At 74.0% G+C, this 57,671-nt stretch carries 44 protein-coding genes (1 of these 44 running past the window's edge); 33 read left to right on the forward strand and 11 right to left on the reverse strand.

Features of this window, described 5'->3' with window-relative positions:
- The first annotated feature begins 239 nt into the window (after positions 1-239).
- From ACWCXH_RS30400 to ACWCXH_RS30435, 8 genes are all read left to right on the forward strand, one after another.
- On the forward strand, positions 240-1,649 hold the full coding sequence (locus ACWCXH_RS30400) for a sensor histidine kinase (protein ID WP_449804693.1): 1,410 nt from the start codon (positions 240-242) through the stop codon (positions 1,647-1,649).
- Positions 1,601-2,266, forward strand: a complete 666-nt coding sequence (locus tag ACWCXH_RS30405; protein ID WP_449804694.1) for a response regulator transcription factor — start codon at positions 1,601-1,603, stop codon at positions 2,264-2,266. Before ACWCXH_RS30400 ends, ACWCXH_RS30405 begins: the two co-directional genes overlap by 49 nt.
- A 201-nt stretch (positions 2,267-2,467) precedes the next feature.
- Positions 2,468-4,012, forward strand: coding sequence for a DUF2637 domain-containing protein (locus ACWCXH_RS30410; protein WP_449804695.1), 1,545 nt, complete (start codon positions 2,468-2,470; stop codon positions 4,010-4,012).
- A gap of 124 nt (positions 4,013-4,136) precedes the next feature.
- Positions 4,137-5,426 carry a DUF6986 family protein gene (locus tag ACWCXH_RS30415; protein WP_449804696.1) on the forward strand — a complete coding sequence of 430 codons (1,290 nt, stop codon included), beginning with the start codon at positions 4,137-4,139 and terminating at the stop codon, positions 5,424-5,426.
- A 102-nt stretch (positions 5,427-5,528) separates the two neighbouring features.
- The gene (locus ACWCXH_RS30420; RefSeq protein ID WP_449804697.1) at positions 5,529-6,185 is read left to right on the forward strand and encodes a YigZ family protein; all 657 of its coding nucleotides are present in this window, start codon (positions 5,529-5,531) and stop codon (positions 6,183-6,185) included.
- A 341-nt stretch (positions 6,186-6,526) separates the two neighbouring features.
- Positions 6,527-8,176, forward strand: coding sequence for a hypothetical protein (locus tag ACWCXH_RS30425; protein WP_449804698.1), 1,650 nt, complete (start codon positions 6,527-6,529; stop codon positions 8,174-8,176).
- Between the two features lie 114 nt (positions 8,177-8,290).
- The gene (locus ACWCXH_RS30430) at positions 8,291-9,982 is read left to right on the forward strand and encodes a restriction endonuclease (protein ID WP_449804699.1); all 1,692 of its coding nucleotides are present in this window, start codon (positions 8,291-8,293) and stop codon (positions 9,980-9,982) included.
- Positions 9,983-10,270: 288 nt separating this feature from the next.
- Positions 10,271-10,999, forward strand: a complete 729-nt coding sequence (locus ACWCXH_RS30435; RefSeq protein WP_449804741.1) for a ZIP family metal transporter — start codon at positions 10,271-10,273, stop codon at positions 10,997-10,999.
- 58 nt (positions 11,000-11,057) lie between these two features.
- On the opposite strand, the gene ACWCXH_RS30440 is transcribed toward ACWCXH_RS30435, so the two are convergent.
- On the reverse strand, positions 11,058-11,564 hold the full coding sequence (locus ACWCXH_RS30440; RefSeq protein WP_449804700.1) for a MarR family winged helix-turn-helix transcriptional regulator: 507 nt from the start codon (positions 11,562-11,564) through the stop codon (positions 11,058-11,060).
- Positions 11,565-11,754: 190 nt separating this feature from the next.
- Between ACWCXH_RS30440 and ACWCXH_RS30445 the strand changes: the two genes are divergently transcribed.
- Positions 11,755-12,117 carry a DUF2218 domain-containing protein gene (locus ACWCXH_RS30445; RefSeq protein WP_449804701.1) on the forward strand — a complete coding sequence of 121 codons (363 nt, stop codon included), beginning with the start codon at positions 11,755-11,757 and terminating at the stop codon, positions 12,115-12,117.
- Here ACWCXH_RS30445 and ACWCXH_RS30450 read toward each other — a convergent pair.
- Complete coding sequence (locus tag ACWCXH_RS30450) at positions 12,114-13,004, reverse strand: phosphatase PAP2 family protein (protein ID WP_449804702.1); 891 nt, start codon at positions 13,002-13,004, stop codon at positions 12,114-12,116. The genes ACWCXH_RS30445 and ACWCXH_RS30450 overlap by 4 nt on opposite strands.
- A 305-nt stretch (positions 13,005-13,309) precedes the next feature.
- Entirely contained in the window at positions 13,310-14,650 is a 1,341-nt protein-coding gene (gene gabT / locus ACWCXH_RS30455; protein WP_363653534.1) for a 4-aminobutyrate--2-oxoglutarate transaminase, read from the reverse strand.
- A gap of 242 nt (positions 14,651-14,892) precedes the next feature.
- Between gabT and ACWCXH_RS30460 the strand changes: the two genes are divergently transcribed.
- The 3 genes from ACWCXH_RS30460 (at position 14,893) to ACWCXH_RS30470 (ending at position 20,384) form a co-directional block, all read left to right on the forward strand.
- Positions 14,893-16,968, forward strand: a complete 2,076-nt coding sequence (locus tag ACWCXH_RS30460) for an ATP-binding protein (protein ID WP_449804703.1) — start codon at positions 14,893-14,895, stop codon at positions 16,966-16,968.
- A gap of 159 nt (positions 16,969-17,127) precedes the next feature.
- Positions 17,128-18,693: a PucR family transcriptional regulator gene (locus ACWCXH_RS30465; RefSeq protein ID WP_449804704.1), complete on the forward strand. Its 1,566-nt coding sequence runs from the start codon at positions 17,128-17,130 to the stop codon at positions 18,691-18,693.
- Between the two features lie 248 nt (positions 18,694-18,941).
- Complete coding sequence (locus ACWCXH_RS30470; RefSeq protein WP_449804705.1) at positions 18,942-20,384, forward strand: aldehyde dehydrogenase family protein; 1,443 nt, start codon at positions 18,942-18,944, stop codon at positions 20,382-20,384.
- A gap of 64 nt (positions 20,385-20,448) precedes the next feature.
- Here the strand turns inward: ACWCXH_RS30470 and ACWCXH_RS30475 are convergent, their stop codons facing one another.
- Positions 20,449-21,117 (reverse strand): NAD(P)-binding oxidoreductase, encoded by a 669-nt coding sequence (locus tag ACWCXH_RS30475; protein WP_449804706.1) that lies wholly within the window; start codon positions 21,115-21,117, stop codon positions 20,449-20,451.
- Positions 21,118-21,224: 107 nt separating this feature from the next.
- Between ACWCXH_RS30475 and dxr the strand changes: the two genes are divergently transcribed.
- The 5 genes from dxr to ACWCXH_RS30500 all read left to right on the forward strand — a co-directional run bounded on the left by dxr (position 21,225) and on the right by ACWCXH_RS30500 (position 26,966).
- The gene (gene dxr, locus ACWCXH_RS30480; protein WP_449804707.1) at positions 21,225-22,454 is read left to right on the forward strand and encodes a 1-deoxy-D-xylulose-5-phosphate reductoisomerase; all 1,230 of its coding nucleotides are present in this window, start codon (positions 21,225-21,227) and stop codon (positions 22,452-22,454) included.
- A gap of 99 nt (positions 22,455-22,553) precedes the next feature.
- Entirely contained in the window at positions 22,554-23,858 is a 1,305-nt protein-coding gene (locus ACWCXH_RS30485; protein WP_449804708.1) for a M50 family metallopeptidase, read from the forward strand.
- A 144-nt stretch (positions 23,859-24,002) separates the two neighbouring features.
- Complete coding sequence (ispG, locus tag ACWCXH_RS30490) at positions 24,003-25,163, forward strand: flavodoxin-dependent (E)-4-hydroxy-3-methylbut-2-enyl-diphosphate synthase (protein WP_449804709.1); 1,161 nt, start codon at positions 24,003-24,005, stop codon at positions 25,161-25,163.
- A gap of 186 nt (positions 25,164-25,349) precedes the next feature.
- Positions 25,350-26,243, forward strand: a complete 894-nt coding sequence (locus ACWCXH_RS30495; protein WP_449804710.1) for a GNAT family N-acetyltransferase — start codon at positions 25,350-25,352, stop codon at positions 26,241-26,243.
- A 141-nt stretch (positions 26,244-26,384) separates the two neighbouring features.
- A complete protein-coding gene (locus tag ACWCXH_RS30500; protein ID WP_449804711.1) occupies positions 26,385-26,966 on the forward strand; it encodes a GNAT family N-acetyltransferase in 582 nt (193 codons plus the stop codon).
- On the opposite strand, the gene ACWCXH_RS30505 is transcribed toward ACWCXH_RS30500, so the two are convergent.
- Positions 26,939-27,847 (reverse strand): aminoglycoside phosphotransferase family protein, encoded by a 909-nt coding sequence (locus ACWCXH_RS30505; RefSeq protein ID WP_449804712.1) that lies wholly within the window; start codon positions 27,845-27,847, stop codon positions 26,939-26,941. The two genes, ACWCXH_RS30500 and ACWCXH_RS30505, sit on opposite strands and share 28 nt — an antisense overlap.
- A 168-nt stretch (positions 27,848-28,015) precedes the next feature.
- Entirely contained in the window at positions 28,016-28,972 is a 957-nt protein-coding gene (locus tag ACWCXH_RS30510) for a ferritin-like domain-containing protein (protein ID WP_449804742.1), read from the reverse strand.
- Between the two features lie 285 nt (positions 28,973-29,257).
- Here ACWCXH_RS30510 and rimP point away from each other — a divergent pair, with 285 nt between their 5' ends.
- The 10 genes from rimP to ACWCXH_RS30560 all read left to right on the forward strand — a co-directional run bounded on the left by rimP (position 29,258) and on the right by ACWCXH_RS30560 (position 42,526).
- A complete protein-coding gene (gene rimP, locus ACWCXH_RS30515; RefSeq protein ID WP_449804713.1) occupies positions 29,258-29,776 on the forward strand; it encodes a ribosome maturation factor RimP in 519 nt (172 codons plus the stop codon).
- 54 nt (positions 29,777-29,830) lie between these two features.
- Complete coding sequence (gene nusA, locus ACWCXH_RS30520; protein WP_449804714.1) at positions 29,831-30,832, forward strand: transcription termination factor NusA; 1,002 nt, start codon at positions 29,831-29,833, stop codon at positions 30,830-30,832.
- Positions 30,833-30,960: 128 nt separating this feature from the next.
- Positions 30,961-31,209 carry a YlxR family protein gene (locus ACWCXH_RS30525; RefSeq protein ID WP_449804715.1) on the forward strand — a complete coding sequence of 83 codons (249 nt, stop codon included), beginning with the start codon at positions 30,961-30,963 and terminating at the stop codon, positions 31,207-31,209.
- A 211-nt stretch (positions 31,210-31,420) separates the two neighbouring features.
- A complete protein-coding gene (infB, locus tag ACWCXH_RS30530) occupies positions 31,421-34,531 on the forward strand; it encodes a translation initiation factor IF-2 (protein WP_449804716.1) in 3,111 nt (1,036 codons plus the stop codon).
- 151 nt (positions 34,532-34,682) lie between these two features.
- On the forward strand, positions 34,683-34,979 hold the full coding sequence (locus ACWCXH_RS30535) for a DUF503 domain-containing protein (protein ID WP_153460710.1): 297 nt from the start codon (positions 34,683-34,685) through the stop codon (positions 34,977-34,979).
- Between the two features lie 153 nt (positions 34,980-35,132).
- Positions 35,133-35,576, forward strand: coding sequence for a 30S ribosome-binding factor RbfA (gene rbfA, locus ACWCXH_RS30540; RefSeq protein WP_270146897.1), 444 nt, complete (start codon positions 35,133-35,135; stop codon positions 35,574-35,576).
- 2 nt (positions 35,577-35,578) lie between these two features.
- On the forward strand, positions 35,579-36,685 hold the full coding sequence (locus ACWCXH_RS30545; protein ID WP_449804717.1) for a DHH family phosphoesterase: 1,107 nt from the start codon (positions 35,579-35,581) through the stop codon (positions 36,683-36,685).
- Positions 36,686-36,734: 49 nt separating this feature from the next.
- Complete coding sequence (truB, locus tag ACWCXH_RS30550) at positions 36,735-37,664, forward strand: tRNA pseudouridine(55) synthase TruB (protein ID WP_449804718.1); 930 nt, start codon at positions 36,735-36,737, stop codon at positions 37,662-37,664.
- A 176-nt stretch (positions 37,665-37,840) separates the two neighbouring features.
- Complete coding sequence (locus ACWCXH_RS30555; RefSeq protein ID WP_449804719.1) at positions 37,841-41,482, forward strand: serine protease; 3,642 nt, start codon at positions 37,841-37,843, stop codon at positions 41,480-41,482.
- Positions 41,483-41,548: 66 nt separating this feature from the next.
- Positions 41,549-42,526, forward strand: a complete 978-nt coding sequence (locus ACWCXH_RS30560) for a bifunctional riboflavin kinase/FAD synthetase (RefSeq protein ID WP_449804720.1) — start codon at positions 41,549-41,551, stop codon at positions 42,524-42,526.
- A gap of 59 nt (positions 42,527-42,585) precedes the next feature.
- Here the strand turns inward: ACWCXH_RS30560 and ACWCXH_RS30565 are convergent, their stop codons facing one another.
- From ACWCXH_RS30565 to eccE, 3 genes are all read right to left on the reverse strand, one after another.
- Positions 42,586-44,778: a MinD/ParA family ATP-binding protein gene (locus ACWCXH_RS30565; protein ID WP_449804721.1), complete on the reverse strand. Its 2,193-nt coding sequence runs from the start codon at positions 44,776-44,778 to the stop codon at positions 42,586-42,588.
- A gap of 123 nt (positions 44,779-44,901) precedes the next feature.
- Positions 44,902-45,666, reverse strand: coding sequence for a hypothetical protein (locus ACWCXH_RS30570; protein WP_449804722.1), 765 nt, complete (start codon positions 45,664-45,666; stop codon positions 44,902-44,904).
- A complete protein-coding gene (gene eccE / locus ACWCXH_RS30575) occupies positions 45,666-46,988 on the reverse strand; it encodes a type VII secretion protein EccE (RefSeq protein WP_449804723.1) in 1,323 nt (440 codons plus the stop codon). Before eccE ends, ACWCXH_RS30570 begins: the two co-directional genes overlap by 1 nt.
- Before the next feature lie 165 nt (positions 46,989-47,153).
- On the opposite strand from eccE, the gene ACWCXH_RS30580 reads away from it, so the two are divergent.
- From ACWCXH_RS30580 to ACWCXH_RS30605, 6 genes are all read left to right on the forward strand, one after another.
- A complete protein-coding gene (locus ACWCXH_RS30580) occupies positions 47,154-48,869 on the forward strand; it encodes a type VII secretion protein EccB (protein WP_449804724.1) in 1,716 nt (571 codons plus the stop codon).
- Positions 48,870-49,059: 190 nt separating this feature from the next.
- The gene (locus ACWCXH_RS30585; protein WP_449804725.1) at positions 49,060-49,365 is read left to right on the forward strand and encodes a WXG100 family type VII secretion target; all 306 of its coding nucleotides are present in this window, start codon (positions 49,060-49,062) and stop codon (positions 49,363-49,365) included.
- 87 nt (positions 49,366-49,452) lie between these two features.
- A complete protein-coding gene (locus tag ACWCXH_RS30590) occupies positions 49,453-49,746 on the forward strand; it encodes a WXG100 family type VII secretion target (RefSeq protein WP_449804726.1) in 294 nt (97 codons plus the stop codon).
- 93 nt (positions 49,747-49,839) lie between these two features.
- Positions 49,840-51,069, forward strand: coding sequence for a type VII secretion-associated serine protease mycosin (gene mycP / locus ACWCXH_RS30595; RefSeq protein ID WP_449804727.1), 1,230 nt, complete (start codon positions 49,840-49,842; stop codon positions 51,067-51,069).
- Between the two features lie 107 nt (positions 51,070-51,176).
- Positions 51,177-51,719: a SigE family RNA polymerase sigma factor gene (locus ACWCXH_RS30600; RefSeq protein ID WP_449804728.1), complete on the forward strand. Its 543-nt coding sequence runs from the start codon at positions 51,177-51,179 to the stop codon at positions 51,717-51,719.
- A gap of 54 nt (positions 51,720-51,773) precedes the next feature.
- Positions 51,774-53,051, forward strand: a complete 1,278-nt coding sequence (locus ACWCXH_RS30605) for a hypothetical protein (protein WP_449804729.1) — start codon at positions 51,774-51,776, stop codon at positions 53,049-53,051.
- Between the two features lie 76 nt (positions 53,052-53,127).
- Here ACWCXH_RS30605 and ACWCXH_RS30610 read toward each other — a convergent pair whose 3' ends face one another.
- Both ACWCXH_RS30610 and eccCa read right to left on the reverse strand, forming a co-directional pair.
- Positions 53,128-54,534, reverse strand: a complete 1,407-nt coding sequence (locus tag ACWCXH_RS30610) for an APC family permease (RefSeq protein ID WP_449804730.1) — start codon at positions 54,532-54,534, stop codon at positions 53,128-53,130.
- Between the two features lie 485 nt (positions 54,535-55,019).
- Positions 55,020-57,671 carry the 3' portion of a type VII secretion protein EccCa gene (gene eccCa / locus ACWCXH_RS30615; RefSeq protein ID WP_449804731.1) on the reverse strand. It continues 1,290 nt past the right edge of the window, so only the last 2,652 of its 3,942 coding nucleotides appear in the window; the start codon falls outside the window, past its right edge — the gene reads right to left on this strand; the stop codon is at positions 55,020-55,022.

Raw genomic sequence — 57,671 nt, forward strand, 5'->3', positions numbered from 1 at the left:
GCAGGGGGGACCCTGTGGGAGAGTAGGACGCCGCCGAACAATTCTTCTGAAGAACCCCCATCCGGATTCCGGATGGGGGTTCTTCGCGTTTACGGACGATCCTAGGAATCCCCTCGTACTGCATCCACCTCCAGGTAGTGCTAGGTCCACCCCGGAATTGGGGTGGCATGGCCAGTGTCGGTGGCGTCCGGTTCGTGAAGACTGGTGGTGGACGATCGAGACCGGCATCAGGAGCTTCCGTGACAACAGCGAGTCGAACGAGCGGCACGGGTGTGCGCGTGCAGGCCCAGGCGGCCCTGCGGTCGGGTGGCCAGGGGCTGGGGCGGCTCGCCCTCATGGCGCTGGGCGCGCTGCCGGGGGTCGCGCTGCCCGTCATGGCGGCCGTCCTGGCCGGCGTCGTGACGAACGAGGTCATGCAGTTCTACTACTCGGCGGGCCTGTTCGTCCTGGTGGCCGCCGTCCTCGCGGGTGGCCTGGTGGCCGCCGTCCTCGTCCGTCGTACCGCGAACCGTACGCGCGGTCAGCTGGAGCACTGGTTCGGCATACGGCTGCCGGCCGTCTACGAGCCGGTGCCGGCGCTGGAGTTGGACGAGCGCGGGCACTGGTGGACGGGCTACTCGTACCACCGCTCCCGGACGGTTGCGAAGTACGCGCAGCTGCTGCACTGGGCGTTCCGGGATCGGACCACCCGCGGCGAGATGGCCTGGCTGGTGGTGAACCCGCTGGCCGTGCTGGCCCTGGCCGGTCCGGTGGCAGTCATGGTCCTCCTCGGTACGGCCTACGCGGTCTCGGGTCCGACGTCGTTCGAGGGGGTCGGGCCGGTGCCGCCGCGGCAGGTGTCGCTGCTGGTGAACTTCGGGTTCGGGCTGGGCGTGGTGGCGGTCGCGGTGCTGGTGGCGCCGTTCGCGGTGCGCGCGTACGCCGAGCTGGCCCGCCGGGTGCTGGACCAGGACGGCCGGGCCACGCACGCCCAGCTGACCAAGCGGGTGGCCGAGTTGACCGAGACCCGGGCGGACGCGGTCGGCAGCCAGGCGGCCGAGCTGCGACGGATCGAGCGGGACCTGCACGACGGGGCGCAGGCGAGGCTGGTTGCGATCGGGATGACGCTCGGCACCATCGAGCACCTGATGGACACCGACCCGGCAGCCGCCCGCGAACTGCTGTCGGAGGCGCGGCAGTCCTCGGCCCGGGCGCTGCAGGAACTCCGCGATCTCGTCCGCGGCATCCACCCGCCGGTGCTCGCCGAGCGCGGACTGGGGGACGCGGTCCGGGCGTTGGCGCTGGACAGCGCGCTGCCGACGGAGGTGTGCGTGAGCGTGCCGGACCGTCTGCCGGCCCCGGTGGAGGCGGCGGCCTACTTCAGCATCTGTGAGCTGCTGGCCAACGCGGCCAAGCACTCCCGGGCGGACCAGGTCTGGGTGGACATCCTGTACCGGGCCGGCTCCCTGCGGGTCACGGTGACGGACGACGGGGTCGGCGTGGCGGACCCGACGCGGGGGACGGGCCTGCGCGGCATCGAACGCCGATTGGGTACCTTCGACGGTGTCCTCGCCATCGACAGTACGTCCGGCGGTCCGACCACCATCACCTTGGAGCTGCCGTGCGAGTTGTCCTCGCCGAGGACCTCTACCTCCTTCGCGAAGGCCTGATCCGGCTGCTGGAAGCACACGGCTTCACCATCGCCGCTGCCGTCGAGACCGGGCCCGAGCTCCTGGAGGCGCTGCTGACCCACCGCCCGGACGTGGCCGTGGTCGACGTCCGGCTGCCTCCGACATTGACCGACGAGGGGCTGCAGGCGGCGCTCCAGGCGCGCCGGGAGATCACGGGATTGCCGGTCCTGGTGCTGTCGCAGCACGTCCAGCAGCTTTACGCGAGGGAGCTGTTGGCCGACGGCACGGGCGGGATCGGCTACCTCCTGAAGGACCGGGTGTTCAACGCCGAGCAGTTCATCGACGCGGTCCGCCGGGTGGCGGCCGGCGGCACGGCGATGGACCCGGACGTGATCGCGAAGCTGATGCAGACCACCTCCCGCCGCCCGGGACCGCTGCTGCGGCTGTCGCCGCGCGAACGCGAGGTGCTGGAGCTGATGGCGGAAGGCTGTTCGAACTCGGCGATCGCCGCCCGGCTGACGGTGAGCGACGGTGCGGTGGCCAAGCACATCGCCAACATCTTCACCAAGCTCGAACTCGCTCCGGACGAGGACGCCAACCGCCGCGTACTCGCGGTCCTCGCCTACCTCAACGGTACGGCCGGGCGGACGGTCTGACGCTCCGCCCGGTCCGGGGAGCAGCACGGGCGTGCCTCGTGGTGTGACGCTCCAACCTGTGGAAACGCTGAAACGCGCGTACGAGTAAACTCCGGGGGGCCGAGCCCGGAGGTAGGTCAGCCGTCCGGCGCCCCCGACCAGCGGGAACCGGCAGCGAGGCAGCGCACGGCAGCAGCCGAAATCCAGGGGTTGATAGACGTCATGGCACGCCCAACGCTCACCAAGGCCCACCGCGGCCTGCTCGGCATCGTCGCAGCCGGGGCCTGCATCATCTCGGGCATCGGCTTCGCGGGCTCGTACAACGCGGTGCGGGAACTGGCCACCGAGAAGGGTTTCGGAGCCTTCTCGTACGCCTTCCCGATCGGCGTCGACGCCGGCATCGTCGTCCTCCTGGCGCTCGACCTGGTCCTGACCTGGCTGCGGATACCCTTCCCGCTGCTGCGGCAGACCGCGTGGCTGCTGACCGTCGCGACCATCGCCTTCAACGCCGCCGCCTCGTGGGGAGACCCGCTCGGCATGGGGATGCACGCCGTCATCCCGGTGCTGTTCGTGGTGGTCGTCGAGGCCTCCCGGCACGCGGTGGGGCGGATCGCGGCGATCACCGCGGACCGGCACATGGAGTCGGTCCGGATGATGCGCTGGCTGCTCTCCCCGGTGCCGACCTTCCGGCTCTGGCGGCGGATGAAGCTCTGGGAGCTGCGCTCGTACGACGAGGTCGTCCGGCTGGAGCAGAACCGGCTGGTCTACCGGGCGCAGCTGCGCTTCCGGTACGGGCGCGGCTGGCGCAGGTCGGCGCCGATCCAGGCGCTCCTGCCGCTGAAGCTCGCCAAGTACGGCGTGCCGCTGGACCCCTCGCTGCTCGAGCGGCTGGACGACGAGGCGCGTGAGCGCGAGGCCCGGGAGGCCCGGGAGCTCCAGTCCCAGGAGCACCGCGCCGCCGCGGCCATCGCCCCGGCGGGGCCCGAGGCCCCCGTGCAGTCGCAGCAGCGCCCAGCCCAGCCGCAACCGCCCCAGGAGGTACAGCAGGGCCGGCAGCCCCGCCCCCAGGCCCAACCGCAACCGCAGGCGGCTCAGCCCCAGCCCCAAGCCGTGGCGCAGGAGGCCGAGCCCGCCGCGGACCTGGCGGTCGTCCCGCCGATGTCGGCCGAGGTGGCCGCGCCGATGCTGGCCAAGCTCGCCGCGGTCCGCCTGCGCGCCGCCCAGGAACCGGAGGGTGCGGAGGAGAAGGCCCCGCAGCCGCCCCGCGAGGAGCTGAACGTCTGGACGGCGCGGCCGGTCCGCACCACCGGCGGCCACCAGGCCGACGCCACCCCGGGCAGCCGCGTGCCCGGCCAGGCCTCCCCGTGGTTCAAGCCGCCGCGCCCACTGGACGAGCAGCCGGCTCCCGCGCCGACGGAGCAGGCCCAGCCCGCGCCCCAGCACTCGGAGCCGCAGGCCCAGGACGCCGTCCACGCGCAGAACCCCGCCCCCGCCCAGGAGCCCGGCCAGGCCGAGGAGTCGGCGCCCGTCGAGGCCCCCGGTCCGCGTCCCGCGCCCGCTCGGCTCGACCCGGAGCTGGCCTTCGAGGCGCTGGTCTCGTACATCGACACCTTCGAGCACCACCCCGACCCGCAGCGCCTCGCCGACTGGCTGACCAAGGAGTACGGCCTGACCGGCAACCGCCCGGACGGCTCGGTGCACCCCAAGGACGTCGCCGAGCTCTTCCCGCAGCTGCGTGACCGCTACGCCGCCGCCGGGAGGGACTGACCGGACGCCGGACGCTCAGAACCACTCCGTCCACCGCTCGGTCGGCCATTGACGCCCGACCCGGCCGGAGCTACCTTCGCCTCAACAAACCGTTGAAGCGATGGTTCGGCGCGGAGGAGTACGGATGTCGCGGGTCGAGGTCGACGGTAACGGGCCGACGGGCGGGGCCTCCTTCTCCGCCGCCGCCCGCGACGCCGTGGAGGCGCTGCTGGCCCCGATCGACGCCGACCTGGCGCGCCGCTACCCCGGCGACTCCGGGACCAGGCAGCCGGTGCACACCGTCTACGTCCCGGCCGACGCCTTCGCCGCCGACACCGTCCGCGCGTGGGGCCGGCAGGCCCTCGAAGCGTTCGACACCCAGGCCGGCACCCCGGCCGAGCTCGCCCGCGCCCTCGGGGTCGCCGACGACGCCCTGCTCGCCGACGTGCACGCCCGGGTCCGCGCCAAGCTGGAGCGCGAGCCGATCGAGGACCTGCGGATCGACTTCGAGGACGGCTACGGACCCCGCCCGGACGCCGAGGAGGACGCCGCCGCCGTCCGCGCCGCCGAACTCGTCGCGGCCGCCGTGGCGGACGGCAGCGCGCCGCCGTACATCGGCATCCGGATCAAGTGCATGGAGGCGCCGGTCCGCGCCCGCGGCATCCGCACCCTGGAGCTGTTCCTGGCCACCCTGCTGGCCACCGGCGGCCTGCCGGACGGCCTGGTCCTCACCCTGCCGAAGGTGACGTACGCCGCGCAGGTGACCGCGCTGGTGCGGCTGCTAGAGGACTTCGAGCGGCGTGCCGGGCTGCCGGCCGGCCGGATCGGCTTCGAGATCCAGATCGAGACCACCCAGGCGATCCTCGGCCCGGACGGCCGGGCCACCGTCGCCCTGATGATCGAGGCCGCCGAGGGCCGCGCCACCGGCCTGCACTACGGCACCTTCGACTACAGCGCCTCCTGCGGCGTCAGCGCGGCCTACCAGAGCATGGACCACCCGGTCGCCGACCACGCGAAGGCCGTCATGCAGGTGGCCGCGGCCGGCACCGGGGTCCGGCTCTCCGACGGCTCGACCAACGTCATCCCGACCGGCTCCACCGAGCAGGTGCACGCGGCCTGGAAGCTCCACCACGGTCTCGTCCGCCGCTCGCTGGCCCGCGCGTACTACCAGGGCTGGGACATGCACCCGGCGCACCTGCCGACCCGGTACGCCGCGGTCTACGCCTTCTACCGCGAGGGCTTGGAGGCCGCCGCCGCCCGGCTCGTCGCGTACGTCGCGAAGGCGGGCGGCGACGTGATGGACGAGCCGGCCACCGCCCGCGCGCTCAGCGGTTACGTGCTGCGCGGCCTGGACTGCGGGGCCGTCGACCCGGCCGAGGTCACCGCCCTGACCGGCCTGGACCGCGCGCAGCTGGACGCCCTGGCCGGCCGCTGACCGCTGCCCGTTCCGCCCGGCCAACTAGGCTGGCGGTGCCGCCCCGCACGCTGGGGGCGTGCGCCGCCAACCTTCGCCGTCTTTCGGGAGAACCACCGCGCCATGTCCGCCACGCCGGAGCCGACCTCCAGGACGTACCTCACCATCCGGCACGCCGGCAGCCACGAGATCGAGATCAAGAAGTCCCGGTTCATCTGCCACCTCGCCCGGGTCTCCGACGAGGACGAGGCGCAGGCCTTCATCGCGGGCGTCCGCAAGCAGTACTGGGACGCGCGGCACAACTGCACCGCCTTCGTGGTCGGTGACGAGCAGCGCCGAGAGCGCTCCAACGACGACGGCGAGCCGGGCGGTACGGCCGGGGTGCCGATGCTGGAGGTGCTGCGCCGTCGCGGGCTGACCGACACCGTGGCCGTGGTGACCAGGTACTTCGGCGGCATCAAGCTCGGCGCGGGCGGGCTGGTCCGGGCGTACGGGAGCGCCGTGTCGGAGGCGGTGGACGCGGTCGGGCTGCTGGAGCGGCGGCCGGTGGCGCTGCTGGCGGTGACGGCCGACCACGTGCGGGCCGGGCGGGTGGAGAACGACCTGCGGGCGGCCGGGTACGCGGTGAGCGACCTCGCGTACGAGGCGTCCGGGGTGCGGATCGAGGTCGGTGTGCCGGAGCCGGACGTGCCGGCCTTCCACACCTGGCTGGCGGAGGCGACCGGCGGCACTGCGGTGGCGGTCGCGGCCGGCCGCACCTACGTCGAGGTTCCGGTCTAGCCTTCGCCACCTCCCGCGGCTTCTCGCCGCCTCCCGCCGCGGCTTCTCGCCGCCGATCGGCGCGGACCCAGTCGGCCAACGTAGCTCACACGGGCACGCCACGCCGACCGTGCCTTGAACAGATTCACTCGAACGTATTCACGTGGCCCGGAGTTGGAACTTCCGCTCCGGGCCGTGGCGTTTCCTGGGCAAGGATCCGGCAGAACCGGACGAAACCCATCGATGGAGGACACCAGACCCCACCACCGCACCACGGAGGTATGCGCATGACCTCGGACCGCTCCCCGTCGCCCGCCCGAGCTGACCTATCCGGCCCCAGGGGCCCCGCGACGCCCTACCGGATGACCGTCACCACGACGCTCTCGCACACCGACGCCGTCTCGCTGGCCGACCAGCGGCTGGCCGACTGGCTGAAGCGGGAAGGCTGCGAGGACCCCCCGCCCGCAGCGAGCCCGTACGCCGCGAATGCTCCCGCCGCTCGCCCGCAGGCCGAGCGCCTCCGCCTGGGCGACCGCGTCCTGCTCGACCGCGACCATGGCCCGCTGCGCGGCGGCCCCGCGGCCGGCCGCTACGACCGTCGCCGTCTGCGCACCCCGGCCCCCCACGGGACGCGGCAGCTCACCCTGACCGTCGCGACCGCCGCCGGCGGCCTCACCTGGGTCCGGCTGGAGGCCGAGACGCACAACACCGACAGCGGCCTGCGGACGCCCTGCCGGGTACCGGTGCCCGAGCTCGCCCGCAGCCTGCTGCCGCTGCTCGATGCCACCGACGGCCCGGCCGCCGTCCAGCTCGCGCCGCGGGTGATCACCGCCGCCGAGGTCGACGACCTGATCGACGAGCTGTGCGACCCCGAGCGCCGACTGCCCACCGTCGTCGCCAGCGTCCCGGTCAACCTCCCGGTCGACGGGTGGACGGAGGCCGTGGTCCGCCCGCTCTGCCAGCAGCTGCCCGGCCTCGCCACGGCCTACGTCCTGGATCCCGGCGCTCGCACCGGGTTCAACGTCGCGCTGGAGTACCACACCGTCTACGGCGGCGCCGTTCGCACCTACCTGCCCGAGGTCGACCCGGCCTCCCGGCACGACGGCGCCCGGCACCCGGTGCTCGCCCGGGGCCGAATAGAGCAGGACATCCGCCGCGCCGCCGGCCTTCTCGCCCGGGAGCCGCGCCGGCTCGCCGCCGAGCTGCCGCTGCCGCCCGCGCTCGCGGCCGTCCCGGTGCTGCGGGTCCCCCCGCCGCAGCCCCGCCCCGACGCCGCGTCCTGCGCCGACCCGGCCGCCGTCCGCGCCGAACTGGCCGCCCTCGCCCACGAGGAGCGGCAGGATCGCGCCGAACAGCAGGCCCGGGCCGACGAACTGGAGCGCGTGCGGCGCACTTTGCGCCGCGAGCGCCGCACCCGCACGAGGGCCAACGTCCTGCCCGTCCGCCTCTGCGGCCCGTCCGCCGGCGCGGCCGCCGCCCGGCGCACCGCGGCCGCGCCGGGTTCGCGGCGCGGGCACGACGGCAGTCCGGACACCTTCACCGAACTCCTGTCCCGGCTGGGTGAGTTCCCGCTGCTCACCTTCACTGGGGACCAGAAGTCCGCGCTCGCCCTGGACGACCTCCAGTGCGCCGGGGCCGGCTGGGCCAGGCTCGCCTGGGACGGGCTGACCGCCCTTCAGGAGTACGCCGAGGCGGCCGTCCGCGGAGCGGCGGGCGGCGACTTCAAGCAGTGGTGCGAGCACACGCCGGACGGCTGCCACCGGTTCCCGCCCCGCAAGGCGGTCCGCGGCGAGTCCCGGACGGTGTACAGCCACACCAAGTGGAAGCGCGAGCGGATGCTGCCGGTGCCGGAGTGCGTCGACGCCTCCCGGCGCGCGTTCATGGGCGCGCACCTGCGGATCGGCGGCGGGCGCACCGCGCCCCGGCTGCACTACCTCGACGACTGCTCGGGCAGTGGCCGGATCTACGTCGGCTACATCGGCCTCCACCTGACCAACACCCGGACCAACTGAGAGGCTTGGCTGACCACCCGCGCCCGTTCGGTGGACAATGTCCGGCAGGGGCGGGCCGCGGGGTCGCCGGTCGCCCCGCGCAGGCGCCGGACGAGCATGGGGGAACGACGACCGATGCAGTACTCAGCAGACGGCCAGTCCGACGGCGCCGCCACCGCCCGGTTCCCCCAGCCGGGCTTCCTCGCCTCGGTCTTCCGCGACCTCGGGGTGGACCCGGGCCCCGACCCGGCCGCCACCGAGGAACCGGTGGTGACCGTCGACGCCGAAGGCACCGGCGGCGCGGGTACCACCCGCAGCACGGGCGTCACCGGGGACCACGGCGGCCCCGGTGACGGCTCGCCTGCCGGGGAGGAGTCGGTCGCCGCCCACGGCCGGGCCGCCGCCCTGACCCACCACCGCACACTCACCGTCCAGGCCGAGCACGACCGCCTGGCCGACCTGCTCCGGCGGGCCGCGCTGCCCGTCTCGGCCATGGACTTCGAGAGCCAACTGCGCCGCTACGAGCCCCGCCCCTACCCGGCCGCCGGCCCGGACGCCGCCGAACCCGAGCCCCGATGGGAGGACTTCGCCCCAGCCGAACCGCCCGCGGCCGACCCCGACGCCGCGCCGACCCGCCGCCTGCTCGACTCCGGCTACCAGCGCGAACTGGCCCAGGCCCGGCTGACCCATCAGCGGGCCCTGCGCGAGTGGCGCACCCGCCGGGCCGAGGCCGGCAGCCCGGCCGCCGACGAGTCCCGGCGGGCCCACGAGGAGGCCGAGGAGGCCCGGGCGCGCGCGGTGCGCGAGTACAACGAGAGCCTGGAGGAGTGCCGCCGGGCCTACCGGCTCGCCGAGCCGGCCGCGGTGGAGTCGCTGCTGGAACGGGCCCTCGCCGCCGCCGAGACGGCCACCCAGGACCTGCCCGCCCCCTGCCGGGCGGTGTTCCGCCCGCTCACCCGCACCGCGGTGCTGGACCTCGACCTGCCACCGCTCGACCTGGTCCCCTCACTGACCGGCTACCGGCTTTCCCCCGACGGCGACATCCACCCGGTGCCGCGCCCGCCGGCCGACCGGGCCACCGACTACCTGCGGCTGGTCGCCCGGCTCGCCCTGCGCGCCCTCCAGGCGGCCGACGCCGTCGACACCGACGAAATACTCGCGGGCGTCGTCCTCAACGGCTGGCTGCGCGAGCCCGGCGGGGCCGAGCCGCTCTGCCTGGTCAGCGTGGACGCCGACCGCGACGCACTGGCCCGCACCCGGCTGCTCCCGGCCGCCGCCCCGTACGAGGAGCACGACGGCGAGGGCGTCTACGCCGACGCCGAGCAGGACGAGGCGCTGGTGCGGCTGCGCCAGCTCGGCGCCGCCGTCACCCCCGATCCGTACACGAGGGCGGGCGTCGAGCCCGCCGCCCTGGCCGGCGCCGCCGTGCCGGCCGCGCTGGACCTGTCCGCCAACGAGTTCGCCCAGCTGGTGCGCGACCTGCTCACCCGGGGCGGCCTGGCCGAGTGGAGCGTCCGGCTGCGCGGCCCGGCCGGGCTGGTCGCGACCGGTGAGGGCGCCCCCGGCACCGCGTTGCCCGGCCGCTGGGTCGTCTGGGCCTCCCGCGGCTCCGCGGAGGTCGCAGCGGAGGAGATCCGCACGCTCGCCGAGGCAGTCAGCGAGGAGTCCGCCGAACGCGGTCTGCGGCTGACCACCGGCCGCTTCACCGACGAGGCCCTCGACCTGACCGCCGAGGAGAGCCACCGTCACATCCACCTGGTCGACGGCGACGGGGTCCGCGAACTCGCCATGACCCACCTCGGGCTGCCGCTCGCCGCCGGCCGCTGACGGGAACGCTCGACCGGCCCGTTCGCCCCCTGCCGGCTCACCCCGACGGCCCCTCCGGCGGGCGCGCCGCCACCCCCGGCCCGAGTCTGGGGACCGGGCCCCGGTCAGCCCGGGCACCCCGGGCGAAAGCCGCCGATCGCCCGTCCGGTACGGTCGGCGGTCGGCCCGGCGTCGGGCGCAACCCTGGGGGAGACGGATGGGCAGAGCGGCCCGCAGACCACTTGACGGACCGGAACGCGCGGCGGCCGCCCGGTGACCGCCGTCCTCGTCGCCGCCGGTGCGTTCCTGATGACGCTGATCGGCGGCTTCGTCGCCCAGCGCACCGGCGACCGGCGCCACCTCGTGCTCGGCTTCGCCGCCGGACTGATGCTCGGCGTCGTCGTCTTCGACCTGCTGCCCGAGGCCCTGCGCCAGGCGCCCAGCGAGGTGCACGGCGTGCCGCAGGCGCTGCTGATGTTCGCCGGGGGCTTCCTCACCATCCACGTGGTCGAGCGCGCGGTCGCCATCCACCGTGGCCACGAGGGCGAGTACGCCGAGCACACCCACGGCCACCACCACGGGCACGCCCACACCGCCAGGCGCCAGGGCATCGGCCTGAGCGCCGCCCTGGCCCTCGTCGGGCACAGCGTCATGGACGGCTTCGCGATCGGCGCCGCCTTCCAGGCCGGCACCACGGTCGGCACGGTCGTCGCCATCGCCGTCGTCGCGCACGACTTCGCCGACGGCTTCAACACGTACACGATCACCCGGCTCTACGGGAACAACCGGCGCCGGGCGCTGACCCTGCTCGCGGCGGACGCGCTCGCCCCGGTCTCGGGCGCCGCGATCACGCTCGCATTCACCATCCCGGAACACCTGCTCGGCCTCTACCTGGGCTTCTTCTCCGGCTTCCTGCTCTACCTGGCGACCTCCGACATCCTCCCGGAGGCTCACAGCCCGCACCCGTCCCGCAACACCCTGCTCTGCACGCTCGCCGGGGTGGGCTTCATGTGGCTGGTGATCGGCTTCGCCAACTAGCCGGCCCCGGCTGGTGGGCCCGGCCGACTCGGGCTGGTGGGCCGGGCCCACCAGGTGCTCAGCGGCCCGCGTACCGGGTCTCGGCGGCGCGCAGCACGCGCAGCACCACGTCCTGGTCGGCCGGGCTGACCTCGCCGAAGTACTCCTGCGCCACCTCGTGCCGGACCAGCCCGATCCGCTCGACCGCGGCGCGGCCCGCCTCGGTCAGCAGGATCCGTACGGCCCGCCGGTCGGCCGGGTCGGGGCTGCGCTCGACCAGGCCGGCTTCCTCCAGCGCGTCCACCACCGTGGTGGCCGAGCGCGGGGCGATGTGCAGCCGGTCGGCGAGGTCGCTCAGCCGCATCGCACGGTCCGGCAGTTCGCAGCCCGGCGCGTGGGCGAGCGTGCGCAGCGCCCGGGCCTGGCCGGGGGTGATGCCGTAGGGCTCCAGCCGCTCGCTGGTGCGGCGCCGGATCCGCTTGATCGCCCGGGTCATCGCGTCCGCCAGCTCGGCGGCGGTGTCCGCCGGGAGCGCCGAGGGGGTGGGGGAGGAGTGCGCCGGGTCGTCGGTCGGCGTGGTGGTCATGGGCGGTCTCCTCGGCAGGCGTCCGCCCAAGCGTATCGGCCGGTCCGCGGCCCGTGACCGGCGGCGGACGGGCGCTGCGGGCACGTGCGGACGACCGTGCCGGAAAAATGTTGAGCCAGGCTCAGTATTTGGGCTAGCGTAGCCGCAAGTGAGGGTGCCCTAAGCGCCCTCCCCGGAACATGGAGGGCCCGTGCCCCGCTCCGAAGCCCGCGTCGTCACCGACCGCCCCGCCCGCTACGCCAAGCAGCTCGCCGCCCACATGGGCCGCAAGATCGAAGCCGCCTTCTCCGAGGAGACCGGCCGCGGCACCCTGACCTTCGGTGCCGGCACCGCCACCCTGGAGGCGCAGCGGGACGCACTGCTGCTCGTCGTCGAGGGCGAGCGCGAGAACCTCCCCGGCCTGGAGGACGTCGTCGGCCGCCACCTCGTCCGCTTCGGTACGCGCGACGAGCTCGTCGTCGAGTGGCACCGCGACAACGGCGAGCCCGGCCTCGTCCACCGCAACGACGAGCCGAAGGACGCGTCGACGGGCGAGTCGAAGGACGAGTCCTAGTCCTGACGTCCGCCACCCCGTGGTCGGGGCAGTCGGCGGGCCAGCACCCACAGCACCAGGGCCGCCAGGCACCAGCTGGCCACCACGTCCAGCACCCAGTGGAAGTCGCTCCACACCAGCCCCGCGCCGACCCCGGTCGCCAGCAGCACCGCCGCCGCCCGCAGCCCGCGCGCGACGCGCACCCCGGTCGTCCGGGCGAGCAGCAGCACCGCAACCCCGTACGACAGCGTCGCGGTGGCGGTGTGCCCGGACGGGTACCAACCCCACTGCCCTGGCAGCAGCGGATCGTCGAGCGGACCCGGCCGGGCGAACGCGGCCTTGGCCGGCACCACCAGCAGCGGGATCAGCCCCGTGGTGAGCGCCGCCACCGGCAGCGGCAGCCACCAGCGGGCCGCGCCGGCCCGGCGTGACCGCCACGCGGCCAGCCCGCCCCCGGCCAGCAGCACCGGGATCGCGGGGGCGGCGCTGCCCAGATCCGCCAGGGTGTGGCCGACGTGGTCGAGCAGCGCACTGTGCAGGTCGCGGTGGGCCGTCGCCACGCCGTGTTTGACCCACCGGTCCAGCCCGAGCAGCGGCCCGTCCACCACCACCTGCCACGACACCAGCACCAGCAGGACCGCCGCGACGAGCGGCACCAGCGGCGAGGCCGCCGCCCGGCCCAGGACGCGGAACAGCCGCCCCGGAGCAGGGGGGAGAGCTCCGGGGCGGCTCGGATGATCGCCGTTCCGTGCGTCCCGGGGGGTGTGGGTCGGACGGTCGGTCGATCGGCCTTCGGTGTGCGCCGCCCCGCGCGGGACGGCCTGGTTGTCCTCGCGGCCCGCGCGCGGACCCGCGCCGATCGGCGGCTCCGCGGACGGCTCCGCCAATGGCTGAGGCTCGCTGTCCATCTGCGATGACACTACGTCAACGGTCCTTCCGCGCCGAGCGCCTTCAGTGATTCCGCACATCATCTTCACCGCCCCCCGGGCAACCCTCCGGCCCTGTGAACACTCGGCCCGCGCTTCTCCATGAGGAGACCTCATTCGCGGTTGCATGCGGACCCGCTCCAGAAACCCGCTCCAGAAACCGCTTCGGAAGCCTGCTCCGGAAACCGAACGGCCCGCGGAGACCTGTGCAGGTCTCCGCGGGCCGTTCAGCGCTGTCCGGACAACCCTCCGGCGGGGGTACGTCGCCCGGTGGGGCGCTCGCCGCGTCAGACGCCGGCGAACGCGCCCTCCAGGATGTCCAGGCCCTCGTTCAGGAGGTGCTCCGGGATGACCAGCGGCGGCAGGAAGCGCAGCACGTTGCCGTAGGTGCCGGCGGTCAGCACCACCAGGCCCTCGGCGTGGCAGGCCTTGGCGATCGCCGCGGTGGCCTCCGCGTTCGGCTCCTTGCCGCCCGCCTTCACCAGCTCGATGGCGATCATGGCGCCGCGGCCGCGGACCTCGCCGATGATGTCGAACTTCTCCTGCATCGCCCGCAGGCGGCCCAGCATGATCTCGCCGATCCGCTGCGCCTTGCCGTTGAGGTCCTGCTCCTTCATGGTCTCGATGGCGCCCAGCGCGGCGGCGCAGGCCACCGGGTTGCCGCCGTAGGTGCCGCCCAGGCCGCCCGCGTGCGCGGCGTCCATGATCTCGGCGCGGCCGGTCACCGCGGCCAGCGGCAGACCGCCGGCGATGCCCTTCGCGGTGGTGATCAGGTCCGGGACGACGCCCTCATCCTCACAGGCGAACCACTGGCCGGTGCGGCAGAAGCCGGTCTGGATCTCGTCCGCGACGAACACGATGCCGTTCGCCTTCGCGTACTCCACGATCGCCGGCAGGAAGCCCTTGGCCGGCTCGATGAAGCCGCCCTCGCCCTGGATCGGCTCGATGATGATCGCGGCGACGTTCTCCGCGCCGATCTGCTTGTTGATGATGTCGATCGCCTGCGCGGCGGCCTCGGCGGCGCAGTTCTCGGCACCGGTCAGCCAGCGGTACGGGTAGGCCACCGGCACGCGGTAGATCTCCGGGGCGAACGGGCCGAAGCCCTGCTTGTACGGCATGTTCTTCGCCGTCAGGCCCATGGTGAGGTTGGTGCGGCCGTGGTAGCCGTGGTCGAACACCACGACGGCGGTGCGCTTGGTGTAGGCGCGGGCGATCTTCACCGCGTTCTCGACGGCCTCGGCGCCCGAGTTGAACAGCGCGGTGCGCTTCTCGTGGTCGCCCGGGGTCAGCTCGTTCAGCTGCTCGGCGACCGCCACGTAGCCCTCGTACGGGGTCACCATGAAACAGGTGTGCGTGAACGCGGCCAGCTGCTCGCTCGCCTTCGCCACCACGGCCTCGGCGCTGTTGCCGACGTTGGTCACGGCGATGCCGGAACCGAAGTCGATCAGCGAGTTGCCGTCCACGTCCTCCAGCACGCCACCGTTGGCGCGGGACACGTACACCGGCAGGGTCGTGCCGACACCCGCGGCCACCGCGCCCAGCTTGCGGGCCTGCAGCTCCTGCGACTTCGGACCGGGGATCGCGGTGACCAGGCGGCGCTCCTGCGGGAGCGGCGTTGCGGCGCTCATGGGTTTCTCCAGACTTCTCGGCTCGGTGCTTCGCAGGCTACGGCCGCCCTCGGGGACCGGGCATGCGCCACTCGGTAGCACTGCGCCGTTCGACTTGTCCGGCACGGCCAGCGCGGGTAGCACGACTACCCGCAGGCCCCGCTCCACTACATTGAGCGCGGGCGTGTCGCCGGTACGGCGGCATGGGTATGGCGGCACCGACGGCGGTCGGGCCGGGCGGGCGAGGGAGCGGGGCCGTACACATGGCACAGGACGGGGCACACCACCACGGCGACCGGACCACCGCACCCCCACCCTCCATGCCACACCAGCGGCCCCCCGGCCGCCCCGTCGGCACCCCCGCCTTCGATCTCCCCGCCTGGGCCTCCGCCCCGCGCCCGTCCGCCGAACCGGGCATCTACCGGCTGGGCTACCGCCAGATCGACCCGGAACGGGCGGAGACGGCGAGCGTGGCGGCCTGGCCGCTGCTGCTGCGGGCCGGGCTGAACGCAGTGGTGGGGTGGCTGGCCTATGTCTACGGCGTCGAGTTCGCCACGGACGGGACCACGCTGATTGGTGTCCTTCCTTCCCGGTCGGCGTTCGTTGCGACATCGGTCGTACTGACCCTGAATGTCCTGGTCATCGGCGTGGTCGTCAAGGTCTTCGGCCGGATGGGCCGCTGGCCCGAGGTGTGGCGGCGGTATGTGGCGCCGTTGCTGTCGCGGACGGTGACGCAGGAGGAGCGGGCCGAGGAGAGCGAGGCCACGGTGGAGGCGGCGCGGCGGCTGGACCCTTGGGCGGGGCTGCGGCAGGGTGGGGCGGCCGCGGCGGCGGGGCGATTGGAGCAGGAGGTGGTCGGCGACGTCGACTACGTGCGGATCCAGCAGGCGTGGGAGTCCGCGCAGGCGGATCCGGTGTTCGTTCCGGCGTTCGTGGAGCAGGTGAATGCGCGCGGTGCCGCGGCGTTCGCCCATCCGTCCGAAGTGCGTGAGCTGCCAGGCCGGGCCGAGCGGCACGATCTGCTGCTCCGTCAGGTCTGTCTGGGTGCCACGCAGGACGTCCCGAAGAACCCGTTGTCCCACCGGGCGGCGGGGTTCGCGCTGGATCCGGCGGTGCTCGGCACCTCGCTGCTGGCGGTGGGTCCGGCCGGGACGGGGAAGACGGCGCGACTGGCCCGGCCGGTGGCGGAGGCGCTGTGCCTGCAGGCGCTCGCGGGGACGGCTTGTGCGGTCGTGATCGGGGCCGCGGACGCAGATCTGGGGCCGGACGGCTGGTACGACGTGGTGATCGCGCCTGGTGACCCGTCGTCGGTGTACGGCCTGGACCTGTACGGCGCGGCGCAGGATCCGGACGAGGCGGCGGCCCGGCTGGCCGAGGCGCTGCTGCCGGACGAGCTGACGGCCCGCGCGGAGAGCGCCCGGACGGCGCTCCAGCAGGTGGTGGGCCCGTTCCATGCCGCGCACCGCCGGTACCCGGGGGTCCGCGAGCTGCGGGCGCTGCTGGGCGGCGAGCCGGACGCGCTGGCGGCGCTGGTGAAGGCGCTCGGTGCGGCGGGCCGACTGGCCGCGTACGAGCGGGACCTGGAGTACCGGGAGCGCCAGCGCGGTCGGGCGGACGACCCCGGGGTGCTGCTGGCGGACCGGTTGGCGCTGCTGGACCGGCCGGCCTTCGAGGGCGCGTTCGCGACGGACGGCACCGGCCGCCCTCCGTTCGCGATGCGGGTGCTCGACCACCCGCTCCGCGTGCGGGTGAAGCTGCCCGAGCGGAGTCACCCGGAGGTGGCGCGGATGCTGTCCCGGCTGGTGGTGGGTCAGTTCGTGCAGGCGGCCGGGACCCGGGAGGACCGTTCGCTGTTCGCCGGTCTTGTCGTGGACGACGCCTCGGCGGCGCTGGACGCGGCGACCGTGCGCGGGGTGCAGCGGATGCGGGGGGCGAACGCGGGCGCGGTGCTGTTGCTGCGGACGCTGGTGGACCTGCCGGAGGCGCTGCGTGCGCCGCTGTTCGGCGCGGTCGGCTGTCGGATGGCGTTCCCGGGGATCGCGCCCTGGGACGGCCGGCTGTTCTCGGAGGCCTGGGGGACACACCTGGTGCAGGAGACGGCGGTGACGCACACCCCCGACACCTCCGGTGGGGTGATGAGGCGGGCCGGGCGGTTGGGGCGGAAGGCGTTGTCGGGGACGACGGCGCAGACGGAGTCGGTGACGACGCGGGATGTGGAGCGGTTGCGGTGGTCGCCGTCGGATCTGGCGCACGCGTTGCCCGCGGGGCACGCGGTGGTGTCGTTGACGGCGGTGTCGGGGGAGCAGGTGCCGCCGTTGCTGGTGGATCTGCGGGGCTGAGGCGGGCGCGGGCGGCGGGCGGAAGTCGCCTTCGAGGTGGATTCGGCAGTGCCGGTTGTCCGGGGCGTCCATAATGAAGGGGAGAGACCCTCACCAGATCCACTGCCCTCTCCTCGCCCGGCCGCAACGGCGCGGTCGGGTCGTTCCCCCGAAGGTGCCATGCCTCCCACACTCGCCTCCGTCGTCCGCAACAGTTCGCTCCACCTGACGGTCCTCGCCGGTGCGGATCACTTGGAGCGGCCGGTCCGCTGGGTGCACACCAGTGAGCTGGACGACCCGACGCCGTTCCTGGAGGGTGGCGAGCTGCTGCTCACCACCGGGATCAAGCTGGGCCGGACGGCCGCGCAGCTGCAGGCGTACGTGCACCGGCTGGCCGATGCCGGGGTGGTGGGGCTCGGGCTGGGGGTGGGGCTGTCGCACACGGAGGTGCCGCAGCCGCTGGTGGACGCGGCGGCGCAGCGCGGGCTGCCGCTGCTGCGGGTGCCGGAGCCGACGCCGTTCATCGCGATCAGCAAGGTGGTGTCGGCGGCGCTGGCCGCGGAGCAGTACGAGGCCGTGACGACGAGCTTCGAGGCGCAGGAGGAGCTGACCCGGGCTGCGCTCGGCAAGGACGGGACGACGGCGGTGGTGCGCCGGCTGGCGGCGCGGCTGGGGGGCTGGGCGGCGCTGTACGACGGGTCGGGCGCGCTGTCGGTGGTGGCGCCGGACTGGGCGGCGCGCCGGGCGGGGCGGCTGGCGGCGGAGGTGGACCGGCTGCGCCGGCGTCCGGCGCCGTCGAGCGCGGCGCTGCAGGGGCGGTCGCCGGGGATAGACACGGCGGACGAGGACTACGTGGTGGTCCAGTCGCTGGGGGCGGACCGGCGGGCCCGGGGTTTCCTGGCGGTCGGGACCGAGGACCGGATCACGCCGACCGAGCGGTACGTGCTGAACGCGGCGGTGGCGCTGCTGACCCTCACCCTGGAGCGCTCGCGCGAGCTGCGGCAGGCGGAGGAGCGGATGGGCGCGGCGCTGCTGCGGATGGTGCTGGCGGGTGAGGTGGCGACGGCCCGCCAGGTGGCGGTGGGGCTGTTCGGCGGTCTGCCGGAGGGGACGATACGGGTCCTGGTGGCCGGGGCCGCGCCGGGCGTGGATGCCGCGGACGCGCTGGTGGAGCTGGGCGACCGGGCGGAGCAGGCGGGTTCCCGGGTGGGCGAGAAGCTGCTGGTCGCGCGGGAGGAGGGGACGCACGGGCCGCGGCTGATGGTGCTGGTGCTGGACCACGGCGCGGTGCACCGGGCCTGCCTGGGCGTTATCGAGGAGCACGAGGGCCTGTCGCTGGGCGTCTCGGCGCCGGCCGTGCTGGAGGAGGCGGGGACGGCGCACGCGCAGGCCGAGCGGGCGCTGGCGGTGGCGCTGCGCGGCGGTCGGCGGTCGGTGGACCACGAGGAGGTCGGTGCGGGCTCGCTGCTGCCGCTGCTGGGCGAGGACGCGGTGACGGCGTTCGCGGAGGGCCTGCTGCGGCCGCTGCGCGAGCACGACCGGACGGCCCGCGGCGACCTGGTGGCCTCGCTGCGGGCGTGGTTGTCCCGGCACGGGCAGTGGGACGCGGCGGCGGCCGATCTGGGGGTGCACCGGCACACCTTGCGGTACCGGATGCGCCGGGTCGAGGAGCTGCTCGGGCGCTCGCTGGACGACACGGACGTCCGCATGGAGCTCTGGCTGGCGCTCCGCTCCGGCGAGGAGTGACCGTGACCGGCGAGGGGGGCACTGGCGAGGAGTGACCGGCCGGGCTCGGGTCGGCCAGGAGTGACCGGTCGGGGGGCCCGGCGAGGGGTGATCCGCGACGGGCCGGCCGAACGCCTGGACGGGATGGAGTGGCCCCCGGGCCGAACGCTCCTCGGCGGCCAATCCGGTCTGCGCGTCCCCGCACCTACCCTCGGGTTCGGGCTCATGTTCGTGGGCCTGACGACGACGAGGAGAGGGCCGGTACCACGGTGACCACCACGTACGATTTCTGGCTCGCTGGCCGCCGGGCGAGCGGTGACGCCGACTTCGAGGTGCACAACAGCTGGGACGGCCGTCTGGTCGGCAAGGTGAGCATCCCGACCGAGGCCCAGGTCGACGAGGCGCTGGACGCCGCCGTCGCCGCCCTGCCGGTGTTCGCCGCCACCCCGGCGCACGTGCGCGCCGCCGCGCTGGACCACGTGGCCAAGCGCCTGGGCGAGCGCACCGAGGAGATCGCCCGGCTGATCACCGCCGAGAACGGCAAGCCGATCAAGTGGGCCCGCGGTGAGGTCGGCCGCGCCGTCTCCGTCTTCCGCTGGGCCGCCGAGGAGGCCCGCCGCACCAATGGCGAGACGATGCGGCTGGACACCGACCCGGGCGGCGTGGGCCGCTTCGCGATGGTGCGCCGCTTCCCGCGCGGCGTGGTGCTCGGCATCGCCCCGTTCAACTTCCCGCTGAACCTGGTCGCCCACAAGGTCGCCCCGGCGATCGCGGTCGGTGCCCCGATCGTCCTGAAGCCAGCCCCGGCGACCCCGCTGTCGGCGATGGTCCTGGGCGAGATCCTGGCCGAGACCGACCTGCCGGCCGGCTCCTGGAGCATCCTGACCGTGCCGAACGACCGGATGCCGGCGCTGGTGCAGGACAAGCGCCTGCCGGTGATCTCCTTCACCGGTTCGGACAAGGTCGGCTACCAGATCATGGACTCGGTGCCGCGCAAGCACTGCACCCTGGAGCTGGGAGGCAACGCCGCGGCCGTGGTGCTCGCCGACTGGTCCTCGGAGGCCGACCTGGACTGGGCGGCCACCCGCATCGCGATGTTCGCCAACTACCAGGGCGGCCAGTCCTGCATCTCGGTGCAGCGGGTGATCGCCGACGCGTCGGTGTACGACGCGCTGGTGGAGAAGGTCGTCGCCAAGGTGAACGCCCAGGTCACCGGTGACCCGAACGACGACGCGACGGACGTCGGCCCGCTGGTGGACGAGAACGCCGCGAAGCGCGTGGAGTCCTGGGTGGACGACGCGGTCGCCAAGGGCGCCAAGGTGCTGGCCGGCGGGACGCGCGAGGGTGCCACCTACGCCCCGACCGTGCTGGCGGACCTGCCGGGCGACGCGATCCTGGCCAAGGCCGAGGTGTTCGGCCCGGTCCTGTCGCTGCACCGGGTGGACGGCACCGACGAGGCGTTCGCCGCCGTCAACGACTCGCCGTTCGGCCTCCAGGCGGGTGTGTTCACGCACGACCTGCAGACCGCCTTCCGCGCCCACCGGGAGCTGGAGGTCGGCGGTGTGATCATCGGCGACGCGCCGTCCTACCGCGCCGACCAGATGCCGTACGGCGGCGTCAAGGACTCCGGCGTCGGCCGCGAGGGCGTCAAGTACGCGATGGACGACTACACCGTCGAGAAGGTCATGGTCCTGACGGGTCTCGACCTGTAGGCACGACGGACGTGTCGGAGGGCCCGGTTCGGTGAACCGGGCCCTCCGTGCGTCCGTGGGCGGATCAGCCGTCGTGTCCGGCGGCGACGGCGACGGCCTCGTCGATCGTGGCGTTGCCGGCGACCAGTTCGAGGGTCTGCCCGGCGGTGCCGGGTTCGCGCAGCAGGGCAGCCAGGACGGCGGCCACGTCGGCCCGGTCCACCGTGCCGCGCCCGACCGCGGGGGCGAGCCGGACCAGGCCGGTGCCGGGGCCGTCGGTGAGCCGGCCGGGGCGCAGCACCGTCCAGTCGAGCGAGGTGCGGGACCGGACGGCGTCGTCGGCGGCGCCCTTGGCGCGCAGGTAGGTCTCGAAGACGTCGTCGGCGGGGTGGTGGGCGTCGGCGTCGGCGCCCATGGAGGAGACCATGAGGTAGCGGCGGACGCCGGCGAGTTCGGCGGCGTCGGCGAGCAGCACGGCCGCGTCGCGGTCGACGGTGTTCTTGCGGGCGGCGCCGCTGCCGGGTCCTGCGCCGGCGGCGAAGACCACGGCGTCGGCGCCGTCGAGCAGTGCGGCGAGTTGCGGGGCGGTGGCGGACTCCAAGTCGAGCAGGAGCGGCTCGGCGCCGGCGTCCACGAGGTCCTGGGCCTGTTCGGGCCGGCGGATGATCCCGGCCGGGCGGTCGCCGCGGTCGGCGAGCAGCCGTTCGAGTCGGAGCGCGATCTGTCCGTGGCCCCCGGCGATGACGGTACGCATGGCTCCGACGGTAGCCCGCGGCGCGCGCGCCCGTCGCGCGGAGCGCGCTTCGGGCGGACGCTCCGGGGCGGGCACGAGGAGGGCGCCGGGCAGGACACAATGGGCGCATGACTTCGCTCGCCCATCCGCAGCTGCGTTTCGCGCCCACCGTGCAGGACCCGTCCGGCCCCCGGGAGCTGGTGATCCTCGGTTCCACCGGGTCGATCGGCACCCAGGCCATCGACGTGGTGCTCCGCAACCCGGACCGGTTCCGGGTGGTCGCCCTGTCGGCGGCCGGCGGCCGGGTGGAACTGCTCGCCGAGCAGGCGCTGCGGCTGGGCGTGCACACCGTGGCGGTCGCCGATCCGGCGGCCGAGCCGGCGCTGCACGAGGCGCTGGCGGCGAAGGCGGCGGGCCGTCCGCTGCCGGCCGTGCTGGCGGGGCCGGACGCGGCGACCGAGCTGGCCGCGATGGAGTGCCACTCGGTGCTGAACGGCATCACCGGCTCGATCGGGCTGCGGCCGACGCTGGCCGCGCTGCGCGCGGGCCGGGTTCTGGTGCTGGCCAACAAGGAGTCGCTGATCGTCGGCGGCCCGCTGGTGAAGGCGGTGGCGCGGCCGGGGCAGATCGTGCCGGTGGACTCCGAGCACGCGGCGCTGTTCCAGGCGCTGGCCGGCGGCACCCGGGCCGAGGTCCGCAAGCTGGTGGTGACGGCGAGCGGCGGGCCGTTCCGCACCCGGACCCGGGAGCAGCTGGCCGGGGTGACCCCGCAGGACGCGCTGGCGCACCCGACCTGGGCGATGGGCCCGGTCGTCACGATCAACTCGGCCACCCTGGTCAACAAGGGCCTGGAGGTGATCGAGGCGCACCTGCTGTACGACGTGCCGTTCGACCGGATCGAGGTCGTGGTCCATCCGCAGTCGGTGGTGCACTCGATGGTGGAGTTCACCGACGGTTCGACGCTGGCGCAGGCCAGCCCGCCGGACATGCGGATGCCGATCGCGCTGGGCCTGGGCTGGCCGGACCGGGTGCCGGACGCCGCGCCGGGCTGCGACTGGACCAAGGCCGCCACCTGGGAGTTCTTCCCGCTGGACGACGAGGCCTTCCCGGCGGTCGAGCTGGCCCGCGAGGTGGGCTCGCTGGGCGGCACCGTGCCGGCGGTGTTCAACGCGGCGAACGAGGAGTGCGTGGAGGCCTTCCTGAAGGGCCGTCTCGCCTTCACGGGAATCGTGGACACTGTTGCCAAGGTCGTGGCCGAGCACGGCGCGCCGGCGGCGGGAACTTCCCTGACCGTCGAGGACGTCCTGCACGCGGAGGACTGGGCCCGCGCCCGGGCCCGCGAGCTGGCGGCGGGCTGACGGAGCCGGCGGTGGGCCGGCGGCTCCGGGTGGGCCCCGGCTGGGCACGACTGCGGTAGGACGAGACGATGAGCGGAGCGGCATGACGGAGGAGTTGCGGTGGCAACGGTTTTGACGGTGGTCGGCATCCTGGTCTTCGTGCTCGGGCTGCTCGTCTCGATCGCCTGGCACGAACTCGGCCACCTCTCCACGGCCAAGCTGTTCGGCATCCGGGTGCCGCAGTACATGGTCGGCTTCGGCCCGACCCTGTGGTCGCGCCGGAAGGGCGAGACCGAGTACGGCATCAAGGCGATCCCGTTCGGCGGGTACATCCGGATGATCGGGATGTTCCCACCGGGCGACGACGGCCGGATCACCAAGCGCAGCAGCTCGCCCTGGCGGACCATGATCGAGGACGCCCGGGAGGCCTCGTACGAGGAGCTCCAGGAGGGTGACGAGCACCGGCTGTTCTACACCCGCAAGCCGTGGAAGCGCGTCATCGTCATGTTCGCCGGGCCGTTCATGAACCTGATCCTGGCGTTCGGGCTCTTCCTGACGGTCATGATGGGCTTCGGCGTCTCCATGAACGTGCCGACCGTCAGCACCGTCGCCCAGTGCATCGTCAAGGCGGGCCAGCCCACCGACAGCTGCCCGGCGGGCGCCCCGCAGACTCCCGCCGCGACGGCCGGCCTGAAGGCCGGGGACCGGATCCTCTCCTTCGACGGCGACCGGATCCGCACCTACGACCAGCTCCAGGCGGACATCCGCAGGTCCGCCGGGAGGACCGTGCCGGTCGTGGTCGAACGGGGCGGCACGCAGCTCACCCTCACCCCGACCATCGCGGTCAACGACGTCCAGAAGTACGACGCGAACGACATCCCGATCAAGGGGCAGACCATCCAGGCCGGGTTCCTCGGATTCACCCCGGCGAGTGGCGTCGTCCAGCTGGGCTTCGGACAATCACTCGACCGGATGTACGACATGGCCGAGAACGGCGTGAAGTCCCTGGTCGCCCTGCCCGGCAAGATCCCCGGGCTGTGGAACGCCGTCGTCGGCGACGCCCCGCGCGACCCGGACTCGCCGATCGGGATGGTCGGCGCCGCCCGGGTGAGCGGCGAGGTCTTCTCGCTCGACATCCCGGGCACCCAGCGGATCGCGTTCTTCGTGAACCTGCTGGCCGGCATCAACCTGTCGCTGTTCCTGTTCAACATGCTGCCGCTGCTCCCGCTGGACGGCGGCCACGTCGCCGGCGCCGTCTGGGAATCGGTCCGACGTCGCCTCGCACAGCTGTTCAAGCGACCCGACCCGGGCCCGTTCGACGTCGCCAAGCTGATGCCCCTGGCGTACGTGGTGGCCAGCATCTTCGTCGGATTCACCTTGCTGGTGCTGGTAGCCGACCTGGTGAACCCGGTCAAGATCAGCTAGTGCGTTGGGGGTACGGCGGGTGTGCTGGGCTCCACCCCCGTGCCGTACCGTGGAGGCCGGGTGCGCGATCGTGGCGCGCCCGGCCTCGGCCGTTCCCTCGGCCGGGCGGTCGACCACACCTCAACCCTGGGGAACCCCGCACACATGACCGCGATCTCGCTCGGTATTCCGTCCCTGCCGCTCAAGCCGCTCGCCAAGCGTCGAGTATCCCGGCAGATCATGGTCGGCAACGTCCCGGTCGGCGGGGACGCCCCCGTCTCGGTGCAGTCGATGACCACCACCGTGACCTCGGACATCAACGCCACGCTGCAGCAGATCGCGCAGCTCACCGCCTCCGGCTGCCAGATCGTCCGGGTCGCCGTGCCGTCCCAGGACGACGCCGACGCGCTGCCGATCATCGCGAAGAAGTCGCAGATCCCGGTCATCGCCGACATCCACTTCCAGCCGAAGTACGTGTTCGCCGCGATCGACGCCGGCTGCGCCGCGGTGCGCGTCAACCCGGGCAACATCAAGGCCTTCGACGACAAGGTCGGCGAGATCGCCAAGGCCGCCAAGGACGCGGGCGTGCCGATCCGGATCGGCGTCAACGCCGGCTCGCTCGACAAGCGCCTGCTGGAGAAGTACGGCCGGGCCACCCCCGAGGCGCTGGTCGAGTCCGCGCTGTGGGAGTGCTCGCTGTTCGAGGAGCACGACTTCCGCGACATCAAGATCTCGGTCAAGCACAACGACCCGGTCGTGATGATCCAGGCCTACCGCCAGCTCGCCGCCGCGTGCGACTACCCGCTGCACCTCGGTGTCACCGAGGCCGGGCCGGCCTTCCAGGGCACCATCAAGTCGGCCGTCGCGTTCGGTGCGCTGCTCTCCGAGGGCATCGGCGACACCATCCGGGTCTCGCTGTCGGCTCCGCCGGCCGAGGAGATCAAGGTCGGCAACCAGATCCTGGAGTCGCTCGGCCTGCGCCAGCGCGGGCTGGAGATCGTCTCCTGCCCGTCCTGCGGTCGCGCCCAGGTGGACGTCTACAAGCTCGCCGAGGAGGTCACCGCCGGGCTGGAGGGCATGGAGGTGCCGCTGCGCGTCGCGGTCATGGGCTGCGTCGTGAACGGTCCGGGCGAGGCCCGCGAGGCCGACCTCGGGGTCGCCTCCGGCAACGGCAAGGGGCAGATCTTCGTCAAGGGCGAGGTCATCAAGACCGTTCCGGAGTCGAAGATCGTCGAGACCCTGATCGAGGAGGCGCTCAAGCTCGCCGAGCAGATGCAGGCGGAGGGCGTCGAGTCCGGGACGCCGACGGTCGTCGCCGGCGAGTGACCGGGGCGTAGTCCTTCGCGCGGGGCTTCGCCGGGCGGGGCTTCGCCGGGCGGGGCTTCGTTGTGTGGAGCTGTTTTTGTCTTTCCGGAAGCGGGGCCGTCCGTTCGCGGACGGCCCCGCGGCCGTAGCCGGGTGGGGCCACGGAGTAGGGTGCGGCCAGAGTCGTCTCAGTGAGGTGCTGTCTCGATGCTCGATCGAGGTGTGATGCTCCCCAGCTCGTTCCAGGCCGCCCGCGCCCTGGCCACCACCCGCGTGCTGGAGCCGCCGGACCTCGCCGACGCCCTGGAGATCCTCCACCGGGACCCGGTCGCGAACGCCTTCGTCGCCACCCGCGTCGAGTCGGTCGGCCTCGACCCCTGGCGGCTCGGCGGCGAGATGTGGGGCTGGTACGACGAGGACGGCGTCCTCGACGCGCTCTGCTACGCCGGGGCCAACCTCGTCCTGGTCAATGCCGGCCCTTCGGCGGTCCTGGCCTTCGCGGAGCGGGCACGGCGGCAGGGACGGCGGTGTTCCTCGCTCGTCGGGCCGGCCGAACCCACGGCGGCCTTCTGGGCGCTCCTGGAACGGAGTTGGGGGCCGGCGCGGGAGGTCCGCGCCCATCAGCCGCTGATGGCCACGACGGTGCCCTCGACGGAGATCGCTCCCGATCCGCTGGTCCGGCGGGTGCGGCGGAACGAGGTCGAGGCGCTGATGCCGGCGTGCGTGGCGATGTTCACCGAGGAGGTCGGGGTGTCGCCGCTGGCCGGGGACGGGGGGCTGCTGTACCAGGCGCGGGTCGCCGAACTCGTTTCCACGGGACGGTCGTTCGCGCGGTTCGGGGACGACGGTGAGGTCGTCTTCAAGGCGGAGATCGGTGCGGTGACCGAAGGGGCGTGCCAGATCCAGGGGGTGTGGGTCGCACCGGAGTTCCGGGGACAGGGGCTCTCGAAGACCGGGATGGCGGCGGTGCTCGGCATCGCGTTGCGGGAGGTCGCTCCGGTGGTGTCGCTGTACGTCAACGACTTCAACGTCCGGGCGCGGGCCGCTTATCGGCGCGTGGGGTTCCGGGAGGTCGGGGCGTTCATGAGTGTGCTCTTCTAGCGTTCGCGGACAGCGTTCGCACGTGGCGATCGCAGGCGTGCTCGCCCAGGGGGATGGGGAGAGGGGCAGGGGACGGGGGCCGGAGGGGTTGATCTGCGGCTCCGCCCGCGTTCGCGGGGCTCGGGTAGTAACGTCCGGGGCATGGATCAGCTGACCGGGGTGACGATCGAGGCCATCGATCTTGCGGCCTGGGCGCCGCAGGCGCTCGATGTCCAGGCGGTGGCGTTCGGGCTCACGCCCGAGGAGGTCGCCGTCCGGCTGCACATCGTCGGCCGGCACGCCCAGCAGCCCGGGGTGATCGCCCTCGGCGCGATGAGCGGCGGCCGGCTCGTCGGCTTCGGGTACGGGATGCCCAACCGGCGCGAGCACTGGTGGAGCACCGTCATCGAGCCCTACCTGGTCTCCCGGGGGTACGGGGACTGGCTGGACGGCGTGTTCGCCATCACCGAGCTGCACGTGTTGCCCGAGTGGCAGGGGCAGGGCATCGGCTCCCGGCTGATCCGGACGCTGTGCGAGGGCTCGGGGCTCGACCGGAGCATCCTGTCGGCGATCGACACGGAGACGCCGGCACGGCGGTTGTACCGGTCCCTGGGGTACCAGGACCTCGCGCGGGCGGTGCGCTTCCCGGCCACGGACCGGCTGTACGCGGTGATGGGGGCCCGGTTGCCGTTGCGGCGGCCCGGTGCGGGCGGGGTTCAGACGGCGCCGGCGAACTCCAGGTAGAGCTCGGCGTCCTCCTGGCGCTTCGCGGCGATGGCGCGCAGGCCGAGGTCGACCGCGCGGTAGAGGGTCCAGCCGCGGAGGCGCTCCTGGTCCACCTCCAGGGTGTCGGCGAGTTGGTGGATCCGGCGGCGGACGGCGGCGGGTGCGCCGGGGGAGCCGACCAGGGTGTCCGCGCGGTCCAGCACGAGGCGGGCCAGGTCGAAGGCGCGCTCTCCGGCGAGGGGGCGGGGGTCGATCGCCAGCCAGGGGGCGCGGTCGGCGGCGAGGACGTTGCCGTGGTGGAAGTCGCCGTGCAGGAGGAACGTCTCGGTGGCGGAGGCTGCGAGGGTGTCCGCCGTCTGCAGGGCCTCGGCGATGAGGGCGGCTGCCTCCGGCGGGGTGGGGAGGGCGGGGGCCCTCTCGGTGAGGCGCTCGGCGAGGGTGGGGAAGGGGTGCTGGTCGGGGAGTTGCACCCAGAGGCGGTGGAGGAGGCTGGTCGCCTCCAGCATGGCCTTGGGTTCGGCGAGTGACCGTAGGGGGATGTCGCCGTGCAGGCGCTCCAGGAGGAGGACCCCCTCGGCGGGGACGGCGTCCAGGAGGAGGACGGCGCCGCGGCCGGCCCATTGGGACAGCGCGGCGTGTTCGGTGGCCGTCTCCGGGGTGACCAGGCCGACCTTGAGGACGGCGGGGGAGAGGTCGTCGCGGTGGACGTAGGCGACGAGGCTGAGGCTGCCGCCCGGGTCGAGGACGCGCTCCAGGGTGAGGTTCCAGCGGTCCAGGTGGGCGGCCACGTGGGCGGGGAGGTTCGCCAGCCAGGCCTGGGCCTCGTCTCCGGTGGTGCTCGCGGCGATGCTGCGTGTCAGCCATGTGGGGACGGTGATGTGTGCTGATGCTCCCGACATGCCGGCCTTCCGGTTGGTGGTCCCCCGTGGTGCTACCTGTCCATTGTCGGGGATGGGGGCGAAAGTGCAGGTCAGTGACGCGGGGGTGGGCATTCGGGAGGGTAGGTGGTGCCGATGGCGGCTCCGGGGGTGGTTGCGGGTGGGTGGGCTTTGCCCTGCGCGCCCGCCTCAGGGGGTTGGGGGCGTGGTGGAGGGGGTGGGTGTGAGGGGTTGGTCGTTGATGCCCGGGAACGGGGTTTGGGGTGCGCCCCAGTGGCGGGCGCGTAGGGCGGTTTCGCGCAGGGCGTCGGCTGCGGTGGTGCGGTGTTGTGAGGGCACGGCGGCGACCAGGTCGGCGTAGATCGTGGTGAGGCGGGTCTCGATGTGGGCCGCCAGGCGGGTGGCCGATGGGGCGTCGGTGACCGGGAACGGGAGCTGGTAGCCGGCGGCTGCCGCGCCGGGGGTGGCTCCTGCTCCGGTGAGGAGGCGCTGCCACGCGTCCCGGCGGGCCTGGTGGGCGGCGTAGGCCGTTCGGGCGTCGGCGCGCTGCTGGTCCTCGGGGAGTTTGGCACCGACCACGCCGTAGCCGTAGACGGCGGCGTGTTCGGCGTTCAGGGCGCCCTGGAGCGCGGTGACCGCCTCGGGGGTGAGTGCCGCGCTCGGGGTTGCGGAGGGGGAGCCGGCGGGCGCGGTCGTGTCGCCGAGTGCGGTGGCGTGCACGGCGGCGGACGCGGCGACAGACGCCAGCAGTCGGGCCAGCTGGGGGGATGCGGTGCCCAGGTCGGCCAGGTGGGTCTGGGCGGTCTGGCGTTCGAGCGTGGCCAGCTCGGCGGTGGTGGGGGGCGCGGCGGCGGTTGCGGGTGTGGTGGTGGAGGGGGTGGGGGGTGTGGAAGGCGTGAGGGTTTGCGCCAGTGCTGCCCGGTGTTGTGCCACCTCGGCTCGCAGGGGCTGGAGCTGCGTTGCGGGCAGGGCGTCGTAGGCCGCGAGCAGGGTGTCGGTGGCGGCCACGGCGCGTCGGCGGAGGGGCTCGTCGGGGTCGGGGCGGCGGGCGTCGGCGGGCTTCCCCTGGTCAGGGGTGGTGGTGCAGGCGGCGGCGGTGAGGATCAGCCCGAGGGCCAGGAAGGTCCGTCGGCTGGGCGGCTGCATGTGTGTCACTCCGGGGCGTGTACGGGAGGACGGCCTCCCCGCCTGCCCTCGTTGGCGTGAATGATTACAGAATCCCCACGATTTCGGGCCGGGATCCGGGGTGGTTGGGGGTCCTGGGACGGGTGTGACCTTGCTCGCAGTGGGTGTCGGGCGGCCCGGGTGGTGTGGTCCGGAATCGGTGGTTCGCGGCATCACCGGCTAGGCTTTGGGCCGAGCTGCCGTGACCCTGTCGGGGCGCGGAGCGACCTTCTGACAACAGCAGACGCGGCCGAGGAGTCCACCCGGATGAGCACCACCCACACCGACCGGCTGCGCGCGTTGCTGGAGCCGCTGGCCGCACAGGCCGGACTGGACCTGGAGGACGTCAAGGTCACCAAGGCGGGCAACCGCCGACAGGTGCAGATCGACGTCGACACCGACGGCGGCGTGGACATGGACGCCATCGCCGAGTTCAGCCGGGTGGTCGGCGAGGCCCTCGACGAGTCGGACGTGATGGGGGACGAGCCCTACCTGCTGGAGGTCGGTTCGCCGGGTGCGGAGCGTCCGCTGACGCTGCCCCGGCACTGGCTGCGTGCGGAGGGGCGGCTGGCCAAGATCCACCTGGTCGACGGCGGGGAGATCGTCGCGCGGGTGCTGGAGGCGGACGAGGACGGCGCGCTGGTCGAGGTGCAGCCGGTGAAGGGCCGCGGCCGGCCGAAGGAGCGCCGCCTGGAGTACTCCGAGGTGGCCCGGGCTCGCGTCCAGGTCGAGTTCAACCGCAAGGACGACGAGCTCCTCGACGAGGGGGACGACGGTGCGGAGTGACGGCCGCACGCACTGGACCATGATGAATGTGACGAAAGACGAGGAGGCGTAGCCGTGGACATCGACATGAGTGCCCTGCGCACGCTGGTCAACGAGAAGAACATCCCCTTCGACCTGCTGGTCGAGTCGATCGAGTCGGCCCTCCTCACCGCGTACCACCGCACCGAGGGCTCGCGCCGCCGCGCGCGGGTGCACCTGGACCGCAAGAGCGGGCACGTCACCGTGTGGGCGATGGAGGACCCGGCGGAGCTGGAGGAGGGCGTCGAGCCGAAGGAGTTCGACGACACCCCGAACGGCTTCGGCCGGATCGCGTCCAGCATCGGCATCCAGGTGATGATGCAGCGCCTGCGCGACGCCGCCGACGACCAGACCTTCGGCGAGTACGCGGGCAAGGAGGGCGACATCGTCACCGGTGTCGTCCAGCAGGGCAACGACCCGAAGAACGTGCTGGTCGACATCGGCAAGCTGGAGGCCATCCTGCCGCCGCAGGAGCAGGTCCCGGGCGAGGACTACCGGCACGGCACCCGGCTCAAGTGCTACGTCGTGGCGGTGCGCCGCGGTGTCCGCGGGGCGTCGGTGACGCTGTCGCGCACGCACCCGAACCTGGTGAAGAAGCTGTTCGCGCTGGAGGTCCCGGAGATCGCGGACGGCAGCGTGGAGATCGCGGCCATCGCCCGCGAGGCCGGCCACCGGACCAAGATCGCGGTCTGGTCGCGCCGCGCCGGGCTGAACGCCAAGGGCGCCTGCATCGGCCCGATGGGCTCCCGGGTGCGCGCGGTGATGGGCGAGCTGCACGGCGAGAAGATCGACATCGTCGACTGGTCGGAGGACCCCCGCGAGATGGTCGCCGCCGCGCTGTCCCCCGCACGGGTGACCAGCGTGGAGATCGTCGACGCCGCCCAGCGCTCCGCCCGGGTGATCGTGCCCGACTACCAGCTGTCGCTGGCGATCGGCAAGGAGGGCCAGAACGCCCGCCTCGCGGCCCGCCTCACGGGGTGGCGGATCGACATCCGGCCGGACACCGAGGACGGCGGCCAGGAATCCGCGGAGCGGTAGTCAGTGTTGTAGCGGGCGGCCCCGCTGGTCCTGCCGGGACCGGTGGGGCGGCGCCATGTCCCTTCGGAGGGGTAGACTTGCCTTCGTCTGGCCGGACGCATGTCCGAGCACGCCCGGAACGCACCTGCGTGGGCTGCCGCAAGCGCGCGGCCAAGCACCAGCTGTTGCGTGTCACGGCGGTCGAGGGCGTCTGCGTCCCCGATCCTCGTGGCGCACTGCCAGGCCGGGGCGCACACCTGCATCCCGATCCGGCCTGCCTCGACCTCGCGGTCCGCCGTCGGGCGTTCCCCCGGGCCTTCCGGCTCCAGGGCACGCTCGACACGGAGCGGCTCCGCGGGTTCATCGAGGAGCGGGCGGGTGACAACCCGGAGTCCTGAGGCTCTCGGGCCCGCGAAAGAGAACCACCGCAACAAGTACGGCGTGCGGGCAGCCGCGTGTCGTGCCACCAGTCAGGTACCTCGCGATGTGGAAGTAGGTCGAGATTGCGATGAGCACTCGATGAGTACGCGATGAGTACGCGATGGGTACGCCCATGAAGTAGCGACAGTCCGGCGGACGAGACCCCCCGGACTCATAGACAGGAGTGAAGTGGCTAAGGTCCGGGTTTACGAACTCGCCAAGGAACTTGGCTTGGAGAGCAAGGCCGTCATGGCCAAGCTCACCGAGCTCGGTGAGTTCGTCCGTTCGGCGTCCTCGACGATCGAGGCGCCGGTCGTGCGCAAGTTGACTGACGCGCTTGGTGTGGCCCCCACCGGTGGTGGTTCCGCTGCCAAGCCGGGCCCGCGGAAGACCGCGGCGCCCTCCCCCGCAGGTGCCCCCAAGCCGGGTGCTCCGACCCCGGGTCCGCGCCCCAGCGCGACCCCTGGTCCCCGTCCCACCCCGGCCGCAGGTCCTGCGGCCTCTGCGGCTCCGGCCGCGCCCGCCGCCGCGAAGCCGGGTGCGCCGACGCCGGGCCCGCGCCCGGCCGCGCGTCCCGCCGCTCCGGCGGCTCCGGCCGCGCCCGCGGCCGAGTTCTCCTCGCCGGCTCCGGCCGGTGACGCCCCGCGTCCGTCCGCTCAGGCCCCGCGCCCGAGTGGTCAGGCCTCCGGCGCTGCCCGTCCGGGCCCGCGTCCGGCCGGCCCGCGTCCGGGCAACAACCCGTTCACCTCGGGCAGCGCCACCGGCATGGCCCGCCCCGGCGACCGCCGTGCGGGCGCGCCGGGTGGGCGTCCGGGTGCTCCGGGTGCGCAGGGCGGCGACCGCCCGCGTCCCGGTGGTGACCGGCCGCGTCCGGCGGGTGCTCCGGGTGCCGGCGCCCCCCGTCCGGGTGGCGACCGTCCGCGTCCGGCGGGTGCTCCGGGTGCCGGCGCGCCGCGTCCCGGTGGTGACCGGCCGCGTCCGGCCGCTCCGGGTGCCGGTGCCCCCCGTCCGGGTGGCGCCCCCCGTCCCGACGGCATGCCGCGTCCGGCGGCGCCGCGTCCCGGCGGGCCGACCCCGTCCGGCATGCCGCGTCCGAACCCGGGCATGATGCCGCAGCGTCCGGCTCCGGGCCCGCGTCCCGGCCCGGGTGGCCGTGGTCCGGGTGGCCCCGGCGGCCGTCCCGGTGCTCCGGGTGGTGCCCGTCCGGGCTTCCAGGGTCGTCCGGCCGGTCCGGGCTCGCGTCCGGCCGGTGGCGGCGGCTTCGGCGGTCCGCGTCCGGGTGGCGGTGCTCCGGGTGGTGGCGGCGGCTTCGGCGGCGCCCGTCCGGGTGGTTTCGGCGGTCGTCCGGGTGGCCCGGGTGCCCGTGGTGGCACGCAGGGTGCCTTCGGTCGCGGCCCCGGTGGCCGTCCGGCGCGTGGCCGCAAGTCGAAGCGGGCGAAGCGCCAGGAGTACGAGGCCATGCAGGCCCCGTCCGTCGGCGGTGTGATGCTGCCCCGCGGCAACGGCCAGACCGTTCGCCTGTCGAGCGGCGCCTCGCTGATGGACTTCGCGGAGAAGATCAACGCCAACCCGGCCGCGCTCGTCTCCGTCATGTTCAACCTCGGCGAGATGGTCACCGCGACGCAGTCGGTCTCCGACGCGACGCTGCAGCTGCTGGCCGACGAGATGGGCTTCCAGCTGGAGATCGTCAGCCGGGAGGACGAGGACCGCGAGCTGCTGGAGTCGTTCGACATCGACTTCGGTGCCAACGAGGGCGGCGACGAGCAGCTGGCCCCGCGCCCGCCGGTCGTCACCGTCATGGGTCACGTCGACCACGGTAAGACCCGCCTGCTGGACGCCATCCGCAAGTCCAACGTGGTGGCCGGCGAGGCCGGTGGCATCACCCAGCACATCGGTGCCTACCAGGTCGTCACCGAGGTGAACGGCGAGCAGCGTCCGATCACCTTCCTGGACACCCCGGGTCACGAGGCGTTCTCCGCCATGCGTGCCCGTGGTGCCAAGTCCACCGACATCGCGATCCTGGTGGTCGCGGCCAACGACGGTGTCATGCCGCAGACGGTCGAGGCGCTCAACCACGCCAAGGCCGCCGGTGTGCCGATCGTGGTCGCCGTCAACAAGATCGACGTCGAGGGCGCCGACCCGACCAAGGTCCGCGGCCAGCTGACCGAGTTCGGCCTGGTGGCCGAGGAGTACGGCGGCGACACCATGTTCGTCGACATCTCCGCCCGCCAGGGTCTGCACATCGATCAGCTGCTGGAGGCCGTGGTCCTGACCGCGGACGCCTCGCTCGACCTCCGGGCCAACCCCGAGCAGGACGCGCAGGGTATTGCGATCGAGGCCCACCTCGACAAGGGCCGCGGCGCCATGGCGACCGTGCTGGTCCAGCGCGGTACGCTCCGCGTCGGCGACTCGATCGTCGTGGGCGACGCCTACGGCCGCGTCCGCGCGATGCTGGACGAGAACGGCAACAGCCTCACCGAGGCCGGCCCGTCCCGCCCGGTGCTGCTGCTCGGTCTGACCTCGGTGCCCCGCGCCGGCGACAGCTTCATCGTCGTCGACGAGGACCGCACCGCCCGCCAGATCGCCGAGAAGCGCTCGGCCCGCGACCGCAACGCCGCCTTCGCGCAGCGTCGCGTCCGGGTGTCCCTGGAGGACCTGGACAAGGCCATCGCCGCCGGCTCCATCGAGCAGCTCAACCTCATCATCAAGGGTGACGTCTCCGGTTCGGTCGAGGCCCTCGAGGACGCCCTGGTCAAGCTGGACGTGGGCGAGGAGGTCGAGCTCCGGGTGCTGCACCGCGGCGTCGGTGCGATCACCGAGTCCGACGTCGACCTGGCCATGGGCTCGGACGCCATCATCATCGGCTTCAACGTGCGCGCCGAAGGCCGTGCGCGTGCCGCGGCCGAGAAGGAAGGCGTGGACGTCCGGTACTACTCGGTCATCTACCAGGCGATCGAGGAGATCGAGAACGCCCTCAAGGGCATGCTCAAGCCGGAGTACGAGGAGGTGCGCCTCGGCGCCGCGGAGATCCGCGAGGTCTTCCGCTCCTCCAAGTTCGGCAACATCGCCGGTGTCCTGGTCCGCGACGGCATCATCCGCCGCAACGCCAAGGCCCGCCTGCTGCGCGACGGCAAGGTCGTGGCGGAGAACCTCTCGATCGAGGGTCTGCGCCGCTTCAAGGACGACGCGACCGAGGTCCGCGAGGGCTTCGAGGCCGGTGTCACGCTCGGGTCGTTCAACGACATCAAGGTCGACGACATCATCGAGACCTACGAGATGCGCGAGAAGCCGCGCGCGTAAGCGGACGGCTGCCGGGGCCGGTCGACGGGTGGTATTTCCGTCGACCGGCCCCGGTCTCGCTGTGTAGGGTCCGGGGTAGTCGAATTCCGCGGCGTCAGCCCGAGTCCGGGCTGTCTCCCCGAGGCCCCCAGGTCGGCGAGACCTGTCATACATGTTCGTGGGAACACTCACCTTCGACCTGCTGCTGGGCGACGTCCACTCGCTCAAGGAGAAGCGTTCGATCGTGCGGCCCATCGTGGCCGAACTGCAGCGCAAGTACAGCGTGTGCGCTGCCGAGACCGGGAACCAGGATCTGCACCGCCGGGCCGAGATCGGCCTGGCGGTGGTGTCCGGCGACGCCGGGTACGTCACCGAGATCCTGGACAGCTGTGAGCGGTTGGTCGCCGGCCGCCCCGAGGTGCAGCTCCTCGCCGCGAGGAGGCGCTACCACAACGACGACGACGAATGACCCCTGTGGAGTCCGCCGGCGGAAGTCGCCGTTCTCACACAGATCAGGACCCAGAGCGCCCGCAAGGCCGGGCGCGGGCCGGTACTTTGGGGCGTGGGCCCCGACGGGCATGCAGCTCGCCCGGGTGCCGGGCCCACTGCACGAGGAGGCAACGTGACCGACACCGCAAGGGCGCGCAAGCTCGCCGACCGCATCCAGGTGGTCGTCGCCCAGACCCTGGAGCGGCGGATCAAGGACCCGAGGCTCGGGTTCGTGACCATCACCGACACCCGGGTGACCGGCGACCTGCGCGAGGCCACCGTCTTCTACACCGTCTTCGGCGACGAGACCGAGCGCCAGGCCACCGCGGCCGCGCTGGAGAGCGCCAAGGGCGTGCTCCGCTCGGAGGTCGGCAAGCAGACCGGGGTGCGCTTCACCCCGTCGCTGACCTTCGTCGCGGACGCCCTGCCGGAGAACGCCCGGAACATCGACGACCTGCTCGACCGGGCCCGGACCTCCGACGCAGCCGTGCGCACGCAGGCCGCGGGGGCGACCTACGCCGGCGACGCGGACCCGTACAGGGTCCCGGCGTCCGAGCGTGACGACGAGGACGAGTAGTCATGGCGGGTGAGCCGGCGCAGGCCGGTTCGACCACGGGGGCGTCTTCCACCAGTGCGGTGGAGGGTGCCCTCGCGGTGCTTCCGGGCTCGGTGCTCCCCGGGCCGCGGGCCGAGGAGAGCGGCTTCGAGCTGGTCTGGCAGGCCGTGGTGGCCGAGATCGGGCGGGCCCGCACGATCGACCTGATCTGCCACATCTGCCCGGACGGCGACGCGCTGGGCTCCGCCCTGGCGGCCGGGCTGGCGCTGCGCGGGCTCGGTCACGAGGTGCGGGTCTCCTTCGGCGACGACCCGCAGGTGGTGCCCGAGTCGCTCGCGTTCCTGCCCGGCCAGGAGCTGATCGTGCCGGCCGCCGAGGTGCCGGACGTCCCCGAGCTGGTGCTCTGCTTCGACGTGGCCGCCGAGAGCCGGCTCGGCCTGCTGCACGACAAGGCCTTCGCCGCGCCCGTGCTGGTGGTCTTCGACCACCACGCCTCCAACCCCGGCTTCGGCACCCACCAGTTGATCGACTCGACCGCGCCGGCCACCGCCGTGCTGGTCGACGAGCTGCTGAGGCGGCTCGGCGTCGGACTCGACCAGGACCTGGCCACCTGCCTCTACACCGGGGTCGCCACCGACACCGGCTCGTTCAAGTACCGGGCCACCACGCCCGCCACCCACGAACTCGCCGGACGGCTGCTGGCCACCGGCATCCGGCACGACCTGATCTCCCGGCAGCTGTGGGACACCTCCTCCTTCGGCTACCTCAAGGTGCTCGCGGGCGCCCTCGACCGGGCGGTCTACGAGCCGGACGCGGCGGGCGGGTTGGGGCTGGTGTGGACCTGGGTGCCGTACCAGGACCTCGTGCTGTTCAGCGTCACGATCGAGGAGATCGAGGGGCTGATCGACATCCTGCGCCGTCCGGCCGAGGCCGAGGTGGCGCTGGTGCTCAAGCAGGACCCGGACGGGACGCTGCGCGGCTCCTCGCGCTCCAAGGGCGCGGTGGACGTCGCCGCGGCCTGCTCCGAACTGGGCGGCGGTGGGCACGTCTACGCGGCCGGGTTCAGCGCCCGGGCGGACGTGGCCGCCGTGGTCGAGCGGTTCCGGGCCGCGCTGCGGCCGGTACGTTGAGGGTGCTGTGTTGATCAGCCTGCGAATGCCGTTTTAGAGAAAGAACCCGATGAAGCGCAAAGGCACCGGCCCGGACGGCCTGGTGATCGTCGACAAGCCGGAGGGCATCACCTCGCACGGGGTGGTCGCCAAGCTGCGGTGGCTGGCCGGGACGCGGAAGGTCGGCCACGCCGGCACGCTCGACCCGATGGCCACCGGCGTGCTGGTGATCGGGGTCGAGCGGGCCACCCGGCTGCTCGGCCACCTGATGCTCACCGCCAAGACGTACGAGGCGACGATCCGGCTCGGCCAGACCACGATCACCGACGACCGGGAGGGCGAGGTCACCTCGTCCACCCCGGCCGACGGGGTGGAGCGGGCGGCGATCGACGCCGGGATCGCGGCGCTCACCGGCGAGATCATGCAGGTGCCGTCCAAGGTCAGCGCGATCAAGATCGACGGCAAGCGGTCGTACGCGCGGGTGCGCGAGGGCGAGGACTTCGAGCTCGCGGCCCGGCCGACGACGATCCACTCCTTCACCGTGCACGAGCAGCGCGCGGCGGTCGCCGAGGACGGCACGCCGGTGATCGACCTGGACGTGACCGTGGAGTGCTCCTCCGGCACCTACATCCGCGCGCTGGCCCGGGACCTCGGCGCCGGGCTCGGCGTCGGCGGGCACCTGACCGCGCTGCGGCGCACCAAGGTGGGGCCGTACTCGGTGGAGTCGGCGCGGACCCTGGAGCAGCTCGAGGCCGCAGTCACCGGCGGCTCCGCCGCAGGGCTCGAGGTGCTGCCGATCGCGGACGCGGCGGCGGCCGCCTTCCCGCGCTGGGACCTCGACGCCCCGCAGGCCGAGAAGCTGTCCCACGGCGCCCGGCTCAAGGCGCCCGGGCTGGGCGTGGACGGGCCGATCGCGGTGTTCGGGCCGGACGGGCGCTTCCTCGCGCTGGTGGAGGAGAAGGGCGGGCAGGCGAAGCCGGTGGCGGTGTTCGTCGGCTGAGGCTCTGTCGTGGAGTGGAACCCCCGTCGGATCTTTCCGGCGGGGGTTCATTCGTCCGGGCGAGCGCGCGAGGTGAACGCCGGTGGTGAACGGCGCGTGGGTGGTCGGTTCGCCCTCCTGACGGGCAGGTCTCCGGGCGTCGGGCGAGGGACGGTTTCACGGGGGAGGACAGGCGCATGCCGGAATTCCTGGACGGTGACGGGATGGCGGGCGATCCGGGGCGGTACCTGCTGCGGATCCGCGACCTCAACGGGCGGCTGCACGGCTTAGGGTTCGTCGCCGACCCGGAGGGCACCGTGCTCACCTCCCACGACTGCGTCGCGGGCCTGGACCGGGTGGTCCTGCACACCCCCGGCGGGCAGGCCCGGGTGCTCGGCCCTGACAGCGTGCTGCCGCTGCCCGAGCACGGGCTGGCCCTGCTGCGCACCGACGCGGTCGGCGGGCTGCCGGTGCCGCCGCTGCCGGTCGCCGCCGCGGGGGCCGGGTGCGAGGTGCTGCTGCCCGCGCTCGCGGGCGAGGACGGACGGGCGGTGGCGCTGCGCTGCGGCGTGCTCGGGGTGACGGGCGCGGGGTACGCGGGACCGGACCGCGTCCACCTGCTGCGCGGGGTGCTGCTGCTCGACGTCCCGGTGGTCGGGGGTGTCGCGGTACCGGCCGGATCGCCGGTGCTGGACGTCCGCAGCGGCGCGGTGGTCGGACTCGTCGCGCCCGCCCTGGGCGGCCCGCAGCACGGAGGCGCGCTGCCGGCCGTGCCCGCGGCGGGCGGGGTGTCCCCCGCGCCGGAGCTGGCCGGGCTGGCGGCGCGCAACGCGGCGGCCGTGCCCGCGTACGGGCCCGCGCTCAACCTCGCCGGGGTGCTGCGGCTGGCCGGCGCCCAGCTGGGCGCCGCCGGGGCCGGGCCTGGGCGGGTGGCCGGGCTCGCCGCCGACCGGGTCGACCGGCCGGACGGCCTCGTCGGGGACGAGCCGACGGCCACCGTCACGGCCCTCGTCGGGGCGCCGGGCAGTGGCCGCAGCACCGAGCTCGCCGCCCTCGCCGTGCGCCGGTCCGGCGGTGCCCGCCCGCTGCCCACGCTCTGGCTGCGTGGCGCCGACCTGTGGGCCGAGGACCGTTCGCTCGCCGATCCGGTGGAGCGGGCGCTGGCCGCGGCGGCGGCTGAGCTGGGCGTCCCGGCGCCCGCGCCGGAGCCCGTCGTGGCCCTGTGCGCGGCGGCGGGGCGGCCGCTGCTGGTCGTCCTGGACGGTCCGGAGGAGGCGCCCGTGGCGCCGGGCACGGCGTGGCTGCGGGCGGCGGGGGAGTGGCTGACGGGCTGCGGGGCCCGGCTGCTGATCGCCTGCGGGGAGGAGAGCTTGGAGCCGCCGGCTGCGGGGGAGTGGGGCGAGCCGGGTGATGGCGACGCCCCGCCACCCGACCAGGAGCACGAGGAGGCCGCGAACGGGGACCTGACCAGCGCCCCGACCGTACGGGTGGTCCGCGCGGTGCCGCCCAGCCTCGCCGTGCACCGCCTCGGGCCGCTGCCCGGTGAGGCGGCGGAGCGCGTCCGGCGCCGGTACGGGCTGCCGCCGGGCCGGCTGGGCGCGGCCGATGCGTGGCACCCGCTGGCGGTGCGGCTGGCCGGGGAGCTGTGGGCGCAGGAGCTGGAGGGGGAGCCCGAGGGCCGGGGCGACCTGTTCGGCGCGTACCTGGACCTGCGCTGTCTGCGCGTGGCGCAGCGGCTGGTGGACGAGGGGCGCCCGCGCCGCCCGGGGGCGCACCGGAAGGGCGCGGTGCGCCCGGCCGGGCCGTCCGCCGGGCGGGTGCGGCGGCTGGCGGCGGCGGTGGCCGGGCGGGTGCACGAGGCGGCCCGGCGGATGCTCGGCGCGGATCAGGGCGGGCTGGGCCGGGCCGGGTTCGAGGAGCTGTTCCCGGTGACGGGCGGCTGGGCGTCGGCGGTGCTCGCGGAGGGTCTGTTCGTGCCGGCCGGGCCCGGTTTCCGCTTCGCGCACGGGGAGTTCGCGGACTGGTTGCAGGGCCTGCACCTCGACCTGGACGCGGCGCTGCGGCTGCTGCTGGGGGAGGCCGAGGACGTCCGCCCGGCGGGCGAGGCGTGCGTGGTGGCCCGGCACCGGATCGGCCCGGTGGCGGCGGCGCTGCGCCGGGTGGCCGACACGTGGGGGGCGCCGGCCCTCGACCCGTGGCTGCACCGGCTGTGGCGGGCCCTGGACCTGCGCCCGCCGGGCAGCGAACCGGCGTGGTGGGCGGGCCGGTTGCTCGTGGCGGGGCTGGCGGCCAGTCCGGACGTCGCCGAACACCGGGCGCTGCTGGACCAGCTGGCTGGACGGATCGCCGAACGCGCCGAGCGGGAGGGCGGGTTCGGCGCGCTGCCGGTGGACGGGCTGGGCCGGTTCGGTCCGGCGTTCTGGACCGGGCTCGGCCTGTCCGTCGAGGACGAACTCCCCTTGCTGCGGTGCCTGGTGGTCGCGGACGGGCCCGGGCCGGGCTCCTCGTGCTCGTCGGCGGGCGAGGAGGGCACGTTCCTCGTGGCGGTCGCCGAGCGGCTGCGCGCGGATCCGGCCACGGTGTTCCCGTTGCTCTGCGCCTGGTTCGACGACCCCCGCGGCCTGCCAGGCCGCCCCGGCCCCAGGGGGTGTCGCAGCGTCGCCGACCTCACCCACGACCTGCTCCACGCCCACCGCAGGCTCGCCCTGGACGAGTTGGCCGACGCGCTGGCCGACGCCGCCCACCCCCGGGCGGACGCGCTGCTCACCGTGCTCGCCGCCGATGAGCCGTCGGCGCTCTGCCGCGCCGTGGACCGCTGGAGCCACGATCAGCGGCCCGAGCGGCACGTCGCCGCCGCCGTGCACGCGCTGCGCGTCGCCCCGCACGCGCGCGGAGCCGGGCCGGAGCTGTTGCGGTACACCGCGCTGACCCTGCTCGCCCGCGAGGACGAACCCGCCCTGCACGGCGCCGCGTTGGCCCTGCTGGTCGGCGATCCGCGCAGCCGGGCCGAGCACCTCCCGGCCGCGCTGGAGCTCTACCGGGCGGGCAGCGACGCGTTCCTCACCGCGCGGGCGCTGGCCCCGGCCCTGGAGAGCGACCCGGAACCCGTCCTGGCCGCGCTCGCCGACCGGTTGGCCGAGCCCCGAGCGGCCGTCGCCGAGACCCTGCGGGTGCTCGCCGACGCCGGGGCCCCGGTGGCCACCCGGCGGGGCGCCGAGCTGGCCGCCCGGCTGCTGCGGGAGCGCCCCGCGCTGGCCGGGCCGGTCGCCGCCGACTACCTGGGCCGCCGCCTGGAGCGCGCCGCCACCGCGGGACCGGGAGCCCGGCTGGAGCTGCGGCTGCTGCTGGGCGGCGCGCTGGCCGCGCGGGCGGCGGCCGTCCGCCGGCCGTTCGCCGAGGTGCTGTCGGTGCCGGTGGCCGACCCGGCGGCCGACGCGCTGCGCTGCGAGCTGCTCGACACCCTGCTCGCCACCGAGAACGATCCGGCGGTGCTGACGGCCACCGTCGAGCGGCTGGCCGAGCACTGCGCGGCCGAGAAGCCGGCCCGGGCCCGCGCGGTGCTGGCCCGCGTGACACCCGGGCTGCCGGCCGCGGACGAAGTGCTGGTGCGCTGCGCCGGCCGCTCGGCGGTGTTCGCGCAGCTGCTCGCGCAGTGGCCGCAGGACACCGCGCCGACCCCGCCGGACGGTCCCCGGCTGGCTCGGATGCGGGCCCTGGTGGCGGCTGGGCGGGACCCTCAGTACGCCGCCGCGGAGGCGGAGCGGGCACCGTTCGAACGTGTGGTGCGCTCAACCCGTATTCCGGTGCCTGAGCAAAGGCAGGCGCATGGCACGCTATAGGGGTTCGGGTTTTGAGCGTTTGAGCGTACAGAAGGTACGCGCCGTACGGAACAAGGAGCGGTCAGGGTGCAGCGCTGGCGTGGCGTGGAGGAGATCCCCGGTGACTGGGGACGCAGCGTCGTCACCATCGGCTCGTTCGACGGTGTGCACCGCGGACATCAGCTGATCATCGGACGGGCGGTCGAGCGGGCCCGCGAGCTCGGCGTCCCGTCCGTCGTCGTCACCTTCGACCCGCACCCGCGCGAGGTCATCCGTCCGGGCAGCCACCCCGCGCTGCTCGCCCCGCAGGCGCGCCGCGCCGAGCTGATCGAGGGCCTCGGCGTGGACGCGGTCCTGGTGCTGCCGTTCACCCCGGAGCTGTCGCAGGAGTCGCCGGAGACCTTCGTCCAGCAGGTGCTGGTGGACGCGCTGCACGCGCGCGTCGTCATCGAGGGGCCCAACTTCCGCTTCGGACACCGGGCGGCCGGGGACGTGGCGCTGCTCACCGAGCTGGGCCGGTCGGCCGGGTTCGACGTCGAGGTGGTCGACCTCCAGGTGAGCGGCACGGCTGGTGCGGGCGAGCCGTTCTCGTCCACGCTGACCCGGCGCCTGGTCGAGGCCGGCGACATGGCCGGGGCCGGCGAGGTGCTGGGTCGGCCGCACCGGGTCGAGGGCGTCGTGGTGCGCGGGGCGCAGCGCGGCCGCGAGCTCGGCTACCCGACCGCCAACGTGGAGACCGTACCGCACAGCGCGATCCCGGCCGACGGCGTGTACGCGGGCTGGCTGATCGTCCCGACGGATGGGCCTGTCCAGCCCGAGGGCGGGCGAGGGGAGAAGATGCCGGCCGCGATCTCGGTGGGCACCAACCCGACCTTCGACGGCACCGCGCGCACCGTCGAGGCGTACGCCATCGACCGGGTCGGCCTGGACCTGTACGGGCTGCACGTGGCCGTCGACTTCCTGGCCTACCTGCGCGGCATGGAGAAGTTCGACTCGATCGAGGCGCTGCTCGACCGCATGGCCGACGACGTCAAGCAGGCCCGTGAGCTGACCGACGGCGCCTGAGCCGTCCCGTAGCCGTGCGAGAAGGGCCCCTCCGACGAGGTCGGAGGGGCCCTTCGGCGTCACTGAGGGGGCTGCGGCGGGTAGCCGTAGCCGGGGGGCGGCTGGTAGCCGTCCGGCTCCGCGGGCGGGGCCGGGTGCGGGGCGGCGGGCTGGGGCCACTCCGGCGCGGGCGGCTGCGCGCCGCCCGGGTGGGGCTGCGGGTAGCCGTACCCGGCGGGGGGCGGGGTCTGGCCGGGCTGCGGGTAGCCGTACCCGCCCGGGGGCGGCACCTGGCCGGGCTGCGGTGCCCACGGCGTGCCGGGGGCCGGCTGGGCGGCCGGTGCCGGGTACGGCTGGGCGGGGGCCTGGTAGGGCTGCGGCTGGCCGGGCTGCTGCGCGTACGGCTGCGGCTGGGCCTGCTGCTGCGCCTGTTGCTGCCAGCCGCCCTGCTGCTGGGCGGCCTGCTGGGCCCGGACGATGTCCTCGCCGACCAGGGTGGCGAGCTCGAAGTAGGCCTCGCGGACCTTGGGCCGCATCATGTCGAGGTTGACCTCGGCGCCGGCCGCCAGGCTCTCGTCGAACGGCACCACGACCACGCCGCGGCAGCGCGTCCTGAAGTGCGCCACGATGTCCTCGACCTTGATCAGCTTGGCGGTCTCGCGCACCCCGGAGACCACCGTGATGCTGCGCTGCACGAGGTCCGCGTAGCCGTGCGCGGAGAGCCAGTCGAGCGTGGTGGAGGCACTGGAGGCACCGTCCACGCTGGGGGTGGAGACGATGATCAGCTGGTCGGCCAGGTCGAGCACCCCGCGCATCGCGCTGTACAGCAGACCGGTGCCGGAGTCGGTCAGGATGATCGGGTACTGGCGGCCCAGCACGTCGATGACCTGGCGGTAGTCCGAGTCGTTGAAGGTGGTCGAAACGGCCGGGTCGACGTCGTTCGCCAGGATCTCCAGGCCCGAGTGCAGGTCCTGCGAGGTGAACTGACGGATGTCCATGTAGCTGCGCAGGTGCGGGATGGCCGTCACCAGGTCGCGGATGGTCGCGCCGGTCTGGCGCTTGACCCGGCGGCCGAGGGTGCCGGCGTCCGGGTTGGCGTCGATCGCGATCACCTTGTCCTGGCGCTCGCTGGCCAGGGTCGCGCCGAGCGCGGTGGTGGTCGTGGTCTTGCCGACGCCGCCCTTGAGGCTGATGACGGCGATCTTGTAGCAGCTCAGCACCGGGGTGCGGATGATCTCCAGCTTGCGGGTCTTCTCGGCCGCCGCGGCCTTGCCGCCGAACTGGAACCGCGGCTGCTGGCGCTGCTGCTTGGGCTGGCTGCGCAGCAGGCGGTCCGAGGACAGCTCGACGGCGGCCGTGTAGCCGAGCGGGGCGCCGTGCGCGGTCTGCTGCGGGGCGGGGCCCTGCTGGCCCTGCTGGAACGCGGCGGGCGCCGGGGCGGCGGCCTGCTGCGGCCAGGGCTGCGCGGGGCCGGGCTGGGCCGGCGCGGCGGGCTGGTGGTAGGCGGCGGGCTGCGGCCAGCCGCCCTGGCGCGGGTCGACCGGCGCGGAGGGCGGGCCGGGCTGCGGGCCCTGCTGCTGGTCGGCGGGCTGGGACTGGACGGGCTGCGGCTGCACCGGCTGCGAGCCGGGCGCAGGCTGCGGCTGGACGGGCTGGGCCTGGGCCGCGGCCTGCTGGGCGGCCCACGCGGCGGCCTGCGGGTCCTGCGGGGCGACGGCGGCGGGTGGCTGCGCGAACGACGGCGGCGGGGCCGGCGGGCCGGGCTGCGCCGACTGCGCGCCGGCCTGCGGGTCGGGGTACGGCTGCGGGGTGGTCGGGGCCGGCTGCTGGTGCGCGACCGGGGCCGCCGGGGGCCAGCCCGGCGCGGCGGCCGGCGGCTGCTCGTGCTGGACCTGGGTCGGCGGCGGGAAGGCGGCGTACGGGGCCTCGGCCACGGCGGGCGCCGGTTCGGGCGCGGGCGCCGGAGTCGGAGCCGGTGTCGGGGCGGGCGCGGGTGTGGCCGGCTGCTCGGCGACGGGGGCGTGCGAATGGGCGGGCGCGGGCTCGCCCGAGGGAGCGGGGAGGGCATGCGGAGCCGGTCCCGGAGGCGGCACGACCGTCGGGGCCGGGGCCTCCGGAGCCGTGGCGGCCGGAGCCACCGGCTCGGCCGGAGTCGCCGGGGCGTCCGTCCGCACGTACCAGGACGGGGGAGTGTAGTCGGGCGCGTCGGACCAGTCGTCGTCGTCCTCCGCCGCGTTGTGGCCGACGTAGACGCCGTCCCGATCGCTGCTCACTAGGGCTCCCTCGTGTTCGCCGCCGCTTGTTTCAGCGGTGCCGTTGCCGCCTCAAGACTAGGCCGTATGGCCGACGTCGTTGTAGGCGGAGTCCGATCCCGGCCGGCCGGTCGGCCGCGCCGGTCAGGCGGGCGGGTCCACCCGGCGCGGCCCGCCCAGGACCTGCAGCTCCGTCTGCCCGGCCACGGCCCGAACGTACTGACGGTGCATCCGGGTCGTCCAGAGCGTCAGGTCGTCGCCGAGGGTGGGCAGGGCGGCGACGTCCTCCGGCGGCAGTGAGAGCGCGCGCTCAAGGATCCCGGCCTCCTCCGGCTGGACCCGCTGCACGCCCACGAGGTCGGCGGCGTTGACGAGTCGCGCGGCCTCCGGGACGAGCCACGGCAGGACCGTCAGCGTGGTCTGCCAGGGCGCGGCGGACAGCCGGCTGCGCGGCGGGCGGGCGGTGAGGTCGCGCACCACCAGCACCGGCGAGGTGAACGACGCGCCCTGCGGGCCGAGCCGCCCGGCCTGGTGGACGGTCACGCACGGCTGCCCGCCGCCCGCGGCCTGCGCCGGCGCGGCCCAGGCCTGCGGGCGGGCGGTCTCCACCGCGATCCGCGCGCCGGTCGAGGCCGCCCGCAGCGCGATCAGCTGGGCCGTCCACAGACCGCCGACGAGCACCAGGTCGTGGGCGGTCGGCCGGAAGAGCCCCAGCACCGACGGCCGGCCCTCCACGTCCACGCCGATCACCACGCCGTCGTCGCCGAGGGGGAAGGCCGGCGCGCCCAGGTCCGCGGCGGCGAGGACGTGCTTCTCCCGGCGAGGGCCGCGGAGGCCGAACCCGGGCAGGATCCGTGGGCGGGGGCGCGGCTGCGCGGTGGCGGGGAGGGGGCGGGTCGGGTGTGCCATCAGGCGGTTCCTCCCAGCGGCAGCGTGGCCAGGACGCCGGGGACCTGCTCCAGGTCGAGCCGGCTCAGGCCGAGGCCGGCGTCCCGTGCGCGGGACTCCACGTCGCGGCAGGTCCCGGCGAGCTCGCTCTCGCTGCGCCCGGTCAGCCGCAGGTGTCCGCCGAGGGTGACCGAGCCGCCGGTGCCGTGTCCGACGGTCAGGCTGAAGGTGCTGGCCAGCGCGGGGGCGCCGGTGAGCCGGTTGACCAGGTCGGGCACGGTGGTCCCGCCGGGTCGGCCGAACTGCGGCCAGCGGGAGATCCAGTAGGTGCAGTGCCAGCGGTCGTCGATCCGCCAGTAACGGCGGCCCTCCCTGGTCCGGCGGGTGGTTCCGGTGCCGCCGCCGCTGCCCTGGAGCCCGGCCGCCGCGAGCGGGTTGGCGCACGTGGCGACGGCGAGGGCGGCGATCAGCTCGCGCTCGTCCAGCGCGGTCGCGTGGAACCCGGCGCCGCCCAGCCGCCCGGCGAGGTGGTCGGTCACACGTTGGAGCGCCTTGCGGGCGCCCTCCTCACCGCCGCCGCGGGCCCGGACGGCGGTGGCGGCGCGCTCCGGGTCGAGCTTGAGTGCCACCCAGGTGAGCCGTAGTCCCGGGGTCGTGGGGCCGCCCGGCAGCTCGCGGTAGGAGCGGGCGGCGAGCGACTGCTCGGGCAGGTGCGGGGCCGGGGCGGGCCGGGTGAGCTGCACCAGCTGGACGGATTCCAGGGTGATGTCGTCGACCTGCAGCGCCGAGCAGAGGACGTCCAGCGGGAGCGGTCGGGCGGTGCGCAGCGGCTCGTCCCTGGCCTGGACCAGCAGCACCGAGCTGAGGAAGGTCCCGTCGCCGACCATGCCGGTCTCGCGGTGCACCGGCCGTCCGCCGAAGTCGGCCTCGGCGGCGTGGGTGCACGTGCGCAGGGCGGGTTCGAGCTCCAGCGTGGGGGCGAGCGTCGGATCGGTGTCGGCTGGCGGAAGGGTCGAACTTGCCACCTGGAGACGGGACTTGAGGGCGGAGCGGGCCAACAGCAGCTCCGGGAGGGGCCGGCCGCGCAGCGGGACGAGGCCGACGAGGACCAGGGCGAACCCGAGCGCACCGAGCCCGGCGGCGGCCGCCCGGCCGATCGTCCAGCCGACCGCGACGAGCGCCAGGGCGGCCTCGACCAGGACGAGTTGACGGAGCCCCCGCCGGCCCCCGGGCAGCCCGGACGCCGGGTGGACGCGGACCGTGACGGGCCGGCCGCCGCCGACGGTGGGCGACCTCCCGCCCGATGCCGTGCCACGTCGTCCCGGAGCGGTCTGGCTTGGCATCCCCAGGCTGACCCCCACTGCTCGACCGGCCGGCCCGCTGGCTCGTTCACGGACCGTGCCCGTACGGTACTCATCGTCCGTTGCCGCATCGTAGAGGGTTCGAGCGCGTTCTCGCCCGCGACGGCGGACACGGGGGCGCAACGGTCGGACAGGGGAGACGACGAGATGGCATCGCGCCGGGACGAGCTGAACGCGTACACCTTCGCCCGCAGGCGGATGGTGGGCGCCTTCCTGCTGCCGGGCGGCGGGGGCGGTGACGAGGACGCCCCGCGCCCGGTGCGGGCGGTGCTGCCGAGTCTGGTCGCCGGGGCGGTGATCGTGGCCGGGTTCGGGGTGTGGGGGGTGTTCAGGCCGAGCGCTCCGCTGGACTGGGACGACGGGAAGAGCGTGATCCAGGGCAAGCGGTCGACCACCCGGTACGTGGTGCTGACCGACCCGGACGGGCGGACGAGGCGTCTGCACCAGGTGCTGAACATGTCCTCGGCCCGGCTGGTGCTGCCGGTCGACGCGAAGGTGGTGGTCGTCGACGACGACGTGCTCGACCGCTACCCGAACCACGGTCCGACGATCGGCATCCCGTACGCCCCGGACAAGCTGCCCGGCAAGGAGAACGTGAGCAGGCCGATGAAGTGGTCGGTGTGCGACCGCCCGGGCTCGGACGCCAGGCAGGAGACCGTCAACCAGGCGGTGTTCGTGGCGGCGGGCGCGGACGCCGCGGCGCTGGGGGCCAAGGGCCGGATGCTCGGACCGGACCAGCTGACGCTGGTCCAGCAGGCGGCGGACCAGCAGGTCACCACCTCGGCGGGCGCCGGGCCGGGCGATGCGCGGATCTACCTGGTCGACGCGCAGGGCCGCCGGCACGAGATCGGCTCCCCGCAGGCGGACGACCGTGAGCGGAAGTCGCTGATCACCGCGGTCTTCGGGCCGAACGCGGTGCCGCAGCCGGTCAAGCGCGAGTGGCTGGACACCCTGCTGCCCGGCAGCGCCGTCGTCTTCCCGCAGATCGACGGGGCCGCGGACAGCCCGGGCGTCAACTCCTCGGTGGCGCTGGAGCACCAGGTCGACCGCCGGATCGGCCGACTGGTGCACTACCGGGACCGCAACTACGCGGTCGGCCGGGACCGGCTGTTCCTGGTGACGCCGTTCCAGGCAGAGCTGATCCGACAGAACCCGGCGTACCAGATGCTCTACAAGTACGACCCGGACAAGCAGCCCCGCAACGACGAGATGACCCCGTCCGACCAGGCGAGCTTCGGCACCGGCACCCCGTTGCCCGACGCGGGGGACGGCGACTGGCCGCTCAGGTCCGGTGCGCCGGTGAACAACTGGCAGGACCGGCAGGACGCGCACACGGTCGTGTGCAGCACCTTCGACGGCGTGGCCGAGGACGGCCGCACCCCGAAGCGCAGCGTCTGGGCGGGCCCGGAGTACCCGGCGCAGTACAACAACGGCGCCGGCGCCGCCTACGTGACACCCGGCCACGGGCTGTTCTACCGCGCGCTGGACAACGGCACGGGCGGCTCCGGCACCGACTACCTCATCACCGAGACCGGCCTGCGCTACGCGGTGCCGGCCAACGGCGACGGAGGCTGGGCCCCGTCGGCCTCGCCCGCCGCCCAGCCGGGCCAGAGCCAGGGCCGGAGCGGGGCCCCCAAGTCGCCCGTGTCCCCGCCGAGCGCGTCCCCGCCGAGTCCGTCCAAGGCCGGTGCGCCGGACCAGCCGCAGGTGCCGCAGCAGCCGGACGAGCAGCCCGGCGGAAACCAGGCTCGCCTGGGCTACCAGGGCCTCCGGCCGCAGCCGGTTCCCCGTGAGTGGTCGGACCTGGTGCCGGCCGGTCCGCCGCTCAGCTCGAAGAGCGCCGCGCAGCAGCGGAACGCCTGATCGGCCGGGCGCCCAACGTGAGTTGCGCGGAATCGGGACCGCTGTCATGGTCTGGTGACTACTCAGCGTTCGGAGTTGGGTGAGATGCGTATGCCGACTACAGTGCTCCTGGACATCACAGGGGTGATGAATCGACGGGTCTGCCGACCCGTTGGTCACGGAGTGTCTGTCCGATCGGGGACGGTGGAACATGGGCACTGGTCAGTTCAAGATGACCGCTCAGGAGATGCAGGCGTTTGCCCAGCACATCGAGGAGGTCATCGGCCAGATCGGCCAGGAGCGCAGCAAGCTCAACAGCACGGTCGAGAACATCGCCGGCGGCTGGGCGGGCCAGGCGGCCGAGGCCTACAAGGCGCTCCAGCACCGGTTCAACGAGGACATCGAGAGCCTGAACGGGTCGCTGCGGGCGATCAAGGACGCGATCGAGCTGACGACCAAGTACTACGCGGACACCGAGGCTCACCAGCAGCAGCAGTTCAGCGGCGCCCAGGGCTGATCGTCGGCCCCGGATCCGCCCGGCGGTCCGGGCACTGAGTCACCGCACCGCACACCGAACTGCGCGCATCCTCGATTGGGAGACATCGTGACCGACCACATCCTCGTGAACTTCGAGGCCGTCCACGGCGCCGCCGAGCAGGTCAAGGCCTCCGCCGCCCAGATCAACCACCTGCTGGAGGAGCTCAAGAAGGGCGTCACCAAGATCTCCGCGAGCTGGGAGGGCGCGGCCCAGCAGGGCTACCAGGCCCACCAGGCGAAGTGGGACGCCAAGGCCGCCGACCTCCAGCAGGCCTGCGCCCAGATCGCGAGCTCGCTGGAGTCCGCCGCGCAGAGCTACCACGCCACCGAGAACGGGAACGCGAACCGCTGGCAGCACTGACCGCTCCTCCCGACGGGAGGGACGGACGCGAGGGGCGGGTGCCCGGATCCCGGGCGCCCGCCCCTGTCGCGCAGGGGTGTGAGGGGAGGCAGGGTGTCCGTACGCGGGTACCGGAGGACGGCCGCGGCCCTGGCCGCGTTCACGGTGCTGGCCGCCCCGGCGGCCGCCCCGGCGCGCGCCGACGGCCCGGGTGTCGCCGCCGGCGGCGACTGCCCGGCTCCCGCGCCCGACGTGCAGGTCGTGCCGTGGGCGCTGCAGCGGCTGCTGCTCGACGAGCTCTGGCAGCACGGCCGCACGACCGGCGAGGGCGTCATCGTCGCCGTCATCGACACCGGGGTGGACGACCGCAACCCGCAGCTGGCCGGCAAGGTCAGGGACGGCGGCAGCCTGCTGGTCGACCGGGAGACCAAGGCCCGGATCGACGGTGGCGGCAAGGACGACCCGGTCGGCCACGGCACCAAGGTGGCCGGCATCATCGCGGCCCGCCGCTCCGACCGGACCGGTTTCGTCGGACTCGCCCCCGGCGCCTCCATCCTGTCGATCCGGCAGAACGACAGCGCGGGCAACGGCGACGTCGCCACCCTCGCCGCCGCCGTCGACCAGGCCGTCCGGGCCGGCGCACGGGTCATCAACATCTCCCAGGACGTCCGCGGCGCCGGCACGACCGGCTTCACCGGCTACGCAGAGCTGAAGGCGGCCGTCGAGGCTGCCGAGGCGAACCGCGCGGTGGTGGTCGCCTCCTCCGGCAACGACGGCCGGGAGGGCGACACCTACCCCGGTGCCTTCCCCACCGTGCTCGCCGTCGGCGCCTCCGACCGCAACAACGAGCGCGCGTCCTTCTCCCAGTACGGCGACTTCGTGAAGGTCGCCGCGCCCGGCGTCGGCGTGCTCTCCACCGTCCCGGGCGGCGGCCAGTGCGTCGACAACGGCACCAGCTTCGCCGCCCCGTACGTGTCCGGGCTGGCCGCGCTGCTGATCGGCGCCCACCCCGGCTGGAGCCCCGCCCAGGTGCGGGCCTGGATCGAGCAGACCGCGCAGCGCACCGAGCACGGACCGAACCGCTTCATCGGCTGGGGCGTGGTGGACCCGGTGAAGGCCGTCACCAAGGCCCCGGACGACCCGCCTGCCCAGGCCACGCCGGACGCGCCCGTCCGGCTGGCCGCCGCCCCGATCGTGCCCCGCCCGGCCGGCCTCGGCGAGACCCGGGCCGACCGCGACCGCCGCACCGCGACCTACGTGCTCGGCGTCGGTGCGCTGCTCGTCGCCCTGCTCGTCGGCGGCGGCGTCGTCCTGCGCGACCACCGGCGCCGCACCACCGACTGACCGGACGACCCGCTCCCGGAAACCCGTTCCGATCCGGCCGTAACATCCCGCGCCGGCCGCCGCATCCAAGAGGTGTCAGCGACCACGAGCCATGGGGGACAGCACGCATGAGGCGGATCGGGGGCGGCCGCGAGGCCAAGGACGCGGAGTTCCTGGAGCTCGTGTCCAGCCGGACCGGCCACCTGTACCGCTCGGCCTGCCTGCTGACCAGCGGCGACACCCACCACGCCGAGGACCTCGTGCAGGAGGCCCTCAGCCGGATGTACGTCCTCTGGCGGCGCAGCGCCTGGACGGGCGGACGGCACCGGATCGACAATCCGGCGGCCTACGTCCACACCGTCATGGTGCGGACCTTCATCGCCCAGCAGCGTCGGCGTTCCAGCACCGAGCGCCCCACCGGCGACCTGCCCGAGCCCGAGGGCCGGGAGGCCGACAGCGCGCTGCGGCTGACCCTCCTCGACGCGCTCGGCCGGATGCCGGCCAAGGACCGGGCGGTGCTGGTCCTGCGCTACTGGGAGGACCGCAGTGTCGAGGAGACCGCCGAGGTGCTGCGCGCCTCCTCCGGTGCGGTCCGCACCCGCACCACCCGGGCGCTGGCCCGGCTGCGCACGCTGCTCGGCGACTCCCTGGCCGAACTGGCCACCCGCTGAGCCCCGTTCGGCACCCGACCGACGACATCCGAACCGAAGAGACGGTGATCAACCATGTCCGAACCGGACAAGTTCGAGGACGACCTGCTCTACGCGATGACCCGCACCGGCGAGGGCTTCCGCACCGAGCGGACGGACCTGGCGGCCGGCGGCCTGGGCCTCGGCCGCCGCCGCTGGCGCCGCCGGTCCGCCGCCGCCGTGGTGAGCGGCGCCGCCGCGCTGGCCCTGGTCGGCACCGGCGCGTTCTACCTCTCCGGCACCAAGGGCGGCTCGACGGCCGCGCCGGAGGCGATCAGCGCCGCCGCTGCGACGACCGGTGGTGCGGGCGCGACCCCCGTCACCGCCACCCCGACCGCGACGAAGGCCGCGGCGCCGGCCGCCCCCGTGACCGACAAGGAGATGCTGGCCGCCTTCCAGGCGCTGCTGCCCAAGGGCGAGGTGACGGACACCAAGGGCCAGGGCACGGAGAAGAGCACCACCGCGTACACCCAGCTGGTCTTCGACGACGGCCAGGGCAAGTCCCTGATGAGCGTCTCGGTCCAGAAGTTCTACAAGGGCCAGGAGCAGCCGCACACCTGCCCGGCGGACCTCAAGCTCGCCAATCTGGACTCCTGCACCGCCACGACGCTGCCGGACGGTTCCCAGCTCATGCTCTCCCAGGGCTACGAGTACCCGGACCACCGCGCCACGACCAAGGAATGGGGGGCGACGGTGAGCCGTCCGGACGGCGGCCAGGTCTCCTTCAGCGAGTGGAACGCCGCGCAGGAGAAGGGCGCGCCCGACAGCCGCCCCAACCCGCCGATCACCCTGGACCAGGCGAAGGCGATCGTCACCGACAAGGCCTGGGACAAGGTCGTCGCGGCGGTCCGGTACAACGGCATCGACCCGACGGTGGAGGACCCGGGCGTCTCGCCGGACGAGAAGCAGGCGATCCTGACCAAGCTGCTGCCCGCCGGCGTCACGGTCCAGAGCCGCAGCACCCACCTGGTCTCCGACCTCTACCAGCTGACCGGCGAGGGCGGGGCCAAGGGCACGATCACCGTCCGGCTCGCGAACTGGTCGCGGCCGTTCGGGGACGAGGAGACCCAGCAGGCGATGGACCGGGGCCGCGCCTCGCAGCTCAAGGACGCGACCGTCCTGCCCGACGGCACCAAGCTGGTCGTGAACGAGCCCGGCAGCGGGCCCAACAAGAACTTCCCCTACACGCGGGTCGCCGAGCTGCACCCGGACGGGACGTACATCGAGGTCGACGGCACCGAGGGCAAGAACGTGCTCACCCTCGACCAGCTGAAGGCGATCGCGGCCGGCCCGGAGTGGAAGGTCAAGAAGTAGACGTCGGTGTGACGACACGGCAGTGCCCCGGGCGAGGGGGAGCCCGGGGCACTGCCATGTGGGGGAAGGGTGGGGGTCAGGCCTGCTGCTGGTCCTCGGGGAGGCTGATCACCCAGCGGGAGTCCTGCCGGGGGCGCAGGTAGAACAGCCAGTAGAGGGTGGCGGCGGCGGTGATGCCGCCGGTCCAGAGCAGGGGCTCGGTGTCCAGCTGGGTCATGACGTAGACCAGGACGGCGATCAGGACCACCGGGACGCCCGGCCACAGCGGCATCCGCCAGGCGGCGGCGTGCTTGTGGTGGGCGCGGCGGGAGAGCAGCGCGGCGACGGCGACCAGCAGGTACATCGCGGTGACGGCGACGCCGGTGATGTTGCTGAGCAGCTCGCCCTTGACGAAGCAGAGCGCGGCGCCCGGCAGGCCGACGGCCAGGGTGGCGATCCACGGGGAGCCGAACCGGCCGAGGGTGCCGAAGGCCTTGTTGACCGGCTCGGGCCAGGCCTTGTCGCGGGCGGAGGCGAACAGCACCCGGGAGTTCTGGATGACCATGACGATGCCGGCGTTGACGATGGCCAGCGCGATGCAGAGGCTGATGAAGGTGCCGACCGCCGAGTTGCTCCAGGCGGTGACCATGCCGGAGATGTCGCCGGAGGCCAGGGTCTGCAGGTCGGGGGCGCCCACGGTGATGGCGGCGACCGGGATCAGGATGATGGCGCTGGAGAGGCCGAGCGTCCAGAGCACGGTGCGCGAGACGGTGCGGCGGGGGTTCTCCAGCTCCTCGGAGAGGTAGACGGCGGTGGAGAAGCCCTGGGTGACGAAGAGGGCGATGCCGAGCGCGCCGATGATGGCGCCGATGCCGACCGTGGTGGTGGCGCCGCCGTCCCCGGCGACCACGCCGTGCAGCAGGCCGGGGTGGTTGGGGTTGGTGTGGGCGAAGCCGAGCACCGACACGACGCCGGCGGCGACGACCTCCAGCACCAGGAAGATGCCGGTGATCCAGGCGTTGGCGCGCAGGTCGAGCAGGCCGGCGAGGGTCGCGGCCAGCATCACCGCGGCGCCCGCGATGGGCTTGTCGACGTGCAGGACGGGCGCCAGGTAGTCGGCGGTGCCGAGGGCGATGACCGACGGGACGATCATCACCACGATCAGCGACTGGACGAAGACCAGCCAGCCGGCCAGCCGCCCGGCCAGCGTGCCGACCATCGCGTACTCGCCGCCGGCGCTGGGGATCAGCGTGCCGAGTTCGGAGTAGCAGAACGCGACGGCGACGCACAGCACCGAGCCGATCGCGATGGTGAGGGCGGTGGCGCTGCCGATGCTGGAGAACAGCTGCGGCACGATCACGAAGAGCGTGGAGGCCGGGGTGACGCAGGACAGCGTGAGGAGCGTGCCGCCCACGACGCCGATCGAGCGCTTGAGCTGCTGGGGGGCTACGGTCTCGTGCGCACTGGGGGCTGTGTCGAGTGGCTGGCGAAGCGTGTCGGTCATGTGGCTTCCGATCGGCTCTGTGCGGTCCTGGAGTTGGGAGCGGTATCGCCTCCGCTGCCTGGTCGCTCGGGTCTTCGTCCGGTCGCTCCCGGGCCGCAATGGAACCTTGGGCGTATTGATCGCGTCAACGCCGGAACTGCTTCGGAATCCGTTGCGGGATAGGGCATAACCATGCGATCCGATGATCACGCACGGTCATTGCGAGGATTGTCCGAGTTGTTACGTCTGCCGCATTGCGCTTGAATCAAAGGTGAACGGAGCGTTGAAAGCGCTTTTTCGAAGGTCGTACTCCGCTCCGACGATGGCACGCCCAGGCGCCCCGAAGCGGCCCCACAATCCCCGGGCGGGGTACGGGAATCGCAGCCCCGCCCCCGAAAGATCTAGGTAACGTTTCAACACCTGGGACGGGAAGGGTCTGGACCCGACCGGGTCCGACCCCTTCGACTACCCTCCGTGACCACAATCGGAGGGGTGAGCCGGAAGAACTACCCGACCGGCAGCCACCCCGTCTGGACCATCCGCCCGCCGGTCGCCCGCCGTGACACGTACAGCCCGCGGCCCGCCGGCAGGGCCTGCGGCTTGACCGTCCCCAGCAGCGCCCCCTCGTCCCGGCTGCCGGACAGGATCACGCCCTGCCCGCCCAGCTCGCGCATCCGCTGGAGCACCGGCTCGTACAGCGACCGGCCGGCACCGCCCGCGCTGCGCGCCACGATCACCCTCAGCCCGATGTCCCGGGCGAACGGCAGGAACTCCGCCAGCGGCGCCAGCGGGTTGCCCGACCCCGTCGCGACGAGGTCGTAGTCGTCGACGATCACGAACATGTCCTTGCCGCTGTACCAGCTGCGGTCGCGCAGCTGCTCGGCGGTGACGTCCGGGCCGGGCAGACGGCGCGAGCAGGCCCCGCGCAGCATCTCGACGACCTTGGTCAGCGCCGGCCGCGTCGCCGCGTACTCCACCTGGTACTCCCGGGGGACGGCCCCCAGCAGCGCGCGCCGGTAGTCGCCGACGACGATGCCCGCCTGTTCCGCCGGGTACCGCTCGGTGATCTGCTTGACCAGCATCCGCAGCAGCGCGGACTTCCCGGACTGGGTGTCGCCGAACACGATGAACAGCGGGTCCGTCTCGAAGTTGACGAAGACCGGGGCCAGTTCGGCCTCGTCCACGCCGAAGGCCACCCCGCGCCCGGGGTGCTCGAAGCCCTTCGGCAGCTCGTACCCGTCGAGGACGGCCGGCAGCATCCGCACCCGCGGCGCGCGCGGACCGGTCCAGGCCCCGTCGACGGCGGCGACCAGTTCGGCCACGCCGTCCTGGAGGTCGTCCACCGCGGACGAGCCGTCCAGCCGGGGCAGGCCGGCGAGGAAGTGCAGCCGCTCCGGGGTGACGCCGCGCCCGGCGAGCGCGGGGACGTCCTGCGCCAGCCGGCGGTCGACCTCCGACTCCATCGCGTCGCCGAGCTTGAGCTCGGTGCGGTTCTGCAGCAGGTCCTTGAGGGCCGGGCGCACCTCCGCGTACCGCGCCGCGGTGATGATGAGGTGGACGCCGTAGCCGAGGCCGCGCTGGCCGATGTCGGCGACGACCGGCTCCAGCGCCTCGAACTCCTGCTTGAAGGTGTTCCAGCCGTCGATCGCCAGGAACACGTCGCCGAAGGCCTCGTCCGGCAGGTGCCCGGCCGCCCGGCGGGCCCGGTAGGTCGCGATGGTGTCGATCCCGGCCGCCCGGAACAGCTCCTCACGCCGGTTCAGCACCCCGTGCACCTCGGAGACCGTCCGGCGCACCTCGTCGACGTCGAGGCGCCCGGCCACCCCGCCGACGTGCGGCAGCCCGGCCAGCGAACGGAAGCTGCCCGCGCCGAGGTCCAGCAGGTAGAACTGCACCTCCAGCGGGGTGTGGGTGAGCGCGAACGCGGCGACCGCGGTGCGCACGACCGTCGACTTGCCCGAGCGCGGGCCCCCGACGACCAGGCCGTGGCCGGCCGCCCCGGCGAAGTCGAGCTCCAGGACGTCCGTCCGCTGCTCGCGCGGCCGGTCGACGACGCCGATCGGCACCCGCAGCCGGCCCGCCGGGTACCCGGGTGCGCCCAGCCCGCGCTCGGGCACGACCTGCAGCGGCGGCAGCAGCCGGTCGACGCTCGGCGCGGCGTCCAGCGGGGGCAGCCACACCTGGTGCGCGGCCGGGCCCTGGCCGGCCATGCGCCGCACGAAGACATCGAGCACGGTGTCGGCCAGTGCGTCGTCCTGCTCCGGCGCCCGCACCGTCTCCTGCTCGGCTGGCTCCGGCAGCTCCACCTCGGCCGCGGTGAACAGGACGGGCCGCGCGCCGGTCCGCTGCTCGCCGGACGAGCGCTGCTGCCCCGGTGCCCGGTACGGCCCCGAGACGTACGCGGCCTTGAACCGCTCCATCGAGTCCTCGCCGAACTTGAGGTAGCCGACACCCGGCACCGGCGGCAGGTGATAGGCGTCCGGCACGCCGATCGCCGCCCGCGACTCGGCGGCGGAGAAGGTGCGCAGGCCGATCCGGTAGGAGAGGTAGGTGTCCAGGCCGCGCAGCTTGCCCTCCTCCAGGCGCTGCGAGGCCAGCAGCAGGTGCACCCCCAGCGATCGGCCGATCCGGCCGATCTGGATGAACATCTCGATGAAGTCCGGCTTGGCGGTGAGCAGTTCGGAGAACTCGTCGATGATCAGCGCCAGCGACGGCAGCGGGTCCAGGGCCGCGCCGACCGCCCGCGCCCGCTCGTACTCGTGGATGTTGACGTAGTTGCCCGCCCGGTGCAGCAGCTCCTGGCGGCGGTGCAGCTCACCCTCGATCGCGTCGCGCATGCGGTCGACCAGGGTGAGTTCGCCCTCCAGGTTGGTGATGACGGCCGAGGTGTGCGGCAGCTCGGCCATCCCGGCGAACGTCGCCCCGCCCTTGAAGTCGGCGAGGACGAAGTTCAGCTCCTCCGAGGAGTGCGTCATCGCGAGCGCCAGCACCACCGTGCGCAGCAGCTCCGACTTGCCGGAGCCGGTCGCGCCGACGCACAGGCCGTGCGGGCCCATGCCCTCCAGCGCGGCCTCCTTGATGTCCAGGAACACGTGCTCGCCGCCCGCGCCGACGCCGATCGGCACCCGCAGCCGCTCGTGCCGGGCGCGCGGGCGCCA

The sequence above is a fragment of the Kitasatospora sp. NPDC001660 genome, from assembly GCF_053596725.1.

Excerpts from the sequence above, each read along its gene's own strand:
- ACWCXH_RS30410 (WP_449804695.1), top strand. The coding sequence starts at position 2,468 with ATGGCACGCCCAACGCTCACCAAGGCCCACCGCGGCCTGCTCGGCATC.
- ACWCXH_RS30415 (WP_449804696.1), top strand. The coding sequence starts at position 4,137 with ATGTCGCGGGTCGAGGTCGACGGTAACGGGCCGACGGGCGGGGCCTCC.
- ACWCXH_RS30420 (WP_449804697.1), top strand. The coding sequence starts at position 5,529 with ATGTCCGCCACGCCGGAGCCGACCTCCAGGACGTACCTCACCATCCGG.
- ACWCXH_RS30425 (WP_449804698.1), top strand. The coding sequence starts at position 6,527 with ATGACCGTCACCACGACGCTCTCGCACACCGACGCCGTCTCGCTGGCC.
- ACWCXH_RS30430 (WP_449804699.1), top strand. The coding sequence starts at position 8,291 with ATGCAGTACTCAGCAGACGGCCAGTCCGACGGCGCCGCCACCGCCCGG.
- ACWCXH_RS30435 (WP_449804741.1), top strand. The coding sequence starts at position 10,271 with ATGACGCTGATCGGCGGCTTCGTCGCCCAGCGCACCGGCGACCGGCGC.
- ACWCXH_RS30440 (WP_449804700.1), bottom strand. The coding sequence starts at position 11,564 with ATGACCACCACGCCGACCGACGACCCGGCGCACTCCTCCCCCACCCCC.
- ACWCXH_RS30450 (WP_449804702.1), bottom strand. The coding sequence starts at position 13,004 with ATGGACAGCGAGCCTCAGCCATTGGCGGAGCCGTCCGCGGAGCCGCCG.
- gabT (WP_363653534.1), bottom strand. The coding sequence starts at position 14,650 with ATGAGCGCCGCAACGCCGCTCCCGCAGGAGCGCCGCCTGGTCACCGCG.
- ACWCXH_RS30460 (WP_449804703.1), top strand. The coding sequence starts at position 14,893 with ATGGCACAGGACGGGGCACACCACCACGGCGACCGGACCACCGCACCC.
- ACWCXH_RS30465 (WP_449804704.1), top strand. The coding sequence starts at position 17,128 with ATGCCTCCCACACTCGCCTCCGTCGTCCGCAACAGTTCGCTCCACCTG.
- ACWCXH_RS30475 (WP_449804706.1), bottom strand. The coding sequence starts at position 21,117 with ATGCGTACCGTCATCGCCGGGGGCCACGGACAGATCGCGCTCCGACTC.
- dxr (WP_449804707.1), top strand. The coding sequence starts at position 21,225 with ATGACTTCGCTCGCCCATCCGCAGCTGCGTTTCGCGCCCACCGTGCAG.
- ispG (WP_449804709.1), top strand. The coding sequence starts at position 24,003 with ATGACCGCGATCTCGCTCGGTATTCCGTCCCTGCCGCTCAAGCCGCTC.
- ACWCXH_RS30495 (WP_449804710.1), top strand. The coding sequence starts at position 25,350 with ATGCTCGATCGAGGTGTGATGCTCCCCAGCTCGTTCCAGGCCGCCCGC.
- ACWCXH_RS30500 (WP_449804711.1), top strand. The coding sequence starts at position 26,385 with ATGGATCAGCTGACCGGGGTGACGATCGAGGCCATCGATCTTGCGGCC.
- ACWCXH_RS30505 (WP_449804712.1), bottom strand. The coding sequence starts at position 27,847 with ATGTCGGGAGCATCAGCACACATCACCGTCCCCACATGGCTGACACGC.
- ACWCXH_RS30510 (WP_449804742.1), bottom strand. The coding sequence starts at position 28,972 with ATGCAGCCGCCCAGCCGACGGACCTTCCTGGCCCTCGGGCTGATCCTC.
- rimP (WP_449804713.1), top strand. The coding sequence starts at position 29,258 with ATGAGCACCACCCACACCGACCGGCTGCGCGCGTTGCTGGAGCCGCTG.
- ACWCXH_RS30535 (WP_153460710.1), top strand. The coding sequence starts at position 34,683 with ATGTTCGTGGGAACACTCACCTTCGACCTGCTGCTGGGCGACGTCCAC.
- ACWCXH_RS30545 (WP_449804717.1), top strand. The coding sequence starts at position 35,579 with ATGGCGGGTGAGCCGGCGCAGGCCGGTTCGACCACGGGGGCGTCTTCC.
- truB (WP_449804718.1), top strand. The coding sequence starts at position 36,735 with ATGAAGCGCAAAGGCACCGGCCCGGACGGCCTGGTGATCGTCGACAAG.
- ACWCXH_RS30555 (WP_449804719.1), top strand. The coding sequence starts at position 37,841 with ATGCCGGAATTCCTGGACGGTGACGGGATGGCGGGCGATCCGGGGCGG.
- ACWCXH_RS30570 (WP_449804722.1), bottom strand. The coding sequence starts at position 45,666 with ATGGCACACCCGACCCGCCCCCTCCCCGCCACCGCGCAGCCGCGCCCC.
- eccE (WP_449804723.1), bottom strand. The coding sequence starts at position 46,988 with ATGCCAAGCCAGACCGCTCCGGGACGACGTGGCACGGCATCGGGCGGG.
- ACWCXH_RS30580 (WP_449804724.1), top strand. The coding sequence starts at position 47,154 with ATGGCATCGCGCCGGGACGAGCTGAACGCGTACACCTTCGCCCGCAGG.
- ACWCXH_RS30585 (WP_449804725.1), top strand. The coding sequence starts at position 49,060 with ATGGGCACTGGTCAGTTCAAGATGACCGCTCAGGAGATGCAGGCGTTT.
- ACWCXH_RS30600 (WP_449804728.1), top strand. The coding sequence starts at position 51,177 with ATGAGGCGGATCGGGGGCGGCCGCGAGGCCAAGGACGCGGAGTTCCTG.
- ACWCXH_RS30605 (WP_449804729.1), top strand. The coding sequence starts at position 51,774 with ATGTCCGAACCGGACAAGTTCGAGGACGACCTGCTCTACGCGATGACC.
- ACWCXH_RS30610 (WP_449804730.1), bottom strand. The coding sequence starts at position 54,534 with ATGACCGACACGCTTCGCCAGCCACTCGACACAGCCCCCAGTGCGCAC.